Source organism: Mesobacterium pallidum (genome assembly GCF_019966535.1).
Lineage (GTDB): Bacteria > Pseudomonadota > Alphaproteobacteria > Rhodobacterales > Rhodobacteraceae > Mesobacterium > Mesobacterium pallidum.
Genome location: NZ_JAIMID010000005.1, coordinates 222540 through 278255 on the forward strand (window position 1 = coordinate 222540; position 55716 = coordinate 278255).

Consider the following 55716-nt stretch of genomic DNA (forward strand, 5'->3'; position numbering starts at 1 on the left):
AATGTGAACATTTGCACCTGCGGCATGAAAAACCGCGTCGGAGATCAGGAATGAAGCTACTTGTAGCCCTTGGCGGCAATGCATTGTTGCAGCGCGGCGAACCCTTGTCCACCGAGACGCAGCTGACCCATGCCCGCGAGGCGGCCCGCGTGCTGGAAAGTGCGGCGCGCGAGCATCAGCTGATCCTGACCCATGGCAACGGCCCGCAGGTCGGGCTGCTGGCGATGCAGGCCCAGGCCTTTGCCGGGGCGGTGCCCTATGCCTTCGACATGATGACCGCCGCGACCGAGGGCATGATCGGCTACATGCTGGAACAGGAGTTGGGCAACCGGCTGGGCTATGACGTGCCGGTGGCGACGATCCTCACGCGGGTCGAGGTCGACCCGGACGATCCCGAGTTCTTGGCGCCCAGCAAGTTCGTCGGCCCCGGGTTCGATGCGGCAGAGGCCGAGCGGCTGCGCGCCGCCCATGGCTGGACCTTCCGGCAGGACGGCAGCGCCTGGCGGCGTGTCGTGCCCTCGCCGCAGCCGCGCCGGGTGCTGTGGCACCGCCCGATCCGCTGGCTGCTCGAGCAGGGCTCGGTGGTGATCTGTTCGGGGGGCGGCGGCATTCCCGTGGCCGAAGATGGCACCGGCGGGATGCGCGGCGTCGATTCGGTGATCGACAAGGATCGCGCCTCGAGCCTGCTGGCCACGCGCATTCCGGTCGACCTGTTCGTCATCGCAACCGATGTGCCGGGCGTCTATGCCGATTACGGCACGCCCGAGCAGCGGTTGATTTCCGAATTGCCGGCCGAGGCTGATGACGACTACGCCCGCGGCTCCATGGGCCCCAAGGTCGAGGCGGCCCGCGCCTTTGCCCGCGCCACCGGCAAGCCCGCCGTCATCGGGGCGCTTGACCAGATCGACGCGATCATCGCCGGCCGGGCCGGGACGCGGATCGTGCCGGGCGGGCCATGCGCCGCCTGATCGCGCATCAGGCCGGGACACTGGCCCTGCAGGCGCTGGATGTCGGCACGTTGCGCGCGCGGGTGGTCGCGGTCTTTCCGCGACATGTCTACCTGGACACAAGCGCCGGGCTGCTGATCGTCACCCCGGGGGATGAGCCGCCGGGGCCGCTGAACCTGTCGTTTGACGATTGGCCAAGCCTCAACGTCGGTGACGATGTGGCGCTGGAGGCGGGCGCGGCGCGGCATTGGCCTTCGTCCCTGCCCCGCCGCGATCTGTCTGCCCTTTGGCTGGATGGGCTGGAGGCGCAGGCCCGGGCAATCCCGCACGCCTCCGCCCCCCTGAGTTCCATACTGGAGCGCAGGGATTTGCCGGGCGGTCAAAAGCTGGCCGAGGGCCTGCGGAAAGCGGACCCCGTCGCCGCAGGCCAAGGGGCGCGGGCACTGGCCGGGCTGGGGCCGGGGCTGACGCCGGCCGGGGATGACGTGCTTTGCGGGGTGCTGCTGGCGCTGTATGTGACTCAGCGGGCAACCGCGCTGTGCCCGGAAATCGTGGCGGCGAGCGAGGGCATGACCACCGCGCTGTCCTATGCCTTTATTCGCGCCGCCGGTCTGGGCCATGCTGGAGCGGCGTGGCACGACCTATTGGTGGGGGCCGAGGCCCCGCACGCCGAAGACACCGCCGCCGTCATGGCCCATGGCCACAGCTCGGGCGCGGATACGCTGGCCGGATTCCTTTGGGCCGCGCGGCTTACCGCGCCAGACGCCGCAGCGGATCGGCCAGCAGGCTGAGCCGCGCATCGGGTGCCGCGCCGCCATCTGGCAATGCGTCCAGCAGCGTCGCCTCGAGGCGGCCTGCGTCCAGCGTGGCGTGACGCCCGCCGCTCAGCACTTCGACGCCATCGACAAAGACATGGGCCAGCCCCTCGGCGCGGCCATAATGCAGCACCCGGTCGATGGCGCGCGCGGGGCTGTCCATGCCGGGCGCGGGCCGGTCCCTGCGGTCCAACAACAGCAGATCGCCCCGCATGCCCGGCGCCAGCGCACCGAGGTCGCGGCGGCCGATGGCGGCAGCGGCCTGCGTCGTCACCATCGCCAGCACCTCGCGGGCGGACAGCGTGCCATGCAGCCGATGCGCCAGCCGCATCTCGGCGAACATGTCGGTCGTGTCATCGAGCCCCATGCTGTCAAGCCCGAGCGCCACGACCACCCCGGCATCCAGCAGGGCACGCACCGGCGCGACACCGCTGCGCAGCCGCAGGTTCGAGCTGGGGTTCGTGACCACGGCGACACCAAGCCGAGCCAGCCGCGCGATGTCGTCGGGCGTCAGGTGCACGCCGTGGGCCAGGCTCTGCGCCGCGCCCTCCGCGAAATAGCCCATGCCTTCGAGCCACGACAGGATCGACCCGCCGGGCCGCCCGGCGCTGTCGCGCCCCTGAAGACGGCTTTCCAGCAGGTGCATCTGACCCGACAGCCCCAGCGCGCGGGCGGTGGCGGCGACATGGCGCAGCTCGGCCTCGCTGCTCCAATGGCCGGAAATCGGGCCCGCCATCATCCATGTCTCGCCAATTCTCTCGCCACTGGCCTCTGCCAGCAGCGCAGCCCATGCGGCATCGTCGAACGGCACCCGGCCCGCCTGCTTGGCTGCGATTTCTTCGGCCAGCGGGCCGGGCAGCTCCTGCGCCACCAGCCGCATCAGATCGGCCGAGGCGGGGCGGTCCATCGCGCTCAGCACCACCGCCGCGCGTTGCCCGGCATCGGCATGGCCCTGCCGCACCGCACGCAGCGCCGCGGCGTCGTTCCGGGGGTGGTAATAGCTGTTGACCGTCGTCGTGATGCCGGACCCAAGCTGGCGCAGCGCCGACAGCGCGGTGTCCGTCCGCGCGTCGATCATCGGCAGGCGCGACAGGTTCAGGATCCACGGCTCGAGCAAGTCATCGTCGATGCCAAGGCTCTGCGGCGACAGGCCCCGCCCGTGGTCATGGGCGTTGATGAAGCCCGGCAGGGCGATCATCTCGGGCCCGCCGGTGACCGGCAGGTCGGGCGCTTCAGCCCGCACTGCGTCCCATGGCCCGACACGGGCAATGATCCCGCCCCGCACCAACACGCCGCCATCCACGATGGGATCGCTTGCCGCGTCCGGGATCACCACCCCGGCGCGCACAAGGAGGGTGCCCTCCATGGCCTAGACCTTCAGCTTGGGGTCGAGGATGTCGCGGATCGCGTCGCCCAGCAGGTTCGACGCGAGCACCGTGAAGAGGATCGCGATGCCCGGGAAAATCGCCGCCCAGGGCGCATCCCACATCACGTTCCGCCCGTCCGACAGCATCGCGCCCCATTCCGCCGCCGGCGGTGCCGCGCCGAGGCCGAGGAAACTGAGCCCCGTGGCCGACAGCAGCGCCCAGCCGTAGGACATCGAGGCCAGCACGATGATCGGCGGGAAGGCATTGGGCAGGATGTGGCGGAAGATGATCCGCGCATCCGACGCCCCGGTCGACCGGGCAGCGTCCACGTAGACCTGCTGCTTGATCGCCAGCACCGACCCGCGGCTGACCCGCGCGAATTCGGTGATCCCGCCGACTCCGACGGCGATGATCACGTTGACCAGCCCGGTGCCCAGCACGGCCACGATGGACATGGCCAGCAGGATGCCGGGAAAGGCCATCATCACGTCGATCAAGCGCATCACGATATTGTCGAAGCGCCCGCCGTAGAACCCGGACAGCAGGCCGATGGTGCAGCCGATCGTGACCGAGATGGCGACGGCGAAGAGCCCGATCACCAGCGACACCCGCCCGCCGATCAGCACGCGGGCAAAGATGTCGCGGCCCGCAAGGTCGGTGCCCATCAGGTGGTCGCCCCCGGGCGGCAGCATCGACTCGAGGATCTTGGTCTCGTAGGGGTCCTGCGGCGCGATCACCGGGGCAAAGATCGCCAGCATGGCCATGATGAACAGCGTCAGCAGGGCAAAGCGGGCGGTACGGTGCCGGTAACAGGCCTTGGCAAACGTCAGCATTCCGATCCTGTCTCAGTCAAAAGTGATCTTGGGGTCGATCAGCGCGTAGAGCACGTCGACCACGATGTTCAGCACCACGTAGAACAGGGCGGTGAACAGAACGGCCCCCTGAACCACGGGAAAATCGCTCGAGTTGATGGCATCGACCATCACCGTGCCCAGCCCCCTGCGGCTGAAGGCGGCCTCGATGAAGAAGGCGCCGGAAAAGAGCCAGCCGAATTGCAGACCGATCATGGTCACGACCGGCACCAGCGCATTGGGCAGCGCATGGCGGAACAGGATCACCGTTTCCGACTTGCCCTGCGCGCGGGCCGTCAGGATGTAGTCCTGCTTGAGCGCCTCGAGGATGTTGGTCCGGGTCGACCGCGCCACGGTCGAGATCGCGCCCAGCGACAGCGCCGCCACCGGCAGGATCAGCGCCTCGGGAGAGCCCTGGCCCGCCGCCGGCAGCCATCCCAGTTGCACGGCGAAAAGCATGACCAGCATCAGCCCGATCCAGAACGCGGGCACCGAGACCGACACGGCGGTAAAGCCCATCACGACCCGGTCCAGCCAGGAATTTCGAAAGACCCCGGCCACCGCGCCCATGACGATCCCCACCGGGATCGCCACCAGCATCGCCAGCCCCGACAGGGTCAGCGTGGCGGGCAGGTTGTCCATGATCGTGTCGATCACCGGCGTGCTCGACACGATCGAGCGGCCGAAATCGCCGGTCAGTACCCGCCCGACATAGGACAGGTATTGCTGCCACAGCGGCAGGTTCAGCCCCAGCTGTTCGCGCAGCTGCGCCACCTGTTCGGCCGTCGCGCCCGAGCGCGCCAGCATCACCGTCACCGGGTCGCCCGGCAAGAGGTTGAGGATCACGAAAGACAATGTGACCACCCCGAAGATAACCGGGATGGCCGACATGATGCGTTGCGTCAGGAACCTGAGCACCTTGATCTTCCGTCAGAGTTTCACGTCGTAGACCGCGGGGGTCAGACCGGTGACGCCAAAGTCCAGCGCCTCGGCGACAGAGGCGCGCGCCCCGATGGCGATGGCGTAATCGTAGATCGGCAGGATCACCGCCTGGTCCATGATCATCGTCTGTGCGTCCTGGTATAGTTTCAGCCGCTCGTCGGGGTCGCTGGCCGCCTGGGCCGCCAGCAGCAGCTGGTCCAGCTCGGCGCTGCGCAGCTTGGCGAAGTTATATCCGGCATCGGCGTTTTCCGACAGGAAATACGGCATCAGCGAATCCGAGGCGGCAAAGCCCGACCCGCCGGTGAACAGCATGTTGTGCGTGCCGTTCTTGCCCGCCTCGAGGCTGACGGCCCAGGCCATCATCTCGAGCTCGACCGCGACGCCGATCTTCTGCAGCTCGGACTGCACGTAGACCGAGAACGGCTCGGACGAGCCCCAGCCGGCCATCTGCATCTTGATCGTCAGCGGCACACCGTCCTTGACGCGGATGCCGTCCGCGCCGGGGGTCCAGCCGGCCTCGTCCAGCAGCTTGGCGGCCGCTTCGGGGTCATAGGGATACATGCCACTGACACTGGGGGCGTATTCGGGCGTGACCGCGGCCAGCGGCCCCTGGGCACGCGGGGCGATGCCGCGCATGATCGCCTCGACGGCGGCGTTCATGTCGACGCCCATCATGATCGCGCGGCGCACGTTGATGTCGTCGGTGGGCGCCAGTTCGGTGTTGAGGAACCAGTAAGTCGGCTGGCCCGACAGGTGGGTGATCAGCACTTCGTATTCGTCCGACCGCTCGACCCGGCCAAGGCTGGTGGGCAGCAGGTCGAACACCACGTCAAAATCGCCCGCCATCAGCGCGACCGAACGGCTGGCCGGTTCCGGCAGGAAGCGCCATTCGATGGTCTCCATCATCGCCGGGCCGTCATGGCTGTAGATCGCGGGCGCCCAGTCGTAATCGGGGTTGCGCGTCAGGGTGTAGTGATCGTTGACCTCGTATTCGGTCATCATGAACGGGCCGGTGCCGGCCTGGTGCATGTGATATTCCTCACCGTATTCCTCGGACGCCTTGGGCGAAACCATGCCGGTGTAGGTGAGCGACAGGTTGAACAGCAGACCGCCATTGGGCTGCGCCATGATCATGCGCACCACGTTGGGCGACACCACCTCGACCGAGGCGACATCCGACACCAGCGACGCGGCCTTCTGCGACTGGGGCCCCAGCGCCTTGATCCGCTCGATGTTGTACTTGACCGCTTCGGCGTCGAAGGGCGTGCCGTCGTGGAAGGTGACGCCGTCGCGCAGCGTGAATTCATAGCTCATCGCGTCATCGGACACGGTCCAGCTTGTCGCGAGGCCCGGAACGATGTTGCCGTCATTGTCCTGGAAGACCAGCGTGTCGTACATGGCCGACAGGATCATCAGAACTTCCCAGGCGACGTCGACATGCGGATCAAGTCGCGACTTGGCCTTGGTGCCCGCCATCTTGAGCACGGTGGCCCCGGCGCCCTGCGCCGCGACCTTCTGGGCGAACGCGGTCAGAAGAACGCTGCTGAGGCCCGACGCAAGGACGGACCGACGAGTGAGATGTGCCATGGAATTCCCCGTTGAAGATTTGGTTCATTGACACCAAAGTTGCTAATGTGAACATTTGTTGTCAATGAGAACGTTACTCGGACCCTCCTCCAAACTCCAGGAATCTGTGCATGAGCCTAACTTTTGACCAATCGCAAACCGCCCTTTCGGCGGCGATGGAGCGTGCCAAAGCGCTTGATATCGCCGTCTGCATTGCCGTGATGGATGCCGGCGGGCGGCTGATGGCCTTTGCCCGCATGGACGGGTCGAACTGGGCCAGCATCCACGGCGCGCAGGGCAAGGCGCTAACCTCGGCCGCGACGCGCAGCCCCAGCGGGGCGATTCCGCCCGAGTCGGTGGTCATGTCCCGCATCGCCGAGCTGGAAGGCGGCAACATGATCTATGCGCGCGGCGCGGTACCGCTGATCAAGGACGGCGCGCTGCTGGGCGCGGTGGGAGTCGGCGGCGCTTCGGCCGATCTCGACGAAGATTGCGCGCGGGCGGCCGCGGCGGCTCTGGGATGTGATGGCTGACATGACACGGACCACGACCAACGAACCCGGCACCCGCTGGGACCATTGCCTGGACGAATGGGTGCCGACAGACCGCGGCGGCCGCCGCTGGCATGACCTCTTCGTCGCCGAAGTGCCGGGCTGGCGGCCTCTGGTGGCCAGCCTCGAGACCCCGCCCGGCGACGGCCCGCATCCGCTGGTGATCCGCATTCATGGCGGCGGCTGGATGACCGGCCACCCACGTGCGCCCAGCGACCTGCGCCGCGCGCTCCGGGTGCCGGAAACGCTGCTGGATGCGGGCTATGCCGTGGCCGACATCACCTACCGGCTGGCCGGCGAAGGCGCCTTTCCGATGCAGATCCACGATTGCGCGGCGGGCGTGCGCTACTTCCGCCACCATGCGGCGCGGCTGGGGCTCGACCCGGACCGCTTTGCCGCCAAGGGTGAAAGCGCGGGCGGCCACATGGCGCTGCTGCTGGGCGTCGACCGCCCCGATCCGCTGGAAGGCACGGTCGGGGTGACCGGCCCGTCCAGCAAGGTGCAATGCGTGGTCGACTGGTACGGCGTGGCCGACCTGATGATTCCCTTCCGGGGCCGGTCGCTGCTGGAGCGGGTGGCCGACCCGGACAATGCCGTGGGCAAGCTGCTGGGCGGGCCGGGCGCGACGGAAGAAATGGCGCGACAGGCCTCTCCGGTCACCCATGTGACGCCTGCGTCCGCCCCGTGCCTGATCCAGCACGGGACGGAGGATTCGATCGTCACCTTCAATCATGCCGAAGCCATGCACGATGCGCTGGCCCGGGCCGGTGTCCCGGTCGACCTGCACGCCATCGAGGGCGCGGAGCATGGCTTTCCCGGCGGTGACCTCGCGCCAATCATGCCCCGGGTGATGGCCTTCCTGAACCGCTGGCTCTGACCGGACCTGCCGGTCGGCCCGGATTTGCCAGGTTGCCTGGCCCTGAGTGCCTCGATCCGCCAACCCGGTTTTCAGGCGGTCAGCTCTGCGGCATTGGCGACCCCAAGGCTGAACGGGTCAGACCTGGCAGGCCGGTATGGCTTTGTCGCAAACGCTTGAGCTGAACAGATGATCCGGCTGACTTCGACCGCTTATACGGCCAACGTCGCGAATTGGGCAAATGGGCATGGTCCTGGCGTCAGCCGACCCGTCAGGATCATGTTGGCCACCTCGATACCCTCGAGTGTTGCCGAGGCTGATGCGAAGGACTTGAAGCCGAGCATGGGGCGGGCCCGACCCCCTTGAACTCCGCGCAGTGCCCGATTCGGCGCCGGGCCCCGTAGGTCGTGGCGCATCCCCGTCACCCGGGGATCGAGCTGACATGCGCCGCCACGATGCGCCAGCCGTCGGGGGTCCGGATCCAGCTCTGCATCTGGCGACCAAGCTCGCCCGGGCTGTCATCCCGCCGAAACAGGGTCGACGCGATCCCGAAACTGTCGCCGTAGGTGGTGATCCGCGTCTCGATCAGACTGCGCGAAAACGGCTTCTGCGTTGCACGGAATGCGCGCAGCGCGTCGCTGCCGTACTGGTGATCGGCGACGCCATAGCGGATCGTCTCCGAGCCTTCCAGGAACATGGCGGCAAGGACCTGCGTGTCGTTTTCCAGCAAAGCCGTTTCGTAGGTGTCGAAGCACGCGGTGAGGTCAGCCAGGACCGCTGGACGGTTGAGGGTCATGTCTTCGGGTTTCTGCATCATGCCTTCACCTTCCTCGAGTTGACTTGGATCAGCCACAGGGCAATCACGCTGCCGCCGTCGCGCCAAGGTAGGCCCGCCATCCACCGTGGGCGGAAATGTCTTCCGCTCCGTGAACTGCCGTCGCCTCGACCAGGAAGCCTTTGCAGGCGCTGCCGTCGGACAGGGACAGCGTCCCGATGGAAAGCGGCGACACGACTTTGGCAAGGAAGGCGCCGACCGCGCTTGTGTCAAGCGCCCAGAGCTCGATGTCGATGGCGGTTCCGCCCTCGGCCACGCGCAGAAGTCCGGGTTTGGCAATCTGCCCGCCCGGCAGGCGGAACAGCCGGTAGTCGGCGCTTGTCCGCGCCGGACCGATGCAGCGCGCGCCAAGCGAGGTGAGTTCGTCGTTGAGCGGCAGCCCGGACATGTGCGCACCGACCGCAGCGATCACCGTTTCACCCTGGGCAGGTCGCGGGTCTGTCACCAACGGTTCCGGAGGAACAAGTGCATTTCCCGGGACGACACGGGCGTCAGCCTCGATCCGCCCGGCGAGCGCCGCCAGCAGCCCGTCGCATCCGCGGTTGGCCAGCAGCGTGACGCTGCCCGGCCGCCCGTCGGCGCGCGGGGCGGTCGGGACGGCCAGCGCGCACATGTCCAGAAGGTTGACGAAATTCGTGTAGGTCCCCAGGCGCGAGTTGGGGCCGATCGGATCGGCCTCGAGGTCTGCGCAGGTATAGAAGGTCGGAATGGTCGGCACGCAGATCGCGTCGATCCCGTCCAGCAGCGGAGCGACGGCGCGCCGCAGGTCGGACAGCCGGTAGATGCCGCGGAAGGCATCCACCGCCGACAGGCTGTCCGCGGCCGACACGATGGACCGCGTCACCGGGTGAACGGCGTCCGGCATGTCCCGCATCATCGGTTCGATCGCGGCCATGCGTTCGGCGACCCAGGCGCCGGAATACAGCAACTCGGCCACATCGTAGAACGGCGTCATGTCGATTTCGGTCACGCTCATGCCAAGCGCCCTCAGCCGCGCGACCGCCGACCCGAAGGCCTCCGCCTGCGCGGCGTCACCGAAGAAGATCCGCGATGCGGCGTCAGGCACCGCCAAGCGCAGGGTCGGGCGCGGGTCAAGGCCGGGGGCGCCGAGGTCGCGGGACCAGGCGTCATCCGGGTCATAGCCGGCCGAGGCAACCAGCACCTGCCAGCCGTCTGCGACCCCCGTCGCGAAGACCGAGATCGTATCAAGCGACCGGCAGGCCGGCACCAGGCCCGTGGAACTGAGCAGGCCGAGCGTCGGTTTCAGGCCGACGATGTTGTTCAGCGCCGCCGGGACCCGGCCAGAACCGGCGGTGTCCGTACCGAGCGCAAAACTGACGATCCCCTGGGCGACGGCCACGGCAGATCCGGAGGATGATCCGCCCGGCACGATCTCGGCATCGAGGGCGTTGCGGGGCACGTCATAAGGGGTCCTGACCCCGACGAGGCCGGTGGCGAACTGGTCCAGGTTGGTCTTCCCGATCACCAGCGCCCCGGCTTCGCGCAGCCGCGCCACGACAAAGGCGTCCGCGTCGGGCTGGTAGGCGAAGGCCGGACAGGCGGCCGTCGTTGGCAGGCCGGCCACGTCGATATTGTCCTTGACGGCAAAGGGCACACCCCAGAGCGGATAGGTGACAGGGTCGAACGGCGGCAATGCGGCGGCCTCTTCCAGAACCTCGGCCTCGGACCTCAGGGCAATGAAGATGCCCGGGTCGGCGACGGCCCGGATGCGCGAGAAGACCTCTGCGATCACCGGTGCCGGATCCGCTGTTGTTGCGTAGCGCGCCATCAGTGCGGCAATGCGCAGGTCGGGCGTTGCTGTGGTCGGTGTCGTCATCGGTACTGGCCTTCGCTTCTCAGTCTCAAGGGGTGGCGTTCCGGGGCGCTGCAAGATCAGGCGGGGTCAGGCCTGCACGGCGGCGAAGGCGTCGACAATGTCGTCCACTGTCGCCGTCCATCCGACGATGGCCCCTTGCGCACGGATCATCTCGAGCGTGACCGCCTTGAACGCGGGGAAGTAACTTTCCGTCGCATCCTCTGCGAGCAGGCAGTCGTATCCGCGGTCGTTGGCCTCGCGCATGGTCGTCTGAACGCAGACTTCTGTCGTCACCCCGGCGAAGATCAGGGTCCGGGTTCCAAGCCCGGACAGGTGTTCGCCAAGATCGGTGGCGTAGAAGGCCCCTTTTCCCGGTTTGTCGATCACCTTCTCGCCTGCGGCGGGAAAGACCTCGTGAATGATTTCGGCGCCCGGCTCTCCGGCGATCAGCACCCGTCCCATGGGACCGTGATCGCCGATGCGCAGGGACGGCGCGCCACGCAGCCGCTTGGCCGGGGGGCAGTCGGAGAGGTCCGGCCGGTGGCATTCCCGCGTATGAATCACCGGCACCCCGGCCGCACGGCAGCCCGCGATCAGCCGCGCTGTCGCGGGCACGATGGCCTGAAGCAGCGACACGTCATTGCCAAGAGACGCGCCAAAGCCCCCGGCTTCGATAAAGTCCCGCTGCATGTCGATGACAATCAGCGCGGTCGTCGCCGGGTCGATGTCAAGCGGGAAAGGCTGCGCGTCGATCTTCATGCGTGGCCTCCCATGTGATGGCCAATGGTCGGGATATCGGCCTCGGCCGCCGTGCATTCATAGACGAGACTGCCGTCGGCCATGACCAGCACCCGGTCGGCCAGTTCCAGGATCTCATCCAGATCCTCGCTCAGCAGCAGGACCGCCGTGCCGGAATTCCGCGCGCGCATGATGCGCGACCTGATTTCGGCGACCGCCGTGAAATCAAGCCCGAAACAGGGATTGGAAATGACCAGCAGATCGACATCGCCATCCAGTTCCCGCGACAGGACGGCCCGCTGCACGTTGCCGCCCGACAACGAGGCGATAGGACTGTCGATCGAGGCGCATTTGACCTTGTAGTCGGCCACCAGCGCCTCGGCCCGTCGCCGCATCGCGCCGGGCGCCAGCCAGAAGCGCGGCTTTGCGCGGCCCGTTTCGAAACTGCGGAACCCGATGTTCTCGGCCACGGACATGCGTGGCGCACAGGCGTTCTGCAACGGCTCCTCGGGAAGGTATCGCACCTTGAGCCGCCGCTCCTCGGCCCGTGTCGCGGCATAAGGCACGCCATGCACGGTCACCCCGCCCGCGGCCAACGCGCGCTGGCCCGTCAGAATCTCCATCAGTTCCATCTGGCCGTTGCCGGAAATACCGGCGATGCCGACGATTTCTCCGGCCCGGACCTGCAAGGTCTCGATCGCGATCTGCTTCAGCCCGGACCGGTCCGCCGCCCGCGCGCCTGTCAAAGCCAGCACGGTCTCGCCCGTGGTCTCCGCGCGGGGCGCAGGATCGGCGGGCTTGGCATCGCCCATCATCATCGCGGCCATGTCCTGATGGCTCAGCTCGGCCACCTTGCCGCCGCCGACATGTTTCCCCCGCCTGAGAACCGTGACCTCGTCCGCGAAGGCCGTCACCTCGCGGAACTTGTGGCTGATCATCAGGACGGAAAGCTCCCCCGCCTTGCACAGCGCGGCGACATGGCCCAGAACCTCGTCTGCCTCGTCCGGCGTCAGGACCGAAGTCGGCTCGTCCAGGATCAGGAACCGCCGACCGAGGTAGAGCTGCTTGAGGATCTCGAGCTTCTGCTTTTCGCCCGCCGCCAGCCGGTGCACCGGCTCGCCAAGTGGCACGCGGAAGGGCATCGCGTCCATGAACGCCGTCAGCGCCTTCATCTCGGCGGCCCAATCGATCACCGCGGGCACGTCGGCGCGCGAGATCACGAGGTTCTCTGCGGCGGTCAGGGCGGGCACCAGCGTGAAGTGCTGGTACACCATGCCGAGGCCTTTGGCATGGGCGTCTTTCGGATCCTTCACGTCGCCGTCGAAGCCGTCGATCAGCAGATTGCCCGAGGTGGCGTGGTAGAAGCCCATGATGCATTTGACGAGTGTCGACTTGCCCGCCCCGTTCTCGCCCAGAAGCGCGTGGAAACTGCCCGGCTTCACCCTGATCGAGACGTCGTCGAGCGCGGTGAAGTTGCCGAAGCGCATGGTCATGCCGATGGTCTCGATCCCGACGGCTTTGCCCGCCTCCCCGGTCTTCGTGGGCGGAGGGGATACCTCGTCCAGCCCGCGCGACAGGCTCCCTCCCCCCTCGGAGGGGAAGGAAGGGGAGGGCGCACGCCCGTCCTTCACGGCAGCACCTTCAGCAGGTCGGCCGACGTGGCCGTCGCGCCAAAGACTCCGCCCTGCATGTGGATCATCTGGATCGCCGCCGCGTGGTTCTTTGGATCGGTCGCCGCGCAGCAATCGGTCAGCATCACGCATTCGAATCCGCGGTCGTTCGCCTCGCGCATGGTTGTATGCACGCAGACATCCGTGGTGATCCCGGTCAGCACGATGTTCTCGATCCCCCGCAGCCGCAGGATCATCTCGAGGTCGGTCGCGCAGAACGACCCCTTGCCCGGCTTGTCAATGATGACCTCGCCCGGCATCGGGGCGAGGTCGTCGATGATCTCCCACCCGGGTTCGCCCCGGGTGAGGATCTTTCCGCAAGGTCCGGGATCGCCAATCCCGGCACCAAGCTGACGCGAGCGCCAGCGTTTGTTGGCCGGAAGATCGGACAGGTCCGGCCTGTGTCCTTCGCGGGTGTGGATGACCATGTAGCCCTTCTCGCGAAAGGCCGCGAGCAGCGCCTTGATCGGCTCGATCGGGGCGCGGGTCAGGGAAATGTCGTAGCCCATGCTGTCGACATAGCCGCCGGGGCCGCAGAAGTCGGTCTGCATGTCGATAATGATCAGCGCGGTGTTTTCAGGACGCAGGTCCCCGTTCCACGGCCAGGCATAGGGCGCAGAGGCGATGGTGGTCCCCCTGGGCGTCTCGGACATGTCGTTCATGAAAAAGGCTCCGCCTATTTGGTGATGGACAGTTCGCGCGGCGCGCCGGTCAGCGCCCCGGTCTTCGAGGAAGAGAGGATCAGCACGATAAGCGTCAGCACGAAGGGGGCCGCATAGGACAGGTAGTAGCCCTGCGTCACCCCGACCGACTGCAACGCCGGTCCCAGTGCCCCCGCGGCGCCAAAGAGCATCGCTGCGAAGAAGCAGTTGACCGGTGACCAGCGTGCGAAGATGACCAGAGCCACCGCGATCAGACCCTGGCCCGACGAGATCCCCTCGTTCCACGATCCCGGATAGAACAGCGACAGATAGGCCCCGCCGATGCCCGCCAGCGCGCCGCCAAAGGCGGTGGCCTGGATGCGCACCCGCGCCGGGCTGATGCCGAGCGCACGCGCCGCGTCGGAGCTGTCGCCCACGACCCGCAGGGTCAGCCCGATCCTCGTTTTCCGCAGCATCCAGGCCAGCGCGACCGCAAGCGCGGCGCCGAGAAGGAACAGCACGTTGACCCTGAGCGCGGCCTGCACCTGCGGCAGATCGGACCACCAGCCAAGGTTGATCGCCGGCAGGTCGGGCGCGACGGGCTGGATGTAGGGTTTGCCGAAGAAGAAGGCGAGGCCCGTGCCCAGAAGCATCAGCGCGATACCGATGGCGATGTCGTTCACCTTGGGCAACGAGCACAGCAGCCCATGCACCAGCCCGAACGCCGATCCGGCCAAAGCCGCCGCCAGCACCCCGGCCCAGGCCGAATTGGTGTGGTAGGCCACGGCGTAGCCCGCCATCGCGCCAAAGACGAGTGTGCCCTCGAGCCCGAGGTTGATGCGCCCCGACCGTTCGGTAATGACCTCTCCGAGCGAGACGAAGAGGAACGGCGTCGACACCCGGATCGCGCCGCCCAGCATGGCGACCGGCACCGCCCAAAGACCGATGTCCCCGCTCATGTCCGCTCTCCTTTTGTCAGCCAGCCGATCAGGTCGATCCGGCCCGTGAAGGTCTCGCTGGCCAGGATCGCCACGAAGACGAAGCCCTGCAGCACCAGCATGGTCGCATCCGGCAGGTCCATCCGGCGCTGCACGAGACCCGAAGACGCCTCGAACCCGGCAAGCAGCAGCGCCACCGGGATGATCGCCAGCGGATTGTGCCGCGCAAGGAAGGCCACAAGGATCCCTGTGTAGCCATACCCCGCCGCCAGAGACGCATTGGCCGAGCCATGGACGGCCGAGACCTCGAAATATCCTGCTAGCCCGGCAAAGGCACCGCCAAGCGCGGTGAAGCCGATCACCAGCTTGCCCACGGGCAGCCCCTGCACCTGCGCCGCGCGCACGTTGCCCCCGGCGATGCGGGCCGCGAAGCCAAGCGTCGTCCACTCAATCAGCACCCAGGCGAGGATGCAGCACACCACGGCCACGGCGAGGCCCCAGTGCACCTGCCAGCCGGGCAGGTCGCCGACCCGGAAGTTGTCGATCAGCGATGCCGTCGAGGGCTTGTTGAGCGAGGCGGGATCGCGCAGCGGCCCTTCGACGAGGTGGTTCATCAATGCGATCGCGATGTAGGCCATCAGCAGCGAGGCGATCGTTTCGTTCACCCCGCGCCACTGCCGCATCGCGCCGACCGCACCGATCCAGAGGCCGCCCGCGACCGCCGCCATGATCGCCAGCACAGGCATGGCCAGCACGGCAGGCCACCCGGCCAGCGCAGCCGCCAGCCCGCCGGTCATCACGCCCCCCAGCACGATCGCGCCTTCCCCTCCGATCACGACGAGGCCCAGCCGAGCCGGGATCGCAACGCAGAGCGCGGCGAACAGCAGCGGTGCGGCGCGGGACAGGGTGTTGGTCCAGGAAAAGGCGCTGCCAAAGCCCGCCTTGTAGACCAGGGCATAGAAATCCACCGGGCTCTTGCCCAGCAACAGCAAGAACAGCGCGAAGGCGGCAAAGCCCGCCAGCAGCGCCGCGACCGGCAGGACCAGCCCCTCGACGCGCCCGGCCAGAGGTAAAAGCCAGGCGCGCCAGGACCGGACCGGAACCGTGATGTCGGCCCCGGCGGCCATCTTAGGACGTCGACCCGATGACGCCCTCGACGAGGTAGTTCATCGACTCGAGCGCCACGTCGGTTTCTTCATAGGCCACGCCGCTGGCGGCGATCTCATTGCCCGCGTTGTCTTTCAGCGGCCCGGTGATGACCGCAAAGCCGCCAGCCATGATCTTGGCCTTTGTGTCCTCGAACTGCTTGCGGCCGGCCTCGGGCACGGCAGGTCCCAGCGGCGACATCTTGATGAAGCCTTCTGCCAGACCGCCCCGGACGAAATTGTCGACCTTCTCGCCCGCAAGCGTCTTCTTGACCATGTCGGTATAGACCGTGGCCCAGTTCCACTCGGCCCCGGTCAGGTACTTGTCGGGCGCCAGCTCGGACTGGTTGGCGTGGTAGCCGCAGACATAACAGCCACGACCCGCCGCCGTTTCGATCACGACCTTCGGCCCGTCGACATGGCAGGTGATGACGTCGGCGCCCGCATCGGCCAGCGCATTTGTCGCCTCGGCTTCCTTGACTGCCATCGACCATTCGCCGGTGAAGATCACCTGACAGGTGATCGACGGATCGACCGACCGGGCCCCCAGAAGGAAAGAGTTGATGTTCAGCAGCACCTGCGGGATCGGCTTGGCCGCGACAAAGCCGATCTTCTTGGTCTTCGTCGCATGCCCTGCGGCGATCCCGTTCAGGTACTGCCCCATGCCGATGTAGCCAAAGTACGATCCGGTGTTGGTCGGCATCCCCTCGGTCCAGAGCCCGCCGCAGTGTTCAAAGCGCACTTCCGGATACTTGGGCGCCACCGACAGGATATGCGGGTTGAAATAGCCGAACGAGGTCGGGAACAGCAGCGCCGCCCCGTCGAAGTTTATCATCGATTCCATCGTCTGCTGGACATCCTGCGTCTCGGCGACGTTCTCCTCCTCGATGACCGTGACGCCATCCATCGCCTTGACCGCCGCCGCGCCTTCGGCATGGGCCTGGTTATAGCCATAGTCGTCGCGCGGCCCGACGTAGATGAAGCCGACCGTCAGGTCGCCCGCCGCCTGCGCCGGCACTGCCAGCCCGCCCAGTGCCGTCGCCCCGGCCAGCCCGGCGGTGGTCGAAAGAAACCGGCGTCGTGTCAGAAAATTTGTCATGTGAGTCCTCTCCGCTGTCTCCGGATTTTCAAAATGCCGGTTTGAGACTCATGCTAGGCTATACTGCGGTGCTGTCTGCTGCTAAGTATGACCCGTTCCGATGCAAAAATTGCAGCATACCATATGAAACATCTGGAAACGCTGGACTTTATCGAAGCGATCAATCGCGCGGGCTCGATCAGGGGCGCGGCCGAAACGCTGTCAATTACATCAACTGCCCTGAATCGCCGCCTTCTTGCGCTCGAGGAGGAGCTCGGCGCGCCGGTTTTCGAACGTCTCGCACGCGGCGTCCGCCTCTCCATCGCGGGTGAGCTGCTGATTCAACACATCCGCAGTCAGCGGGCCGATCTCGATCGCGTCCGCTCACAGATCGCCGATCTGAAGGGCGAACGGCGCGGCCATGTGAAGGTGGCATGCAGCCAGGCGCTGCTGCCGTATTTCATGCCGCGTGAGATCAACGTCTATCGGGCCGACCATCCCCAGGTCACCTTTTCGGTCAACCTTCGCGACCGCCACCGGGCCGAGCGGGCGCTGGTCGCGCTCGAGGCCGACATCGCCCTCGTCTTCGAGCCGGTGCGCCTGTCGGACGTGCAGGTCCTCGCCACCGCGCCGCAGCTCGTCCATGCGGTCATGAACCGCAACCATCCCCTTGCGGCCAAACAGAAGGTCCGGCTGTCGGATCTGGCACAGTACCCTGTCGGCATGCCAAGCGAGGAGTTCGGGGTCCGCTATCTCCTCGACATTGCGATGCAGCGCTCGTCTGTGAGGATCACGCCGGTGATCGAATCCGACAGTTTCGAATTCCTGCGCATGTATCCGGGGTCGGATCTGACCATCACCTTCCAGATCCCGATCGGTCTTCCCGATGACGCTGACGCAACCTTTGTCACCCGGCCGATTGATCCGCGCGATGTCCCGGCCGGTCTGCTTTACCTGGCGCAGCTACGATCGCGCACCCTGCCTGTTGGCGCAGCGAATTTCGCCCGGCAATTGGCCCGCGCCATGGATGCCGCTGCCGAGGTCTGACAACCTTGCGGTGGCGTCCAAACGGCGTCTCATCGCTAATCCCTATTGTTCGTGAAGATATGGCACGGTCGTGGCGTATTTCGGCGACCCGGACGATGAATGCCGAGATTCGCGCAGATTGTTCCGGCGACCATCCTTCGTCCGCCGAAACAGCGCAGGCCCTGAGCCGCGCCATGTCGACATTGACCGCAATGACCTGCGCGCCGCCATCCGCCGCACGTCCGAGGAGTGACAAATCGCCGGACAGGACTCCGGATGGCAAGCCTACTGTAACGGCCCGATTGAAGCCGCCAGCTTTGACGAAGTCAGGGCGCGCCAAGACTCGTGCCTGAAAACGCAGTTATGCACGAGTCTTGGCGAGAGAAGCCATGCCGGGCGAAGGTCTGGGCGTTGAACGACGCAGGTGGTGGCGTGACGACGAGACGCTCGAGATCTTGCTTGAGGTGGGTGTTGGCGGGGCCTTGGTCACGCAGGTTGCCCATAGACACGAGCTCACGCGGTCGCAGAGCTACGGCAGGCACCGTGACCGGAAGAAGAAGCGGCTGTGGTCACCGGATCGCGGGGTGGTTTTCCGACCCGATGATTTCGGCGCGATGTCCGAACCCGCACAATCTCCTGCGCCCTCTCGGCCGGTCCTCGTGGAACTGCGACTTGCCAATGGTCGCTGTCTCCGTTTCGACAGCAGCGTGGATGGCGAGGCCCTGACCCGGCTGATCCGGGCGGTGGAAGCCGCATGATCGGCCCAGGCACCGGGGGCCGCGTCTACCTTGCCTGTGGCGCGACCGACATGAGGAAGGGGATTGCGGGGCTATCCGCTCTAGCGCAGGACGTGCTGCGCCGGAAACCCGCGAGCGGCGCGGTCTTCGCGTTCCGGGGGCGCAAAGGCGATTGGCCAAAGCTGCTCTACCGGAATGGCCAGGGCTTCTGCCTTTACTACAAGGTCCGCGAGCGCGGGCGCGTCCCTTGGCCAAACACCTAATCCGGTGTCGTGCGACTGACCTCGGCGCAGCTGGCGACACTTGGGGAGGGATCGACCGGCGGCGCCCGGACTGGGGCGCGCCACCAGCTTGGGCGGGATAGATTATCCGTTTGAATTTCCTTGTTTTATTGGCCACAGGCCCTGTTGCACAAATCCTGCAAAGGATTCATCTCGTGAATCCAGTGCGGTAGCTGGGGATGCATGAGCAGACCCACACCCCCGAGGCACAGGACCAGGAACTGGCCAGCCTTTATCGAAGCACTCAAGCGCCGGGGCTCGCTGACGATCCGGTTCGACCCCGGGATGAGCCGGGAGGCCGAGCGGACAGGCAGGCGTGGCCGGCAGCAGAGCTATAGCGACGCCGCCATTCAGACCTGCCTTTCGATGAAGGTTGAAGGGCGTCCCGGACTTGATCCAGTGGATGGATTCAGCCCTGAATAGGCGGAGCCCCGGCTTGTTCGGCATGGCGCTCCGGCAGACGACCGGGGTCGTCGAAAGCCTGCTGCGGCTGATCGGTCGACTGGACGGTGCCCCAGTTCAGCACCTTGTCGCGCCGCCAGAAGAGCCTGGCCGTGAGCATCCCGTGTCGCGGCTCCAAAGGATCGCTGCACCTGCTGATCCCCTCGTGTAACATCACGTCGTGATGTACCGCCGGGCAGTGGACAGCACCGGGATCAAGGTCGCGGGCGAAGGCGAATGGCGCACCCGCAAGCATCGCGGCCCCAAACGGCGCGTCTGGCGCAAGATCCACTTCGGGGGTGATGAACGAACATTCGAGATCAGGGCCGTCGACGTCACCGGGGGCCACATCGGCCCCTCTCGGCCGCCATCCTGCGGATCCGCCTGCCGCGCAGTTGACGCGCCGGTGCTGCCCGACCTGCTCGGTCAAATCCTGGTGGACCAACAGATCGGCAGTGTCACCGCCGACGGGGCCTCCGACACCCGCAAATGCCACGATGCCATCGCTGATCGCGGCGCACACGCCGTTATCCCGCCCCGCAAGAACGCAATGCCATGGAAGACAGTCACCGCCGGCGCGGTCGCACGAAACGACGCACTGCGGGCATCGAAATACCTCGGTCGTGCCCTCTGGCGACGTTGGAGCGGATACCACCGCCGAAGCCGCGTCGAGACGAAAATGCAGTATGTGAAACTGCTGGGGCAGCGCCTCATGGCGCGGGACTCTCACCGTCAGGTCGCCGAGCTTCGGGTGCGTATCGCCGTTCTGAACGGCTGCACCGCGCTCGGCATCCCCGCCACAGAGACCGTGGGATAGGTCTGTCCGCAGAAACCGGACGCCCGGCCATCAGCTCGTCCGTGCAACAAAGTCCGTTCGGGCTGCAACCGTGTTGTGATTCAGTGAGGGGAGGGATGCTCCTCCCTAAGATAAGGAGTGTGCAAGTATGGTCCCTTGTGTGCACGCGAACCCCTAAATGCATCGTGTGCACCGGGGACAGTCGAAAACCACACGATCATTACCTTTTTAATTCTTATGGTTATGAGTCTTTTTCGAATCCTCTCCAGACCACAAACAAGCCGCCGTGGTTTCAATGCCCCGGCGGCTTTTTTGTTGGCCGGTCGAACCTCAGCCCGAAAGGGAGATGTCGTCCAGCAGCCCCGCCGATCCGGCCAGCCCCAGCAGCATGACGCTGGCCCCGGAACCGAAGTCCAGCAGCACGCCATCTTCGGTCACCCCGGCCAGCGCATCCAGCCGCGCCTGGGTCAGCGCGCCGCCCCAGATCGTGGCGTCGACAAGCAAGCTGTCCTCTCCGGCCGCGAAATCCGTGACGGTCACTGCGCCGATCCCGGCGTGGAAGACAAAGCTGTCCGCGCCCGCGCCGCCGGTCAGCAGGTCGTCGCCGCCCGAGGCATGCAGCGTGTCCCAGCCACCGCCGCCAAACACCGTGTCATCGCCGAAATCGCCCTGCGCATCGTCCCACCAGGTGTCGAAGCCGAGCCCCAGGACGGCATAGTCCATGCCCCGCCCTCCGGTGACCTGGTCATTGCCGTCATTGCCGTAGATCGTGTCGCCCTGGTCGCCGCCATGGACCGTGTCCGCCCCCTTGCCCGCGCGCAGGTAATCGGCCCCGGCGCCGCCATCGAACAGGTCGAACCCATTGCCGCCGTAGATTGAATCGTCTCCGTCCCCGGCGTGGACCGTGTCGTCGTTGAAGGGGGCGGGCTGGGTATTGTCCTCGAAGATGTCTGCGCCCGCGCCCAGGGACACCACGTCGGCGCCGTCACCGCCGATCACCCGGTCGTCGCCATCGCCGCCGTCCAGCGTGTCGTCCCCGGCCCCGCCGTAGAGCGTGTCATGCCCCGCGCCGCCCGCGAGGCTGTCGTTCCCGCCGTTGCCGACGATCTCGTTGGCCGCGCTGTCGCCGGTGACCGTGTCGGCGCCGTCCCCGGTCCAGATGCCCTCGATCCCGACCAGGCGGTCGGGCGCGGCGCCGCCCTGGGTCGACAGGACCGGCGCGGCGGCCGACAGGTCGACCAGCACGGCTAGGGCCAGCCCGTTCGCGGCGCTCAGAAAGGCATAATCGGCGATGTCCAGCGCCCCCGCGCCCCCGTCAAGCAGCTGCCCGCTACCCGTCCCGGCGCTGAGCGTGTCATTGCCCGCCCCGCCGCGCAGGGTGTCGGCGCCATTGCCGCCCAGCAGCAGGTCGTCGCCCTCCTCTCCCTCAAGCTGGTCGGCCCCGTCGGCGCCCAGCAGCGTGTCGGCCCCGGCCCCGCCCCAGAGCGTGTCGGCCCCCAGCCCGCCGGTCAGGTGGTCGCGCCCGCCGTCGCCATGCAGCGCGTCGTCGCCTTCGCCCCCGCCCAGCGTGTCGCCATCGCCGCCGCCGCGCAGGTCGTCGTTGCCGGCCTCGCCGTACACCACGTCCAGGCCCTGGCCCCCCAGCAGCGTGTCGTCTCCACCACCGCCAAGCAGCAGGTCATCGCCGAAATCGCCAAAGAGCAGGTCCGCGCCGGCAACGATCGCGGCGGGGTCGCGGTAGGCAAAGGCGTAGCGGCCAATCGCGCCCAGGCCGAGCCCGGGGTCGATGGTGAAGCCGGTCGCCGACAGGGTGAAGACATCGCCGCGCAGATCCCCCGCAGCGCCGGCCGAGGACCAGGCGTAGAGCGCGCCCGCGAACCATGGATCGAACAGAGCCGCATCCAGCGCGCCGTCACCGACCAGCGTGTCGTCGCCCACCCCGCCGTCCAACGTGTCCGCCCCGTCGCCGCCCAGCAGGCGGTCCTGGCCGAAATCGCCGCGCAGCAGGTCGGCGCCCAGACCGCCGTCCAGCATGTCGTCGCCCCACCCACCCCACAGCTCGTCTCGGTTGTCCGCCAGCGGGTCCGCGTCCGGGTCGTCGCCGATCAGCAGGTCGCCGCCGCGGTTGCCCTCGGCGAAATCGGCGCCGGCGCCGCCGACCATCAGGTCGGCCTGGTCGTCGCCGTGCAGCTCGTCATCGCCGTCGCGGCCGATGATCACGTCCTGACCGTCGTTCCCGGCCAGTTGCACGGCCGTCCCCAGGCCGGAATCGTCATCGAGGTAAAGGTCATGTCCGAAGCCGAGCGTCTGGTCGTCGATCCCGACCATGTTGCTTTGGGCGCCGGTGTTGACGATGACATTGTTGAGGTCGAGGGTGGCCTCGGGGTCAAAGACCGGCTCGCCGTTGTCCCAGAGGTACAGCTCGAACAGGTCGCTGCGCAGGGCATCGCCCTGGTCGGGCAAGGGCAAGTGCAGGGTCGCGCCGATCGCCGCCGTGGCCTCGAGCGCGATCACGGCCGCATCCCCGGCCGAGACGTCGAAGATGTGCTGCCAATGCGCCTCGACCTCGGCGCGGGTGACGCCCTGCAGCACGATCTCGCGGGTAACGCCGTCCGGCCCGCCGGTCGGGTTCCAGCCGGAAAGGGTCAGCACGGCGTCGCCCTCGACCTCGGCCAGGTGCGCGGCCACCAGTTCCTCGGCGGAATAGAGCAGGTGCGACAGGTCGATCCGGTCACGGCGCGGATCGAACCCGATGACAAGATCGGTGAAGGCAGTGAGGGACGGGTCGATCATCCCGGGCGCGAAGGTCGAGGTGTATTCGCGCCCGATCACCACCACGTCACTGTCCTGTCGGGCGAAATCCGTGTCGGCGATGGCGGCGATCAGCGACACCGACGCCGCGGTGTCGTCGCCGAAATGCTCGAGGATCAGGCGCGTGTCCCCGGTCAGGATCTCGCGCTCGGCCCAGTCCGTGACGAAGGTGTGAAAGACCGGCGCGTGATCGACGTAATAGACATTGTCGCGCGGCCCGCCGACGAGGATGTCGTTGCCCGCCCCGCCGAACACATGCGCGGCCCGGCCGAACAGGTCATGGACCCCGTCGCCCATCGCCGCGTTCGAGTTCATGAACAGGCCGCTGACGTAATCGTCGCCCGACCCGCCGTCGATGAAGCCGACCAGCGCCAGCGCCTCGACAATGTCGTTGCCGGCCCCGCCCGTCGCCCCGGCATAACCCATCGCGGCACCGCCGGTGACCTGGACCAGGTCGAAGTCGACGACCGAGCCGGTGAAGACGATGTAATCCGTGCCGTCTCCGCCATGGGCGAAGCGGTCGACGCCGTTGTTCACCTCGATGTAGTCGTTGCCCGCGCCGCCGGCGGCCGCGTCGCCGTCATCGTCGCCAAAGACGAAATCGTCGCCGTCGCCGCCATGGACGAGGTCGCGGCCGAAATTGCCCGAGACGTGGTCGTTGCCGGCATCGCCCCAGACAGTGTCGTCGTCGTTGTTACCCTGCACCACGTCGTCGCCATCGCCGCCGTGGACCAGGTCGTTGCCGGTGTTGCCGCGCACGAGGTCGGCCCCCGCGTCGCCCCACATGGTGTCCGCGCCCGAGCCGCCGCTCAGGCTGTCGTCCCCCGCGCCGCCCGCCAGGTGGTCGGCGTCCAACCCGCCTTCGGCCAGGTCAGCGCCGTCGCCGCCCAGCAGGCTGTCCATCCCCGCCCCGCCATAAAGCGCATCGTCGCCGCCGCGCCCGTCCAGCGTGTCGGCACCGGAATTGCCGACCAGTTGGTTAGCCGCCGCATCGCCGCGCATCAGGTCGGCGCCGTCGCCGCCCCAGGCACCCTCCATCAGCACCAGCGTATCCGTGGTCGACACCAGCGCCCCAGAGGCGATGACCGCGATGACCTCGGCTTCGGCAAAATCGATCCGCACCGCGTAGCCGGCCGTGGTGACAAAGGAATAATCGGCGATGTCGAACCCGTCGCCTCCGGTCAGCAGGTTGTTGCCCGCCCCGCCACGCAGGATGTCGGCGCCGATCCCGCCCGAGACGGTGTCGTCCCCGTCGCCGCCCAGCAGCGTATCCGCGCCCTCGGCACCCAGCAACACGTCCGCCCCCGCGCCGCCCGACAGCAGGTCGTCGCCAGTGCCGCCGTCCAACGTGTCGTTGCCGCCGCCGCCGTCGATTGAATCGTCGCCCGCCCCGGCAAGGAACACATCGTCGGCGCCGTCGTGGCGCACCGTGTCGTTGTCGCCAAGGGAGGATTGAAAGATGATCGCCATGCCCCGTGCCTCCTGTTCCCCGGACGGCCCGGTGCACGGGTTCAGCTTACAAGGGCAGGCTCACGGGTCAATTCCCGCGCCCGTCAGCCCCGCGCGGCCCAGAGCGCGCCGCGGCGGATGATCTCGGTCACCTGCGGCTGGCGCAGGTCGGCCAACTCGTGCCCGATCGAGCAGTAGAACACCCGCCCCTTGTCCCAGCGCCGCTTCCAGGCCACGGGCATCACCGTGCCCTCGATCCACCACAGGTCGTCGCCGGAAAAGGTCGTGGTCGCCAGCACCTCGTTCGAGGGATCGACCAGCTTGCAATATTGCTCGGACCGCAGACGGAAGCTGCTGATGCCCTGCACGATGGGGTCGTCGGGTCGGCAGATGGTCACGTCGTAGTCGATGACCCGCGCACCGGCGGGCGCATCGGCCACCAGCCGCGCGATATGGTCCGGGCTCATCGTGCCCATTTCGAGGAAATGCCGCGCGCCAGGGGCGGCAAAGAGGCCGTCGGGGCCGAAATGCACCGCCTCGGACGCGGCATCGTCGGCCAGCATGGTGACCACCACCTCGGCCCCTTCGGCCAGGGCGCGGGGCGACGCGGCAACCGCGCAGCCCAGGTCCCTGGCCAGCCCCCGTGCCTTGGCCGTGTCGCGCGTCCAGAGCGTCACCGCGTGCCCGGCCCGCACGAGGTTGCGCGCCATCGGCGCCCCCATCCGGCCCAGGCCGGCAACCCCGACCCGCATCACGCCACCTTGTCCCCGGCCTCGGCCCCGATGCCGGAAATCGCCTGGATCAGGTTGTCCTCGGTCACCTCTTCGGCCGTGAAGGTCCGCATGATCCGGCCCGAGAACATGGCCACGATCCGGTCGCTGACGCGCAGCACCTCGGGCATCTCGGACGAGATGACGATCACCGCGTAGCCCTGCGCCGCAAGTTCGCGGATCAGGTTGTGGATCTCGGTCTTGCTGCCCACGTCGATGCCGCGCGTCGGTTCGTCCACGATCAGCACGTCCGGGTGCATCGACAGCCACTTGCCGATGACGATCTTCTGCTGGTTGCCGCCCGACAGGTTGCCCGCCAGCTGCTTCCAGCCCGGCGTGCGGATGTCCAGCCGGTCGCGGTACTGGTCGAAGATCGCGATCTCGGCCCCCTCGGCGACGAAGGGTCCGGCGCGCAGGTCCTGGACCTGCGGCAGGGTCATGTTGTCCCGGCAGTTCATGCCCAGCACCAGCCCCTGCCCCTTGCGGTCCTCGGGCACCAGCGAGATGCCGCGCGCGATGGCGTCGGCGGGCGACTGGATGCGCACCGTCGCGCCGTTCAGCAGGATCGTCCCGGCGCTGGGGTCGCGCAGGCCGAACAGCGTCTCGGCGATCTCGGTCCGGCCGGCGCCGACCAGGCCGTAAAAGCCCACGACCTCGCCGCGCCGCACCTCGAAGCTGATGTCCTCGAAGAGATCGCCGCAGGACAGCCCCCGCACCTCGAGCGCGACATCGCCCAGCGCATGGGTCGCCGGCGTCCGGCTGAGGTCGAGCTTGCGGCCGATCATCAGCTGCGTCACGGCCTCCTCGTCGGTCTCGGCGGTCTTGAGCGTGCCGCGATAGCTGCCGTCACGCAGCACGCTGATGCGGTCGGTGATGCGAAAGATCTCCTCCATCCGGTGCGAGATGTAGATGATGCCGACCCCCTGCGCCTTGAGGTCCGCGATCACGTCGAACAGCACGATCTTTTCGGCATCGGTCAGCGACGCGGTGGGTTCGTCGAAGATCACCGCCTTTGCGTCCACGGTCAGGGCGCGGGCGATCTCGACCATCTGCTGGTTGGCGATGGACAGGTCCCCGACCAGCGTCCGCGCATCGAATCCGACGCGCAGCTTGCCGAGGATCGCGTCGGTCTGCGCATGAAGCCTGTCCCAGTCGACCAGCCCGAAGCGCTTACGCGGCAGCTCGCCCAGGTAGATGTTCTCGGCCACCGTCAGCTCTTCGGCGAGGCTGAGTTCCTGGTGGATGAAGACGATTCCCTTGGCCTTGGCCTCGAGCGGCGAGGCCATGACGGCCGGGGCCTCTTCGACCAGGATGCGCCCTTCGTCGGGCTGGTAGATGCCGCCAAGCACCTTCATCAGGGTCGACTTGCCGGCGCCGTTCTCGCCCATCAGGGCATGGACCTCTCCGGGCAGCACGGCAAAGGACACGTCGTCCAGCGCGCGCACGCCGGGGAAGGTCTTGACGATATGTTCAAGACGCAGGACGGGGGCGGGACCGGTCATATGCGCAACTCCTCTTTGCCCTTGATGTTCAGTTGCCGGTCGAGGAACAGCACCGCGATCAGGATCAGCCCGATCACCAGGTTCACCGTCTCGGTATCGGCGCCGATATGGGCCAGCCCCTTGCGCAGAAGCTGGATCGCCAGCACCCCGCCGAAGGTCGACAGGATCGACCCCGCGCCGCCGGTCAGCTTGGTGCCGCCCAGCACGACGGCGGTGATGACCCACAGCTCGTAAAGCTCGCCGTCATTGGGGTTCACCGACCCGCTTTCGGAATAGAAGACCACGGCCGAGAGCGCGGCCAGAAAGCCGATGATCATGAAGTTGATCATCATGTGCGGCCCGACCCGGATGCCGGCATTGACCGCCGCGGTGCGGTTGTCGCCGATGGCATAGGCGTTGCGGCCATGCACCGTGCGGGTCATCACGAACCAGATGACGCCCGTCACCACCAGCAGGAACCAGGTCGCCGTATGCAGCCCCAGCACCTGCGCCTCGGCAAAGTCCACGAGAGTCCAGTTGAGGTGGCTGGTGGGTTGTTCACCGTTATACATGAAGACCAGGCCGCGGTAGCCCAGCATCGACCCGAGCGTGACGATGAAGGCATCGACCCCGGTTTTCCAGACGATCAGCCCGTTCAGCGCGCCCAGCAGCGTGCCGGTCAGCAGCGCCAGCGCCCAGGCCACCGGGATCACCCAGTCGCCGAGGCCCGCAAAGATCGGCCAGGTCATGCTGTCGAGCAGCACGATGGCGCAGATCGCGTAGGTCGCCCCGACGCTGAGGTCGATGTTGCCGTTGATCATGACGATGGTCATGCCCATGGCGATGATCCCGATCGGCGCCGATTGCTTGAACAGCAGCAGCATGTTGCCGGCATCCATGAAGGCCTTTTCGGACAGGCTCAGGAATTCGCCCGCGACGGTGAAGAAGATCAGCTCGAGCAGGATGAAGCCCCAGATGGCCCCGCGCTTGAGCAATGTGGACAGCTGTCCGGGTTGCATGGAACGTCCTCCCTTACGCGATCGGCGACCAGAGCTTGCCGCGCTTGGCCGCGATATCCAGCCAGACGGCCAGGATGATGATGACCCAGGTCACCACGTACTGGACGTAGAACTGCAGCCCGACCAGCAGCAGGCCGTTCTGGATGAAGCCGAGGATCAGCACGCCGATCACGGTCTTGAAGATCGTGCCCGACCCGCCCAGCAGCGAGGCGCCGCCCAGGATCACCGCCGCCAGCACCTCGAGCTCGAGCCCCTGGCCGACGGTGTTCTGCGACCCCAGCGAACGGCTGGCCTGGATCAGCCCGGCGGTGGCGACGCAGAAGGCCGACAACAGGTAACAGGCAAAGACGACGCGCGGCCGGCGGATGCCCGAGAACGTCGCCGCCGTGCCGTTGCCGCCCACGGCATAGACCTTGCGGCCAAAGGGCGTGCGGGCCAGCGCAAGGCCAAGCACGGCGGCCAGCAGGGCAAAGATCAGGATCGGCACCGGAAGGCCCAGCACCTCGCCCTGGCCGAAGACCTTGAACCAGGTGCCCTCCTTGTCGGCGATATCCATGTTCTTGCCGCCCGACCAGGTCAGCGTCAGCCCGTGGATCGCCGACAGCATGCCCAGCGTCACGATCAGAGAGTTGAGCCGCAGGTAGCCGACCAGGAACCCGATCACCGCGCCCAGGCACAGCGTCAGCGCGAACATCGCCGGGATCGCCAGCGCCGGGCCGATCTTGTCGTGCAGGTCGAGCACGACGATGGTCGAAAACGACATCATCGACCCGACCGAAAGGTCGAGGTTCCCGCTGATCACCACAAAGGTGACGCCCAGCGCCATGACGCCAAGGATGGCCGAGGACCGGATCACCCCCATGATGTTGTCGGGATCGACGAACCGCGTGTTGGCGATGGTGAAGCCGATCATGAACAGGGCAAAGGCGATCAGGATGCCCTGCCGGGCCAGTAACGCGCCGATGTCCTTGCTTGCCAGAGCCTGCATGGGCCCCCTCCTCCCCTTGTCTTCGGACGCGGCGCTCATACCAGCGTCATCCCGCCGTCAATCATGACGATCTGGCCGGTCATGTAATCGCTGTCGCGCGACGCGAGAAACGTGGTGGTGCCGGTGACATCCTCGGGGCGCGCGACGCGGCCCTTGAGGATCTCGGCCGAGAATTCCTCCATCGCCTGCCCGGGCCGCTCGGCGGCGCCGATCTCCATCAGGTCGCGGTCGACCTGCTCCCACATCTCGGTGGCGACGACACCGGGGGCAAAGCCCGTGACGGTGATGTCATGCCGCGCGAGATCCCGCGCGCCCGATTGCGTCAGCGACACCACGCCCCACTTGGAGGCGCAGTAGGGCGCGACGTTGTCGAACCCCTGCCGGCTGGCGACCGAGGCGGTGTTGATGATCTTGCCGAAGGTGCCCTGGCGGATGAACTGCCGCGCTGCCTCCTGCATGCCGATCAGGCAACCCAGGCCGTTCACGTCCATGATGAAGCGCCAGTTCTCCTCGGTCACGTCGAGAAAGTTCATCGGCTTGTTGACCCCGGCATTGTTGAACTTGACGTCCAGCTTGCCGAAGACCGCGACCGCATGGTCGATCATCGCGCGCACTTGCGCCCGGTCGGTCACGTCGACCCGGGCATGGGTCACGCGGCCCGCGCCGCGGCCCTGGTTCAGGGCGGCCACGTCGGCCACCTTGTCGGCGTTGATGTCGGCGAAACAGACATCGGCGCCTTCGTCCAGCAGCGCCTCTCCGATGGCGCGGCCGATGCCCTGCGCTGCACCGGTGACGATGCAGGATCGGCCGGAAACACGGGCCATGACCTCCTCCCCAGGTTATGAAATCATGTGAAACGGTGGCCCGGGCGCGCTGCGGTCCGCGCCCGGGCCTGTCCCTCAGAACACCGGCTTGGTGAAGTCGCCCATGTTGTCCTGCGTGATCTTCGGCGTGTCGAAGTAGTTCAGGAACGGCACCTCGTCGCCGTTCAGCACGTCGATGGCGGTCTTCAGCGCCGCCTCGGCGTCATCGACCGGCGACTGGTAGATCGACCCCCAGTACTCGCCGCGCTCCATCGCCTCGTAGCCGACCGAGAAATTGGTCGCGCCGACAAAGATGATGCCCTCGCGCCCGGCTGCCTTGGCCGCGTTCAGCGCGCCGACACCCATGTTGTCGTCGCCGGCATAGACGCCGTCGATGTCGTCGTACTTGACCAGGAAGGCCTCCATGACCTTCTGGCTTTTCTCGCGGTTCCAGTCGCCCGGCTGGGTCTCGACCAGCGTGACGTTGGGGCAGACCTCGGGCAGGCGCTCCTCGAAGCCCTGGGCCCGTTCGATCGCGGTGGTATAGCCCGGCTGGCCGGAAATCTGCACCACGCGGGCCTCGTTCTCGATGCCCATGGCCTTGAACTTGTCGCACATGATTTCTGCCGAGCGGGAGCCCTGCGTGATGTTGTCCGGCCCCGAGAAGGAGGCGACGAAGTCAAAGCCCGGCTCGGCGATGTTGGAATTGGTCACGATGACCGGGATGCCGGCGTTCTGCGCCTTGCGCACGGCGGGGATCACCGCCTCGCCATTGGTCGGCCAGATGATGATCGCGTCGACCTCCTGCTGGATCAGGTCCTCCATCTGGGCGATCTGGCGGGCCACGTCGCCGCCGGCGTCCAGCACCACGGCCTCGACGGCATCGTTTTCCTCGGCCGCGGCGATAAAGGCCTTCTCATAGGTCGTCTGGTAGCTGTCCACGCCGACGTTGTTCTGCGTGATGCCGATGGTCCAGGTCTCGGCCGCGGCGGCACCGCCAAGGGCCAGGGCAGCCGCGGCAGTGGTCAGGCCGAGTGCATTGCGAATGTTCATCTTGGGTTTCCTCCCGGTTTTCCCTCTTTGGTTCGTGCCCCCGATTTCCTCCCTCGGGGGCTCATCATCCGGTGTGAAGGACGACTGGCCCCAAGGGTGCATCTTCCCGCCGCGCCCGGACCCCGCAGAAATATCCGTAATGAACATTCTTATTTCCGAAATGGACATTTTCGCGGTACGGTCTTCGCATCACTTTGAACATCTTGCGAGGGAGGCGCGCAATGACCGACAGGACCCCGCCCGATCGGATGCCGCAACGACGCAGCGGCACATCCCGCACACACACAAACCGGATGCAGAACGTGAACGCGATGCAAGGACATAGTCAAGGACATGCGGTTTCGCCCCGGGCGAAGACCGAGATGCTCCAGATCCTGTCCTTTCTGGATGATTTCAGCGACGAGATCGAGGATTCCAGCGACCTGTTCGCCCCGAACCCGGTGCTGCGCATGGTGCTGCACCTGGTGCGCGGGCATCTCGAGGCCAAGATCGTCACGCCCACCTCGCTGATCGGCGCCAGCCGGGTGCCCTATGCCACCGCCAACCGGCGGCTGCGCGACATGGTCGAGGCCGGGCTGATCGAGCAGCGGCCGCGCACCAAGACCGGCAAGAGCTTTTCCATGCACCCCAGCGAGGCGCTGCTCGAGCAGTGGATGCAGCTGTCGGGGCGGCTCAAGCGACTGGCGGAAAGCGAGTTCGGCGGGCGCCGCCCGGCGTCGGACACGCGCGACTATTTCTACGGCGGCTCGTATCTTGCCGCGCAATCGGTGCCGCCGCTCAGCGTGCTGCCCGAACCGCTCAAGCTGGCGGGCGGGCTGCGAGTGCTGGTGCATGGCGATCCGACTTTCATGGTGATGGACAACCTCAAGCGGCAGTTCGAACAGGCGGTGGGCGTGCCGATCCACCAGCGCGCCTTTTCCATCGACCGGCTGCGCGAAGAGGCGCTGCGCAACGCCGAGCGCAAGGTCAGCCGCTACGACATCGTCGCGCTCGACCTGCCCTGGGTGGGCGAGTTCGCGGAAAAGGGCCTGTTGATGCCGCTGGACACGGCGATGGACATCGCCCGGCTCGACCCGTCGGATTTCCACACCGCCGGCTGGAAGGCGGCGCATTGGGGCAAGCGCCCTTACGGCGTGCCGGCCCAGACCACGCCCGAGCTGCTGTTCTACCGCAAGGACCTGTTCGCCCAGGCCGGCCTGGCCCCGCCCGGCACCACCGAAGAGCTGCTGGAAGCCGCCGCCGCCCTGCACGATCCGCGTCGCGGCCGCCACGGCATCGCCTGGAACGCGGCGCGGGGGACGGCGCTGGGGCACACGGTGCTGATGACCATGTCCGACTTCGGCCAGCCCGTGCTCGACCTGCCCCGGATCGCCGGCGGGTTCGAGACGGACCACCTGGCGGACGGCGGCTACCGCCCCACCATCGACACCCCTGGCGGGCTGCGCGCGGCCGAGTACCTGATGGAGCTCTTGCGCTATTCGCCGCCCGACATCCTGTCGATGTCCTGGTACGAACGGGTGCGCCCCTATGCCGGCGGCTCGGTCGCGATGGCCTATGGCTACACCCTGCTGGCCCCGTATTTCGAGCTCGACGACACCTCGCCCGCCTATGGCCAGACCGGATACCTGCCGCATCCGGCGGGTCCGGGCGGCACGCCGGTTGCGCCGGTGGGTGGTTACGTCATGGGCATCCCCGCGAACCTGCCCGAAGAGCGCCTGGCCGGCGCCATCGAGGCGCTGATCGTCTTCACCTCGCCCGAGGCGCAGAAGCTTTACGTGCAGAACGGCAGCCGCACCAACGCGCGCTATTCCGTCGGCGCCGACCCCGAGGTGCGCCGCGCCTCGCCGATCTTCGAGGCGGTGGACGCCATGTCGTGGCGCGACGAACTGCAGTTCTGGCCGCGCCCGCCGGTGCCCGAGATCGGCGAGATCATTGAGATCTGCGGCGAGGAATTCCACGACATGCTGCGCGGGATCGTCACCCCGCGCGAGGCCCTGCGCAACGCTCAAGGGAGGGCGGATGCGCTGATGGAGCAAGACAAGACAGGTTGACTGAGGAGGAGTGACCGATGGACCCCGACCGCCTGAAAGGCAAGAACATCCTGATCACCGGTGCCGCCCGCGGCATGGGCGCGGCCAATGCGGAAAGCTTTGCCGCCCAGGGCGCGAATGTCTGCCTTGGTGACCTTGACGGCGCCGAGGCGGAAAAAACCGCGGCGCGGATCAACGCCGCCGGAAACGGCCGGGCCGTCGCGGTGCAGATGGATGTCACCCGCCGCGCGGACAATGCCGCCGCCGTCGCCGCCACGGTCGAGGCCTTCGGGTCGATCAACGTCGCGCTGTTCAACGCCGGTCTCAACAAGCCCCGGTTCTTCATGGATATCGACGAAGACAACTGGGACATGATCATGAACGTCAACACCAAGGCGATGTGGCTGGGCATGCAGGAGGCCGCCCGCCAGATGATCGCGCAGGGCCCGATGGCGGATCATCCCTACAAGATCATCAACGTCGGCTCGATCGCCTCGCGCAAGCCGCTGATCGACGTGACGGTCTACTGTACGTCCAAGTACGGATGCCTGGCGCTGACCCATTGCGGGGCGGTGTCCCTGTCCGAACACAACATCACCGTCAACGGCTACGCGCCCGGCGTGGTGGTGACGCCGCTGTGGGAACAGCTGGACAAGGACCTCGTGGACATCGGCTTCAAGCAGCGCGAGGGCCAGGCCTATGACGACATCGTCCGCGAGGCGCTGCAGATCAAGCGCGTGTCCTACCCCGAGGACATCACCGGCACCGCGTCCTTCCTGGCCTCGCATGACAGCGACTACATGACCGGCCAGATGATCCACATCGACGGGGGCTGGTGCATCCAGTAACCCCCGCCAATTCCCTGAAATGAAAGACAAACGGGCCGCACATGCCGCGCCCGGAGGAGAAAGACATGTCTCGCGCCCTGATGCCCAACATGCTCACCCCGCAGGACCTGGAACCGAACTGGGAATGGCGAGACCGCCTGCCCGCCTGGGGCCATACCTCGGTCGATTTCGAACGGCGGATCGATCACGACCGCCTGCGCCGCTACCGCCTGGCCCGCACCCGGCAGGCGTTGCAGCAATCGCAGGCCGGCACGCTGCTGCTGTTCGACGTGAACAACATCCGCTACGTGTCGGCCACCAAGATCGGCGAATGGGAGCGGGACAAGATGTGCCGCTTCTGCCTGCTGACCGGCGATGACAGCCCCTATGTCTGGGACTTCGGCTCGGCCGCGATGCATCACAAACGCTATTCCGACTGGCTCGAGCCCGACCATTGCCTGGCCGGCGTGGTCGGCATGCGCGGCACGATCCCGCCCGAGTTCGGGCTGATGAAGAAATATGCCAAGCAGATTGCGGGCCTGATCCGCGACGCCGGCATGGCCGACATGCCCGTGGGCGTCGATTACGCCGAGACGGCCATGTTCCATGCGCTGCAGGAGGAAGGGCTGCACGTGGTCGACGGCCAGCAGATCATGCTGGCCGCGCGCGAGATCAAGAACTGGGACGAGATCCAGCTGCTGACCCAGGCGGCCTCCATGGTCGATGGCGTCTACCACATGATCTACGAAGAGCTGAAACCCGGCGTGCGCGAGAACGACATCGTCGCCCTGTCGAACAAGATGCTCTACGAGATGGGCAGCGACGATGTCGAGGCGATCAACGCCATCTCGGGCGAGCGCTGCAACCCGCATCCGCACAATTTCACCGACCGTCTGTTCCGCCCCGGCGACCAGGCGTTCTTTGACATCCTGCAAAGCTACCAGGGTTATCGCACCTGCTATTACCGGACCTTCAACATCGGCCGGGCGACGCCGGTGCAGACCGATGCCTATGTCAAGGCGCGCGAATGGATCGACGCCTCGATCCAGATGATCAAGCCAGGCGTCACCACCGACAAGGTCGCCGCCGTCTGGCCCAAGGCGGAGGAGTTCGGCTTTCCGAACGAGGACGCGGCATTCGGCCTGCAGTTCGGTCACGGGCTGGGCCTTGCGCTGCACGAGCGGCCGATCATCAGCCGCGCCGTGTCGCTGGATCACCCGATGGAGATCCAGACCGGCATGGTCTTCGCGCTGGAGACCTATTGCCCGGCCAAGGACGGCTATTCCGCCGCGCGGATCGAGGAAGAAGTCGTGGTGACCGAGACCGGCTGCGAGGTCATCAGCCTCTTCCCGGCCGAGGACCTGCCGATCGCCAACCGGTACTGAGCACCGCCGCCGGTGGCGCGCGGGGCAAGCCGCGGATGCCTCCGGCGGGAGTATTTTCGGAATAATGAAAGCAGGGGCGAAGGCCCCGGAGGGGGGAGCCGATGGCCGAGGCAAGGACGAACACCGAGGATTACCTGCGCATGTACCGGCAGATGGTGCGGATCCGCACCTTCGAGGACAATGCCAACCAGCTGTACCTGTCGGCCAAGATGCCGGGGCTGACGCATATGTATTCCGGCGAGGAGGCGGTCGCCGTCGGCATCTGCGAGGCGCTGAAGGTGGCAGACAAGATCACCTCGACCCATCGCGGGCACGGGCATTGCGTGGCCAAGGGGGCCGCCTTCCGCGAGATGTTCTGCGAGCTGCTGGGCAAGGAAGAGGGCTATTGCCGCGGCAAGGGCGGTTCGATGCATATCGCCGACCAGTCGAACGGCAATCTTGGCGCCAATGCCATCGTCGGCGGGTCCATGGGGATCGCCACCGGCTCGGCCTTTACCGCGCGGATGCTGGGGCGGGATGACGTGACCGTGTGCTTTTTCGGCGACGGGGCGACGGCGCAGGGGCTGATGTACGAGGTCATGAACATGGCCGCGCTGTGGAAGCTGCCCGTGATCTATGCCTGCGAGAACAACGGCTATTCCGAGTACACCCGCACCGACGAGATCGCCGCCGGGTCGATCACCGCCCGGGCCGAGGCCTTCGGGATCGAGGCGCACCAGGTCGATGGCCAGGACGTGCTGGCGGTCAACGCGCTGACGCAGGACCTGGTGGCGCGGGCGCGCCGGGGCGAGGGGCCGTTTTTCATCGAGCTGATGACCTATCGCTACCACGGCCACCATGTCGGCGACATCAACCGCGAATACTACCGCGCCAAGGCCGAGGAGCAGGAGTGGAAGGAGACCCGCGACCCGATCACCCGCTTTCGCGGCTGGCTGGTCGAAGAGGGGATCGCCTCGGAAGACGAGATCGAGGCGATGAACGAGGAGATCCGCGCCGATGCGAAGGCCGCGGTCGATTATGCGCTGGCGGCAAAATACCCCGACACGTCCGAGGTGGACATGCATGTCTACAAGGGCGTGACCCACGCGCTGGCCTGAGAGGAGGAGACGAGATGCGAGAGATCACCCTGTCCCAGGCCGTGAACGAGGCCCTGGCCGAGGAAATGCGCCGCGACGAGACCGTGTTCATCATCGGCGAGGACGTGGCCGAGGCGGGCACGCCCTTCAAGGTGCTGTCGGGCCTGGTCGAGGAATTCGGCACCGCCCGCGTGGTCGACACGCCGATCGCCGAGCCGGGCTTCATGGGCCTGGCCGTGGGCGCCGCCATGACCGGCACGCGCCCCGTGGTCGACCTGATGTTCGGCGACTTCCTGTTCCTGGTCATGGACCAGCTGTGCAACCAGGCGGCCAAGACCCATTACATGTCGGGCGGCAAGCTGACCGTGCCCCTGGTGCTGCGCACCAACCTTGGCGCCACGCGCCGCTCGGCCGCGCAGCACAGCCAGTCGCTGCATGCGCTGGTGGCGCATATCCCGGGGCTGAAGGTGGCGCTGCCGTCCTCGGCGCTCGAGGCGAAGGGCCTGCTGAAGACCGCGATCCGCGACGACAACCCGGTCGTGATCTTCGAGGACAAGCTGATGTACAACGACAAGGCCCCGGTGCCCGAAGGCGAGGTGCTGATCCCGTTCGGGCAGGCCAACGTCAAGCGCGAGGGGCGCGACATCACCCTGATCGGCACCTCGTCGATGGTGCAGGTCTGCGAGGCGGCAGCCGGGATCCTGTCCGCCGAAGGGATCGAGGCCGAGGTGATCGACCCGCGCACCATCGTGCCGCTGGACGAGGCGACGCTGCTGGCCTCGGCCCGCAAGACGTCGCGCGTGATCGTGGTGGACGAGGGGCACCAGAGCTACGGCATCACCGGAGAGATCGCCGCCCGGATCAACGAAAGGGCCTTCTACCATCTCGATGCGCCGGTGCTGCGGATGGGGGCGATGGATGTGCCCGTGCCGTTCTCGCCCGCGCTCGAGGACATCACCGTGCCGACGCCCGAGGGGGTCGCCGAAAACGCCCGCCGGCTGGTGCGGGGGGAGATGATCCATGCCGCATGAGGTGATCATGCCCGCGCTTGGCATGGCGCAGGACAGCGGCCTCATCGTCGCCTGGCACAAGGCCGCGGGCGATGCGGTGGCGGCGGGCGATGTGCTGTTCGAGGTCGAAACCGACAAGGCCACGATGGAGGTCGAGGCGCAGGTCGCAGGATTCCTTGCCCGGGTTCGCGCGGCGGCGGGCGACAGCGTGCCGGTGGGCGAGGTGATCGCGGTGATCGGTGACAGCGCCGAAGAAGAGAGCCCGCCGGAAGCCGCCCCGGAGCCGGATGCGCTGCCCGAGGGGCACGGCGTCATCATGCCCGCCCTCGGCATGGCGCAGGACAGCGGCCTCATCGTCGCTTGGCACAAGGCGCCGGGCGACGCGGTCGCCGCCGCCGACGTGCTTTTCGAGGTCGAGACCGACAAGTCGACGGTCGAGGTCGAGGCCGGGGCCGACGGCTATGTCGCCGCCCTGCTGGCCGAGGCCGGGCAGGAGGCGCCGGTGGGCGAGGTGATCGCCGTGATCACGGCGGACAAGCCCGAAGCGCCGCAGCAGCGCAGCCGCTCGGCAGGTGCGACGCCCGACGCTGCCTCTGCCTCTGCCTCTGCCTCTGCCGCGAAGGTGCCGGGGAACACGCCCGTCAAGGCGCCCGAAGCCAGGGCCCCTGCCCCGACCGATGGCCGCATCCTCGCCTCTCCCAAGGCGCGGCGGCTGGCGCTGGAACAGGGGCTCGACCTGCAACGGCTGGTCGAAGAAGGCCATCCGCAGCCCTACCACGCGGCCGATATCGAGGTGCTGAAATCACTCGGGCCCAGCAAGGTAGCCGCCCCGGTGGCCGCGGCGCAGACCCGGCGGCTGACGGCCGACCTGCCCGAGGACGGCTTTGCGGCGTTCGCCACCTGGGCCCGCGACGGGGTGGGGTTGGACGATGCCCAGGCCCTGCTTGCCGGTCTCGCCGCCGCGGGGCTGGGCCGTGACAGGGCCACCGTGGCCGTGGAGGCGCAGGGCGACCGGCAGGTCTACGCCGTCCCGCATGGGCCGCTTTCGGCGATCGACAGGGCAGACGCCGCGCCGGACCTCATCCTGCGCGACCTGCGGCTCAGCCGCATCGCCAGCGTTGCGTTGGGCGCCGAAGACGCGCCCGTCCTGACGCTGACCCCCGCCGGCGACGGGCTGACCATCACGCTGGAATGCAGCGCGGACCAGCTGGACGCCACCGCCGCCCTCACCCTTCTTTCCGAGTTCGCAGGCCGGATGGAGCAGCCGCTCCGCCACCTGCTCTGACAGCCGGAGACCGACATGGACTTCACCGATCTCTACATCAACGGCCAATGGACCCCGGGCACCTCGGGCGAGCGGTTCGACGTGATCAACCCCGCGACCGAAGAGGTGCTGGCCAGCGTCGCCTCGGCCGATATCGCCGATGCCGATGCCGCGCTGGATGCGGCCGAGGCCGCGATGGCCGACTGGGCCGCGCGCACCCCGCGCGCCCGGTCCGAGGTGCTGCGCCGCGCCTGGGAGCTGATGAGCGCCCGGCTCGAGCACTTCGCCCGCCTCATCACGCTGGAAAACGGCAAGGCCCGCGCGGACGCGATGGGCGAGGCGGGCTATGCCGCCGAGTTCTTCCGCTGGTTCGCCGAGGAAGCGGTGCGCGCCGACGGCATGATCACCCATGCGCCGGCTTCTGGCGCGCGGATCATCGTGCAGCACAAGCCCGCCGGTCTGGCCGTGCTTGTCACGCCCTGGAACTACCCGGCCGCCATGGGCACGCGCAAGATCGCCCCCGCGCTGGCCGCCGGCTGCGCGGTCATCATCAAGCCCGCGTCCGAGACGCCGCTGACCATGCTTGCGCTGATGCCGCTGCTGGAAGAGGCCGGCGTGCCCCCCGGCCTTGTCAACGTGCTGCCGTCGCGCCGGACCGGGGCGCTGGTCGATCACATGCTGCATGATCCGCGGGTGCGGGTGGTCAGCTTTACCGGCTCGACCGGGGTGGGGCGCAAGCTGCTGCATTCGGCCGCCGACCAGGTGCTGAAACCGGCGATGGAGCTGGGCGGCAACGCGCCGCTGATCGTCTTCGACGACGCCGACCTGGACGAGGCGGTCGCCGGCACGATGCTGGCCAAGATGCGCAACCTCGGCGAGGCCTGCACCGCCGCGAACCGGATCTACGTGCATGAAGCGGTGGCCAAGGCCTTCACCGAAAAACTGACCGCCGCCATGTCCGCGCTCAAGCTCGGTGACGGGTCGGACCCTGCCGTCGATGTGGGCCCGCTGGTCAACGCGGACACCCGCGACAAGGTCGCCGCCTTCGTCGCCGACGCGGTGGCCAAGGGCGCCCGCGTGGAATGCGGCGGCATGGCGCCGGGCGGCACGGGCTTTTTCTACCCGCCCACGGTGCTGTCGAACGTCCCCGAGACCGCCGATTGCGTCCATGACGAGATCTTCGGCCCGGTCGCCGCGATCCAGACCTTTGCGGACCAGGCCGACGTGATCCGCCGCGCCAATGCCACGGAATATGGCCTCGTCGCCTATGTCTTTTCCGGCGACATGAAGCGGGCGCTGCAGGTCTGCGAACGACTTGATTACGGCATGGTCGGCCTCAACCGCGGGCTGGTCAGCGACCCGGCCGCGCCCTTCGGCGGGACCAAGCAATCGGGGCTGGGCCGCGAGGGCGGACACGAAGGCATGCTCGAGTTCATGGAAACGCAATACATCTCGGCCAGCTGGTAAGGAGGCTGCAATGAGCGACATCATCGCCCCGCCCTCGGTCCGGGCGCAGGCCCTGCAAAAGGGCATCGACCTCGACAAGCTGGCCCGTGACCTCGGCCGCACCAGCATCGCGATGGAGGACCTGCAAGGCAAACGGCCGCCGGCCCCGGGCGACACCGCCTTGTGGGAGGTGGACCACGCCGCCCACGGCCCGGTGACCGAGGAGCCGATGAGCCGGTTTGCCCAACTCGCCGCCGCCAACCTCGCCGCCGCGAACGCGGTGATCCCGCAGGTGACCCACCACGACCGGGCCGAGGTCACGGCGATCGAGGCCCTGCGCGCCAGCCTGAAACCCGAGGCGCAGGCGCGCGGGGTGCGGCTGACCGCGCTGGCGTTCCACGTCAAGGCGCTGGCCCGGGCGCTGCGGGACTTTCCGCGCTTCAACGCGTCGCTCAGCGCCGATGGCAAGACGCTGGTGCTCAAGGATTACGTACATATCGGCATCGCCGTCGACACGGCGCATGGGCTGATGGTGCCTGTCATCCGCGACGCCGACCGCAAGGGCCTGTGGCAGATCGCGGCCGAGATCGCGGATCTCGCGTCCCGCGCGCAGGACCGCAAGATCAAGCCGGGCGAGATGGGCGGCGCCTCGATGTCGATCTCGAACCTTGGGGGGATCGGCGGCATCGGCTTCACCCCCATCGTGAACCCGCCCGAGTTGGCGATCCTTGGCATCACGCGGACCGAGACAGTCACGGTCTGGGATGGCGACAGCCCCCGCCCGGTGCGAATGGCGCCGCTCGACCTCAGCTACGATCACAGGGTGATCAACGGGGCGGATGCGGCGCGGTTCATGGGCCATCTCTGCGGGCTTATCGCCGATCCGCGCCGGATGATGGTCTGACCCGCGTCTTGCCGCGCCGCCCGCGCGGTTGTTAGCATCGCCCCGGAGGAGACAGCCATGACCCACCCGACCATCGACCTGAGCGGCCAGACCGCCCTTGTCACCGGCGCGAGCCGGGGCATCGGGCTTGCCATCGCCCGCGTGCTGGCCACCTGCGGCGCCGACGTGATCGGGCTGGGCACGGCGATCTGCGCGCAGGACATGGGCGGCGCCTTCGACGGGCTGCCGGGCCGGTTCGTGCCGCGCGATTGCGACCTGTCGGATCGCGATGCCATCGACGCGCTGATCGCGGGGCTGGACGCCGAGGGCGCGCAGGTCGACATCCTCGTCAACAATGCCGGGATCATCCGCCGGGCCGAGGCGGCCGAGCATGCGACCGCCGACTGGGACGCAGTCATGGCCGTGAACCTCGACGCGGTCTTCCTGCTGAGCCGCGAGCTGGGCCGCCGCATGGTCGAACGGGGCCGGGGCAAGATCGTCAACCTCGCTTCGGTGCTGACCTTCCAGGGCGGCATCCTGGTGCCGGGCTACGCGGCGTCCAAGGGCGCGGTGGGGCAGCTGACCAGGGCTTTCGCCAACGAATGGGCCGCCAAGGGCGTCAACGTGAACGCCATCGCGCCGGGCTACATCGCCACCGACAACACCGCCGCGCTGCAGGCCGATGCCGAGCGCACGGCCGCCCTGATGGCGCGCGTTCCCGCCGGACGCTGGGGCGAGGCCGAGGAAATCGGCTGGCCCGTCGCGTTCCTGTGCAGCGAGATGGCGGCGTTCATGCATGGCGCGGTCGTGCCGGTCGACGGCGGCTGGCTGGCGCGCTGACCTACGGCCCGCGTTCCGTCCGGAAGGCATTGTCCCAGAGCGCGAAAAGCTGCGCCCGCCGGTTCCGGTCGAGTGCCACCAGCAGCGCCGGAGACAGCGCGATCACCCGCCGCCCGCTGGCGCCCAGCGCCGTCTCGACCAGGTCGCGGGTCATGACAAGGCCGGCCTCGGCCAGGATCTCCTGCGCCTGCGCGGACAGCAGGAAGTCCAGCAGCCGCGCGGCGGCCTGCGGATGCGCCGCCCCGCGCGGGATCATGTAGCTGCGCGACAGGATCAGCGTGTAATCCTCGGGCAGGATCACGCCCACGTCGCGGTCCATGTCGCCCGCCACGTAGGACCCCAGCACGTTGTAGGCGATGTGGTAGCGCCCGCTGGCCACGCCCTCGATGATCTCGGCCGAGCAGCAGGTGGCCACGGCATCAACCCGCGCGAAGCCTTCCAGCATCGCGCCGAAGGTCGTCGCCTCGAGGCTGTCGGCATGAGCGAAAAGGTAGCCAAGCCCCGAGGCCCCGATGTCATAGGTCGCGATGCGCCCGACCAGCGCGTCGGGCGGGGCGCGCATCAGGTCGAGCAGGGCAAACCGGCTGCGCGGCACATCGGCATCGGCGATGATGCGACGGTTGTAGATGATGACGGCGGGTTCCTCGGTCAGGCCCCAAAGCTCGTTCCGCCAGCGCCGGGTGTCCGGCAGGCTGTCGGTCGCGGGCGATTGGTAGGGCTGGGCGCAGGCGGCGTTGACCAGCCAGACCATGTGCTGCACGGCCGAGGACAGCACCGCGTCGGCGGGGGCGTGTTCCCCGTCGCAGGCCGCACGGCTGTCGGCGAAGAGGTCGTTCGAGCCCCATTGTTCATAGGCGACCGACAGGTCCGGGTTGGTGGCGACGAAGCGCTCGATCGCGGGCCGAACGATGGCGATGTCGGTGGTGGACCGCAGCGTGAGCACCGTGGCGCCGGTGCCGAACCGGGCCGTGTCCTCCTGCGCCCAGGCAGGCAGGGCGAGCAGCAGCAGGGCCATCATGAGGCGGATCATTTGGTCGTCTCCGGTGCCAGCGGCAGGACCAGCGCGATGCGGAAGCCGCCATCGCGCGGGCCCATCTCGACCCGGCCGCCCAGCGCTGTGGCGACGGCGGCGACGATGGACAGGCCAAGCCCGGCGCTGTCCTCCTGCGAGGCTGTGCTGCGTTCGAACCGCTGGCCCAGCCGCGCGGACACGGCCGGGTCGGGGCCGGGGCCGGCGTCCTGCACCCAGATCGCGGCCTCGCTGCCGCGCACCTCGGTTCCGATCGCGACGGGGGGCGCCCCGTGTTTCAACGCGTTGAACAGCAGGTTCTTGGTCGCCTGCCCGACCGAGAAGTCGTCGGCCATGACCCTCACCGGCTCCTCTCCGATCTCGAGCGTGACCTCGACCCCCGGCGCCAGCAGCTCGTGGTCGCGCCGGTCGATCATGTCCAGCGCCACCTCGCGCAGATCGAGCGCAACCCGAGGCGCGCTGTCGGTGCGGTGGATCACCAGTGCCCGCGACAAGAGCTGGTCAAGCAGCCGACCCAGCGAGCGGGTCCGCGCCAAGAGCCGCTCCATCGCCTTGGCGCTGGCGGTGGTGTCGTCGCTCTCCTGGATCGATTCGGCCTGCACCCGGATCGCGGCCACGGGTGTGCGCAGCTGGTGCGCCGTGTCCGAGATGAGGTTGCGCATCGCCTCCACCTGCCGGTCCAGCCGGCCCATGAAGCGGTTCATGGCGTCGATCATGACCTGCAGCTCGCGCGGCAGCCCCTCGGTCTGCATCGGCGTCAGGTCATAGGGATCGCGCCGCGCCAGCCCGTCCGACAGCGCCAGCAGCGGCGCCACGGCCGAGCGCAGGACAAAGTAGGACATCACCATCAGCGCCACCCCAGCGGCGATCATCGGCACGAGGGCGTCGAGCATCAGGTCCAGCGCCATGGCCTGCCGCGCATGGGTGGTCTGGCCGACGGTCACGGTGACGGCACCGGAAAAGCTGCGCTCGGCAAAGCGGCGCGTGACCTGCACGAACCGCGCGGCTTCACCTTGCAGCGCGCCGTCGAAATAGACCGGATCGACCCCGGGCGGGCGGTCGTCCCCGTCGACTGGGGCGTCGTAGAGGCCGGTGACCAACCCGCCACGGGGGCCGCGCACGGCATAGTAGATGCGGTCGTCCGGCGCCTGGGCCAGCAGCTCGAAGGCCGAAACCGGCAGGTCGACGAAGGGCGCGCCGTCCAGCACACGGATCGATTCCGCGATGTCCTGCGCGGCGCCCAGGAGCACCCGGTCATAGGCCTGGCGCGCCGCCTGCCGCCCGTTGAGCCAGGTCGAGGCCGAGACCAGCACGCCGCCCACCAGCAGGATCGTCAGCACCGCCCCGACGACGCGGGCGGCCAGGCTGGGCGGCGCGCCGCGCCTAGTCATCCAGCCCGATCCGGTAGCCGACCCCGCGCTGGGTCGAGATGCCCACCGGGCTGCCCGCCAGCTTCTTGCGCAGCCGCGCGATGTAAAGCTCGATGGCGTTCAGGCCGACATCCGCGTCGTTGAAGGCAAAGAGGGAATCGTAGAGCCGCTGCTTGGTCACCACCTGGCCCCGGTGGCGGATCAGCACGTCCAGCAGCGCCGCCTCGCGCCGCGTCAGGTCCAGCCGGGCGCCGTTCAGCGTGGCCCCCTGGCCTGCGGGGGAATAGCTGAGCGGGCCCAGCGCGATCTCGTCGCTCTTGTGGTCCGCCTCGCGGCGCACCAGCGCGCGCACCCGCGCCTCGAGCTCGCGCTGATCGAAGGGTTTGACGAGGTAGTCGTCAGCCCCGAGGTCCAGCGCGCTGACCCGGTCATCGACGGATATGAGCGCGGTCAGCATCAGGATCGGCGTCCGGTCGCCGCCCGCTCGCAGATCGCGCAGGAAGTCGCGCCCCGACCCGTCCGGCAGATTGATGTCGAGCACGATGACATCGTATGTCTGCACCGCGTGGAAATCGCGCGCCGCGGCCAGGCTGTCGGCGTGATCGCAGGCCATGCCCGACTTGGCAAAGCGCGCCACGACGCCTTCGGCCAGGTCGACCGCGTCTTCGACGATCAGAACGCGCATGTCCGCCCTCCCATGATGCCCAGCGAAAACCTGTCGGCCTGACAGGTTGGTGACAGGTTCCTCGGTTAATCCCTTTCTAACCCGCGCGGGGACCGGCTGCAAAGCGCCGGCATCCCTTCCCGGGCGAAGGTTCCGCGCCCGGCCACGGCCTGGCGCACGAGGAGGAGAACAGACATGATCACGAAAACCCGCACCCTGATTGCGGCCCTGGCGCTTGGCGCCTCGGCCTTTGCCGCATCGGCCCAGGAAAACCCCGAATGCATCGCGCCCGCCAACCCGGGCGGCGGCTGGGACTTTACCTGCCGCCAGGTTGGCAAGTCGATGCAGGACCTGGGCCTGATCGACAAGACCATGCAGGTCGTCAACCTGGCCGGCGGCGGCGGCGGCGTGGCCTTTGCCGAAGTCGTCAACAAGCGCGGCGATGACAACGACCTGATCGTCGCGGCCTCGACCGCGACGGCGACGCGGCTGGCGCAGGGCGCCTACCCGGGCAACACCATGGACCAGGTGCGCTGGCTCGCCTCGATCGGTGCCGATTACGGCGTGATCGCCGTGGCCGCTGACAGCGACGTGAACACGCTGCCCGAGTTGCTGGACCAGATCAAGAATGACCCGACCAGCGTGTCGGTTGCCGGCGGCTCGGCCGTGGGCGGCTGGGACCACCTCAAAGTGCTGATCGCGGCCAATGCCCATGGCATCGACGACGTCCGCTCGGTCAAGTACATCGCCTTCGACGGCGGCGGCGAGGCGGTGACGCAGCTGCTGGCCGGTTCGGTCCAGGCCTTCACCGGCGACATTTCCGAAGCCAAGGGCTTTGTCGACAGCGGCGACATCAAGGTGATCGCGGTGCTGGCGCCCGAGCGGCTGGACGGCGAATTCGCCGCCTTCCCGACCGCCCGCGAGCAGGGGATCGAGGCCATCGGCGCCAACTGGCGCGGCTTCTACGCGCCCGGCGACATGACGGACGAAGCCTATGACGCCTGGGTGTCCAAGATCGCCGACCTCTATGCCTCGGACGCGTGGAAAGAGGTGATGGCGGCCAACGGCATGGCCCCGCTCGACCTGCAGGGCGCCGCGTTCGAAGAGTTCGTGGCTGCCTCGGTCCAGCAGATCCAGGACATCTCGCGCGAGATCGGGATCATCAAGTAACCACCACGGAGCATCGCCGGGCCCGGCGCCCGGCGCGCCCCTCCCCGGCCACCCCTTCCCAAAGGGGTGGCCATTTCCCAAACGCTTTACGTCGAAGGAGCGCGCCATGAGCGACCGTATCTTCGGCCTGTTCGGCGTCCTGCTGTCCATCGGATTCGTGCTTGCCGCCTTGGCAATCGAGGAAAGCTTCCTCTCCGATGCCGTGGGGCCCAAGGCCTTTCCCATCATCATCGCCGCTATCCTGGGCCTCTCGAGCGCCGTGATCGCGCTGCGCCCCGACCCCGAGCCGCACTGGCCTGCCATCGGCCGCCTGGCCGAGATTGCCGCCGCCGTGGTCGTCATGATCCTGTACGCCGAAATGCTTCCGGTCGCCGGTTTCGTCGCCGCCACCGCCTTTGCCGCCGCCTACCTGGCCTGGCGGCTGGGGTCGAGCGCGCTGGAATCGGTGCTGGTCGGCGTCGGCACCTCGGTCGGCATCTACGTCATCTTCCACCTCGCGCTTGGCCTGTCGCTGGCGCGCGGCCCCTGGGGGTTCTGAGCCATGGAGACGCTTTCCAACCTCGGTGACGGCTTCCTGATCGCCCTCACCTGGCAGAACCTGGCGCTGGCGCTGCTGGGCTGTTTCCTGGGCACGATCATGGGCGCGCTGCCCGGCCTGGGCCCGTCGAACGGCGTGGCGATCCTGATCCCGCTGGCCTTTACCCTTGGCCTTGGCGCGACGCCTTCGCTGATCCTTCTGACCTCGGTCTACTACGGGGCCATGTACGGCGGGCGCATCAGTTCGATCCTGCTGAACATCCCCGGCGACGAGCCGGCGATGATGACCTGTCTCGACGGGCATCCGATGGCCAAGAAGGGCCTTGCCGGCGAGGCGCTGTCGCTCTCGGGCATCGCGTCATTCGTCGGTGCCTTCTTTGCCACCTGGGGCCTGATCCTGCTGGCCCCGCAGCTGGTCAAGATCGCGCTGCTGTTCGGCCCGGCAGAGTACTTTGCCCTGTTCGCGCTGGCGTTCATGACGCTGGGCGGAGTCAGTTCGACCAACCAGGCCAAATCGGCCTTTGCCGCCGCCCTGGGCCTTGGCCTTGCGATGATCGGCGTGGACACCCAGACCGGCGTGCCGCGTTTCACCTTCGGCGAGGTGCACCTTTATGACGGACTCGACTTCCTCGTCGCCATCGTGGGCCTGTTCGCCCTGTCGGAAGTCTTCATCTTTCTCGAGAACCGCCACGGCGGCAACGCGGACGCGACCAAGCTGAAGATCGGCAAGCTCTACCCGCCGATGTCGATGATCAAGCAATGCATCCCGACCATGCTGCGGACCTCGTTCCTCGGCTTCCTCGCTGGCGTTCTGCCGGGCGCGGGGGCCTCGCTGGGGTCCTTCATCAGCTACTCGATGGAAAAGCGGCTGGTCGACAAGGACGGCACCTTCGGCACCGGCGATCCGCGCGGCGTCGCGGCGCCCGAGGCGGGCAACAACGCCGCCGCCGGGGGCGCGCTGGTGCCGATGCTGGCGCTGGGCGTGCCGGGCTCGGGCACGACCGCCGTGCTACTGGCGGTGCTGCTGGCGCTGAACATCACGCCGGGCCCGCTGCTCTTCACCCAGAACCCGGACGTTGTCTGGGGCCTGATCGCCGCGCTTTTCATTGCGAACTTCATGCTGCTGGCGATGAACATCCCGATGGTGGGCCTTTTCACCCGCGTTCTGATGGTGCCCTCGCGCATCCTCATGCCGATCGTGGCGATGGTCAGCTTTGTCGGGATCTACGGCATCTCGGGCTCGACCTTTGACCTCTTGGTCATGATCGGGTTCGGCGTCATGGGCTGGGGCCTGCGCAAACTGGACGTGCCGTTGGTGCCGATCATCCTGGGCACGCTGCTGGGCAACTCGATGGAGAACAACCTGCGCCGCGCCATCACCATCGACAACGGCAACTGGTGGACGCTGGTGGACAGCCCGCTGGCGCTGTCGCTCTGGGCCATCGCGATCATCGGCTTCATCCTGCCGGTCGTCATCGGCCGCACGGTCAAATCGCGGATGCATGCCCGCAAGGACGAGGAAGGCGCGATCAGCGACTGACCGCACTGCCCTTTTGACAGGCGGCCCCGTGCACCCGCGCGGGGCCGTTTGCATGTCCGGCCCCCGAATGCGCGTTCTGCGCCACGGGTCCGGGAAAAGAACGCTTGGGGGCGTAGTCCTGCCGGATTTTCCTGTCATGGTAGAGGGATCGAGCCAGGAACATCGGGTCAACGATTGCTGCGCCTATTCTTCGCCGCCGCGTCCCGGCGGTACATGGACATTTCCTTTCGCGCCGCGCCGGGTGCCCAGGCCCGCGTGATCGAGCGGCCGGGCCTCTGGATGGACGACGCGCAGCTTTCCGGGCTGGCCGCCGACCTGCGCACCGTGGCGGGCAAGACCCTGCCCGCCGGGCAGTTGACCTATGGCGTCTTTTCCGGCGACCGAGGGCGGCTGGAGCGCTCGGTCATCACGCTGATCACGCGCAAGTCCGACGGCGTGCCCATCGCCTTCAACGCGCTGGCGCTGATGGACCTCGATCTCGGCGGGCGGTCCGAGACGGTGCTGCACCTTGGCCTTGTTATGATCGACCCGGACACGCAGGGCGGCGGCCTCTCTTGGGTGCTTTACGGCCTGACCTGCACGCTGATGCTGTTCCGTAACGGGCTGCGGCCGCTCTGGGTGTCGAATGTCACGCAGGTGCCGGCAGTCGTGGGGCTGGTCGCCTCTGGCTTTGCCAATGTGTTCCCCGCGCCGACGGCGGGCGGGCGACCCGAGGGGCGGCGTCACCTGATGCACCTGCTGCTGGCGCGCCGCATCATGGCGCACCAGCGCCATGTCTTCGGCGTCGGCCCCGAGGCCGGGTTCGACGAGGACCGTTTCGTCATCACCAACGCCTATACCGGCGGCTCTGACGACCTGAAAAAGACCTTTGACGATGCGCCCAAGCACCGCGACGCCGCCTACAACGATTTCTGCCGGGCCGAGCTGGATTACGACCGCGGCGACGACGTGCTGCAACTGGGGCAGATCGACCTGCCGACCGCGGTGAGCTATCTCGCCCGCGAGGTCCCCCCGCGCAGCTTTGCCGCCGCCGGGCTGGCGCTGGGGATGGCCGTGATGCAGCGGCTGGCCCTGCCACTGTGGCACTGGTCCGACAGCCGCCGCACCTTTGGCATCCTGCGCGCGAGAGGGGCGAAATGACCGATTTCACTTATGCCGAAATGACCACCCGCAACCTCGGTTTCGTGACCGAGGCCGAGCAGGCGCGGCTGCGCGAGAGCTGCGTCTTTGTCTGCGGCACCGGCGGCATGGGCGGGGCGGCGGTGATGTCGCTGATCCGCGCAGGCGTCGGGCGACTGATCCTTGTCGACATCGACCGCTTCGAGGTGTCGAACCTCAACCGCCAGCTCTTTGCCACGCTCAAGACCATCGACGCCCCCAAGGCCGAGGCGACCCGCGACGCCTGCCTGTCGATCAACCCCGAGGCGCGGATCGAGGTGCTGGGGCCGGACTGGACCGGGCAGGTCCGGCGGCTGGTCTCCGAGGCGGGCGTGGTCATCAACGGCTGCGACGACCCGGGCGCGACGCTGCTGCTTTACCGCACCGCCCGCGCCGCCGGAAAGCGGGTGATCGACGCCTATGCCGCGCCGCTGCCCTCGGTCTACGTGACGGATGCGACCGACCCGATGCCCGAGGAACGGCTGGGCTATCCCACCATCGGCACCGAGTGGGACAAGCTGACCGAGGACCAGGTTGCGGCCGCGGCATTGGCCGAGGCGGAACATGTCCTCACCCATTCCTCGTCCCGCAAGCATGTCGACCTGGCGCTGGCGGGCGAGGTCGTGGCCGGCACCCGGTCGCGCATGTCCTTTGCGCCCATGGTCATCATGGCCGGCACGCTGATGGCGGGCGAGGCGCTGAACGCGGTGCTCGGCCGTCCGCGCGGGGCAGAGTGCCGGGGCTGGTTCCTGAACCCCCATCGCGGCAAGATCGAACACCCGCTACCCGCGCCGCTGGCCGCGCTGCTGCGTCCGCTGGTGCGGCGCGAGATCCGGAAACTGCTGGGATGAGCGATCTGGCCGCATATCTCGCCGATTCCGCCGTGGGCGTGGCGGCGGGCACAGGCGCGCTGCTGGTGTTGTCGCGGGTGGACCGCTTTGCCGCCTCGCCGGCGTTGGCCTGGCGCTTTCGCCTCTGCCTCTGGGTGCTGGCGGCGCTGATGTTCGTGCGGGTGATCTACTGGGGCGCGGGTGGCTGGCTCTCTGCCACGCTGACGCTGGCGCTGGCCGGGTTGCTGCCCCTCTGCGCCATGCTGCTGGCCGAGGGACTCCTCCGCCGCCACGCCCCGCCCGCGCTGAAACTCTTCGTCACCGGAGGGGCCGTGGCCATGGTCCTGCTGGCCCCCCTGCCCGCCGGGTTCCTGACCCCGCTGCGCATCGGTGCGCTGCTGGCGCTGCAGGTGGTCGGGCTTCTCTGGGTCGCGTGGATGGTCGTGGCCCGCGACCGGGCCAGCCTGTCGCAGGCCGAGAACCAGTCGATCGACCGCATGGCCTTGTCGCTGCTGCTGATCCTGCCCTTGCTGGCGACGGATTTCCTGCGCGACGACCTGGGCGACATCCCTGTGCGCATGGGCGGGATCGGCGTGCTGGGGCTGGCCTGGCTGTCGGTCAACATGAACCGCGCGGGGCTGACCGCGCGGGCGATCCTCAAGGGGGTGGCCGCCGCGCTGGCCGTCACCGGCGCGGCCGTGCTGATCGTCACCGCCATCGCCGGGCTGGACCTGCGCGGGGCGGTGCAGGTGGGGGCCGTGATGCTCTCGGCGGTGCTGCTGCTGGCGATCTGGCAGGCGGCCATGGCCTTTGTCATCGAGGACCGGCAGGCGCGCATCCTGTCCGCCATCGCCCATGCCCGTGACCCGGCGCGGCTGGTGCAGGCGGGCAGCGGCGCGCCCGACGCGCTGGTGCTGGGAGAAGCCGAGCTGGCAGACGTGGACAGCGTCGCGCTCGCCCGCCATTTCGCCGCCGCGCCGGTCTACTGGTCGGGCGATCCGGTGACCGGGCCCCTGAGCGAACAGCTGGGCTGGCTGTGCACCCGGTTCGAGGCGACGCATCTTGTCTGCCTCTCTCGCGATCCGCTGCGCATCGTGGCCCTGTCGAACCCCGGCCTGACACGGACCGAGGCCGCCCATGACACGCTGCTGGCCTTGCAACGCATGGCCGCGCTGATGCAGGAGCGCCCGGCATGATCACCCTCGTCGAACGCGACTTCGCGGCCTTCTTCGCTGCGCCGTTTAACGCCTACGGGGCGGGCGCGCCTTACGTTTCGCCGATGAAGGCCGACCTCGCACGGTTCCTGTCTCTCAAGAACCCGCTGTTCGGATCAGAGGCGGATTTCACCTATTTCGCCGCGCTGCGGGATGGCCGCCCGGTCGGGCGGATCACGGCGCATCTCCACCGCGCCTCGAACGCGCTGCACGGCGAGGCGCAGGGCTGCTTCGGCTTTTTCGACTGCGCGGATGATCCCGAGGCCGCCTCGGCCCTGCTGGCTGCGGCCGAGGCCTGGGCGCGGGCGGCGGGTATGACGCGGCTGACGGGCAATTTCAACCTGACCGCCATGCAACAGGCCGGGATCATGACCGAAGGCTTCGACCGTGTGCCCTACACCGATCAGATCTGGTCCCCGCCGCACCTGCCGCGCCTGCTCGAGGCGAACGGGTTCACCCGTCATTTCCCCATGACGACCTTCGAGCTGACACTGGATGCCCAGCCCCAGGTCCTGCCCGACGACATCCGCGCCGGCCTGCTGGCCGAGGGGTTCACCTTTGCCCCCGTCACCCGCCGCACGATCGACGCCCGGCTCGAGGATGCGCGGGCGATCCTCAACACCAGTTTCAAGGACAACCCGATGTTCGTGCCTGTGACGGCCGAGGAATTCATGTTCCAGGCCAGGGACATGAAATGGGTGATGGACCCGCGCATTTCCAAGGTCGTGCACTATCATGGCCGGCCCGCTGGGGCGGTCATCGCCATCCCCGACCTCAACCCGCTGCTGAAGCGGCTGGGCTCTCGGATGCGGGCCAGCCTGCCCTGGCATTACCTGCGGCACCGGGCGCGGAACGACCGCGCGGTGGTGATTTTCCAGGGCGTCATGCCCGAGTTCCAGAACCGCGGCGTCAACCCGCTGATGTTGTCCGAGATGGCGCGGGACATGGCCGCGGCGGGGTACAGGCGCGTCGGCGGGACCTGGATCGCGGACGTCAACGCGCCCTCGCTGCGGCAGGCAGAAAAGAGCGGCGCGGTGCCGCTGCACCGGCTGCACCTGTTTTCGAAGGAGCTGGCATGATCGACCGCGACACGTTCCTCGAGGTGGTCGCGATGGCGCGGCTGGCGCCCTCGACCCACAACACCCAGCCCGCGCGCCGGTCGCTCGGGCCCGAGGGGATCACCCTTTGGGCCGACCTGTCGCGGCGCCTGCCGGTGGGGGATGCGGATGAGCGGGACCTGAAGGTTTCTTGTGGCGCGGCGCTCGAGGGGACGGTGCTGGCGCTGGCGGCGCAGGGGATCGGCGCGCGGGTTGCCCCGCCTTATGGCGGGTCGCCCGACAGCCGGTATCGCGCAATGGCGCAGGTGGTGCCCGAGGGCGATCCCGACCCCGCAGACCTTGCGCTGGCCCAGGTGATCGCCGCGCGGCAGTGCAACCGTGCAGGATTCGGCCCGGTCGGGGAAGGGCTGATGCGTCGCCTGACCGATTGGGCCGCGCAGCAGCCGCACATGACGCTTGTGACCGACCGCGCCGCCATTGCCACGCTGGCCCGGCAGGTCGATACCGCCTCGGCCCGGATCATGCGGAACCGCGTCTTTCGCGCCGAGCTGCTGTCCTGGATGCGCCTCAGCCCGCGTGATCCGCGCTTTCACAAGGACGGGCTGAACCCGGTGGCGCTGAACATGCCGGGGGCCATCGCCGCCGTGGCGCGGCCAGTGCTGGGATCGCGGATCTACGACCTGTTGGCGCGGCTTGGCCTCGGGCCTGCCCTCTCGGGCGAAGAAAAGGCCACCGCCGCCGCCTGTGGCATCGCGCTGATGCATTGGCCCGAAGGTGGCGCGATGCTTGACGCCGGGCGGTCCTTCTACCGCAACTGGCTCACGCTGACCGCCATGGGACTGACGGCCTGGCCCGCCGCCGCATTGGCGGACGATCCGCAGACGCGCGCCGAGATCACCCGCACCCATACGCTGCCACAGGGTGAGGTGATGTACAACGCGCTGCGGCTGGGCGCAGCCACGGGGGCCCCGCCCAGCCGGGTCAGGCTGGACCCGGCCGAGGTGATCCTCGACCGGGCGTAGGGTCACGCGGCGTCGTTGCGCGCGACCTCCATCAGCAGCTTCTCGGTCCGCGCCTCGTCGATGCGGTTGTGCAGGCGCAGGCTTTCCTCGCGGTCGCGCAGGGTCTTGGTGATCGACACGGTGGTGTGCACCAGCATCAGCGCGGACATCGCGTAGAAGCCCTTGGCGGCGAAACTCGCCTCGAGGAAGAAGATGCCGCCGGCCATCATCGCCGCCGCGACGGCAAAGCTGACGATGGTGAAGAGGTTCCAGGCGTTGGACTGGGGAAGCGGTGCGTAATCGTCGTGCATGGGTCTGGTCCTTTCAGGGATGGGGGGTGAGTGCTCGATCAGTCTTGCTTTTGGTCGGCCTTGCGGGCCTTCAGCCGCTCCAGCACGGAGTCGGCGTCGGATTTCAGCGGGGTGCCGCAGCCCTCGGCGGCCAGACGGTCGCGGATGGTGTCGGCATTGCCGGTGCTTTCCAGCTCGGTCATGGCGCGGGCGGTTGCGTCCAGCTCGGCCTGGCGGGTCTGGAGCCGGTCCAGCGTCGCCTCGGCCTCGCGCAGGGTCGTGAGGCCGGCGTCGGGCATGATCGCCTGCATCTTCTGCGTCTTGTCGGTGGCCTGGGCCAGCCGCTGCCCGCGCTGCAACTGCCGCAGCCGGGCCTCGCTGTCGCGCAGCACGCTGCGCAGGCGGGCGATCTCTTCGCGGAACCGCTCCTGCGCCGCACTTGAGGTGTCGCGTTCGGCCTCGAGATGGGCGATCGCATCGGCGGCGTCATGGGCGAGGTCCTCGCGCCCCTTTTCCAGCGCATCCAGCGTCCGCGTCTCGAGATCCTCGATCTGCCGGACCAGCCGGTCGAACTGCTTCCGCTCCTGTTCGTTTTGCGCCATGGCCACGGCCACCGCCTTGCGCGACATCTCGACCGCATGGGCGCAATCGCGGATCTGCTGGCGCAGCAGCGGCAGGGCGTTGCGGTCGACCACCGCCTCCATCGCCTCGTACCTCCGGCCCCGGACAGTCGTGAAAAGCTGTTTGAGCATTTCCTGCCTCCTTGATATGAACATTGTTCAATAATGGTATGGCGGGAAATTGAACATTGTTCAACTCCTGTTTTGAACAATGTTCATAAATGACGTGAGGTCACATGGCAAACACCGGGGCAGGCAGCAAGCGCGCCGCGCTGAAACAGAGGATTCTCGAGGCGGCAGAGGCCCGAATCCGCGATCACGGGCTGAAAATGCTGCGCGCGCGGGATGTCACGAACGATGCCGGCTGTGCGCTTGGCAGTCTCTACAATGCGTTCGAAGACCTGGACCTGCTGGTCCTAGGGGTAAATTCGCGCACCCTCGGCCGGCTCGAATCGGCGCTGCGCACGGCGTCAGAGGGCGCGGACAACCCCGAGGCGCAGCTGCGCGCGCTGGCCCATGCCTACAGGGGCTTTGCCAACGAGAACCCGCATCTCTGGGCCGCGCTGTTCGATCACCGCATGCCCGAAGGCGTGCCGGTGCCGGACTGGCACATCGACGAGCACCGCCCGCTGATCGAGATGGTGATGGCGCCGCTGGGTCAGCTGGCCCCGGACCTCGGCAGCGACATGCTGGCGATCCGCGCGCGCACGCTGTTCTCGGCGGTGCACGGGATCGTCAAGCTGGCGCTCGAGGACCGTTTCGTCGCCCTGCCGCCGGACCTGTTGGCGGCAGAGCTCGATGCGTTCCTCGCAGCCCAGCTGCGCAGCGCTGCGGGCTGACAGCCCAAAGGGCAAGCGCTTCGTCAGGCGAGGTGTTCGGCCAGGAACGCCTTGGTCCGCGCATGGGCGGTCCCGGCGGCCTCGGCGACGTAGGCGGGCCGGGCGTCGTTGGCAAAGGCATGGCCCGCCTCGTACCAATGCACCTCGATCTCGGGCAGAGCCTCGACAGTCTGCGCGACCAGCTCGGCCGGGGTGTGGTCGTCACTCTTGCCGAAATGGGCCAGCACCGGCGCCTTCAAGGGCGCGTCGAGGTACTGCGCCAGCCGCGTGCCGTAGAAGGACACGGCCGCATCCACCGGCAGCTTCTGCGCCGCGCGGATGGCAAGCCCCCCGCCCCAGCAGAACCCGATCACGCCGACCTTGCCGCCCGCCTGTTTCAGACGCTCGACCGCCGCACTGATATCCATGACGCTTTCCTCGAGGTTCGACGACATCATCAGGTCGCGCCCCGGGATCGGATCATCGAACGGCACCACCGTGCCCGGCGCCTGCCGGTCGAAGAGCGCGGGGATCGCGACCTCGTAGCCCTCGGCGGCGTACATGTCCGACACGCCCTTCAGCTGGTCGGTCACGCCGAAGATCTCCTGGATGATGACCACGCCGCCCTTGCGGTCCCCCACGGCGGGCGTGACCCAGCAATCCAGCTCGTGCCCGTCCGCGGCCTTGATCTTTTCCATGCCCATGGTCATTCCCCTCGCCTGTCTGCGGTTTTCGCCGACACGGTGTCGCCTTGGCGCGATGGGGTCAAGGCCGCCTCGCCCGGCAAGGCGCTACGAAAAAGGCCCCGGCAGATCGCTCTGCCGGGGCCGGTTCATCGGGACGCGAAGGGCTCAGCCCCCGCGCATCCGCTGCATCAGGAAGACCTCGTCCCCGGTCTCGATGGCCCGGTGACGATTGCCGGTGTAGATCTCGCCATTCAGCGCGACCGAGACACCGTCCTCGAGGATCGGCGCCACGCCCGGGTGTTTGGCGATCACCGCGTCCAGCATTTCGCCGATGGTCGAAGCCTCGACCGTGACGACCTCCTCCCCATCGGTGAGGCGCCGCAGCCCGGCCCAGAGATGAACGTCTACCCGGGCCATGGCTTACGCCTCCTTGATCGCCTTCAGCACCTTCTGGGGCGACATGGGCAGGTGACGCAGCCGGGCGCCGGTGGCGGCGTGGATGGCGTTGGCGATGGCCGGCAGCGGCGGGGTGATGCCGGTTTCGCCGACGCCGCGGAC

Annotated in this window: 51 protein-coding genes and 2 pseudogenes; 26 read left to right on the plus strand and 27 right to left on the minus strand. The window is 67.8% G+C overall.

Annotated features, from left to right (window positions below; translation table 11 throughout):
- Positions 1–50: 50 nt before the first annotated feature.
- Positions 51–968: a carbamate kinase gene (locus tag MF270_RS09955; RefSeq protein WP_238365727.1), complete on the plus strand. Its 918-nt coding sequence runs from the start codon at positions 51–53 to the stop codon at positions 966–968.
- On the plus strand, positions 956–1738 hold the full coding sequence (locus MF270_RS09960; RefSeq protein ID WP_238365728.1) for an oxamate carbamoyltransferase subunit AllH family protein: 783 nt from the start codon (positions 956–958) through the stop codon (positions 1736–1738). The genes MF270_RS09955 and MF270_RS09960 overlap by 13 nt, the downstream gene beginning before the upstream one ends.
- Here MF270_RS09960 and MF270_RS09965 read toward each other — a convergent pair.
- From MF270_RS09965 to MF270_RS09980, 4 genes are read right to left on the minus strand one after another with little or no spacing between them, the layout of a single operon-like run.
- On the minus strand, positions 1698–3128 hold the full coding sequence (locus MF270_RS09965; protein WP_238365729.1) for an amidohydrolase family protein: 1431 nt from the start codon (positions 3126–3128) through the stop codon (positions 1698–1700). The two genes, MF270_RS09960 and MF270_RS09965, sit on opposite strands and share 41 nt — an antisense overlap.
- 3 nt (positions 3129–3131) lie before the next feature.
- Positions 3132–3962 (minus strand): ABC transporter permease, encoded by an 831-nt coding sequence (locus MF270_RS09970; protein ID WP_238365730.1) that lies wholly within the window; start codon positions 3960–3962, stop codon positions 3132–3134.
- 12 nt (positions 3963–3974) lie between these two features.
- Entirely contained in the window at positions 3975–4898 is a 924-nt protein-coding gene (locus MF270_RS09975) for an ABC transporter permease (protein WP_238365731.1), read from the minus strand.
- Between the two features lie 12 nt (positions 4899–4910).
- Positions 4911–6509, minus strand: coding sequence for an ABC transporter substrate-binding protein (locus tag MF270_RS09980; protein WP_238365732.1), 1599 nt, complete (start codon positions 6507–6509; stop codon positions 4911–4913).
- 110 nt (positions 6510–6619) lie between these two features.
- Here MF270_RS09980 and MF270_RS09985 point away from each other — a divergent pair, with 110 nt between their 5' ends.
- Both MF270_RS09985 and MF270_RS09990 read left to right on the plus strand, forming a co-directional pair.
- Positions 6620–7021: a GlcG/HbpS family heme-binding protein gene (locus MF270_RS09985; RefSeq protein ID WP_238365733.1), complete on the plus strand. Its 402-nt coding sequence runs from the start codon at positions 6620–6622 to the stop codon at positions 7019–7021.
- Complete coding sequence (locus MF270_RS09990) at positions 7014–7916, plus strand: alpha/beta hydrolase (protein ID WP_238365734.1); 903 nt, start codon at positions 7014–7016, stop codon at positions 7914–7916. The genes MF270_RS09985 and MF270_RS09990 overlap by 8 nt, the downstream gene beginning before the upstream one ends.
- Before the next feature lie 191 nt (positions 7917–8107).
- On the opposite strand, the pseudogene MF270_RS09995 reads toward MF270_RS09990, so the two are convergent.
- The 9 genes and pseudogenes from MF270_RS09995 to MF270_RS10035 form a co-directional block, all read right to left on the minus strand.
- A pseudogene (locus MF270_RS09995) lies at positions 8108–8251 on the minus strand (IS6 family transposase); the annotation flags it as partial.
- A gap of 65 nt (positions 8252–8316) precedes the next feature.
- Entirely contained in the window at positions 8317–8712 is a 396-nt protein-coding gene (gene hpxZ, locus MF270_RS10000; RefSeq protein ID WP_238365735.1) for an oxalurate catabolism protein HpxZ, read from the minus strand.
- A gap of 43 nt (positions 8713–8755) precedes the next feature.
- Positions 8756–10567, minus strand: coding sequence for an allophanate hydrolase (gene atzF / locus MF270_RS10005; protein WP_238365736.1), 1812 nt, complete (start codon positions 10565–10567; stop codon positions 8756–8758).
- 66 nt (positions 10568–10633) lie between these two features.
- A complete protein-coding gene (locus MF270_RS10010) occupies positions 10634–11305 on the minus strand; it encodes a cysteine hydrolase family protein (RefSeq protein ID WP_238365737.1) in 672 nt (223 codons plus the stop codon).
- Positions 11302–12915: an ABC transporter ATP-binding protein gene (locus MF270_RS10015; RefSeq protein ID WP_238365738.1), complete on the minus strand. Its 1614-nt coding sequence runs from the start codon at positions 12913–12915 to the stop codon at positions 11302–11304. The genes MF270_RS10010 and MF270_RS10015 overlap by 4 nt, the downstream gene beginning before the upstream one ends.
- On the minus strand, positions 12912–13616 hold the full coding sequence (biuH, locus tag MF270_RS10020) for a biuret amidohydrolase (protein WP_238365739.1): 705 nt from the start codon (positions 13614–13616) through the stop codon (positions 12912–12914). The genes MF270_RS10015 and biuH overlap by 4 nt, the downstream gene beginning before the upstream one ends.
- A 14-nt stretch (positions 13617–13630) precedes the next feature.
- The gene (locus MF270_RS10025; protein ID WP_238365740.1) at positions 13631–14554 is read right to left on the minus strand and encodes an ABC transporter permease; all 924 of its coding nucleotides are present in this window, start codon (positions 14552–14554) and stop codon (positions 13631–13633) included.
- Positions 14551–15660: an ABC transporter permease gene (locus tag MF270_RS10030; RefSeq protein WP_238365741.1), complete on the minus strand. Its 1110-nt coding sequence runs from the start codon at positions 15658–15660 to the stop codon at positions 14551–14553. The genes MF270_RS10025 and MF270_RS10030 overlap by 4 nt, the downstream gene beginning before the upstream one ends.
- A 1-nt stretch (position 15661) precedes the next feature.
- Positions 15662–16777: a BMP family ABC transporter substrate-binding protein gene (locus MF270_RS10035; protein ID WP_238365742.1), complete on the minus strand. Its 1116-nt coding sequence runs from the start codon at positions 16775–16777 to the stop codon at positions 15662–15664.
- A gap of 123 nt (positions 16778–16900) precedes the next feature.
- Here MF270_RS10035 and MF270_RS10040 point away from each other — a divergent pair, with 123 nt between their 5' ends.
- The 4 genes and pseudogenes from MF270_RS10040 (at position 16901) to MF270_RS10055 (ending at position 20058) form a co-directional block, all read left to right on the plus strand.
- The gene (locus tag MF270_RS10040; protein ID WP_238365743.1) at positions 16901–17803 is read left to right on the plus strand and encodes a LysR family transcriptional regulator; all 903 of its coding nucleotides are present in this window, start codon (positions 16901–16903) and stop codon (positions 17801–17803) included.
- A gap of 368 nt (positions 17804–18171) precedes the next feature.
- Positions 18172–18540: a hypothetical protein gene (locus tag MF270_RS10045; protein WP_238365744.1), complete on the plus strand. Its 369-nt coding sequence runs from the start codon at positions 18172–18174 to the stop codon at positions 18538–18540.
- Positions 18537–18782 carry an IS66 family insertion sequence element accessory protein TnpB gene (gene tnpB, locus MF270_RS10050; protein ID WP_472850393.1) on the plus strand — a complete coding sequence of 82 codons (246 nt, stop codon included), beginning with the start codon at positions 18537–18539 and terminating at the stop codon, positions 18780–18782. Before MF270_RS10045 ends, tnpB begins: the two co-directional genes overlap by 4 nt.
- A gap of 201 nt (positions 18783–18983) precedes the next feature.
- A pseudogene (locus MF270_RS10055) lies at positions 18984–20058 on the plus strand (IS5 family transposase).
- Positions 20059–20367: 309 nt separating this feature from the next.
- Here the strand turns inward: MF270_RS10055 and MF270_RS28160 are convergent.
- From MF270_RS28160 to MF270_RS10100, 7 genes are all read right to left on the minus strand, one after another.
- Positions 20368–24318 (minus strand): calcium-binding protein, encoded by a 3951-nt coding sequence (locus MF270_RS28160; RefSeq protein WP_272490720.1) that lies wholly within the window; start codon positions 24316–24318, stop codon positions 20368–20370.
- An 83-nt stretch (positions 24319–24401) separates the two neighbouring features.
- Positions 24402–25049, minus strand: a complete 648-nt coding sequence (locus tag MF270_RS10075) for a ThuA domain-containing protein (protein WP_238365745.1) — start codon at positions 25047–25049, stop codon at positions 24402–24404.
- Positions 25049–26569 (minus strand): sugar ABC transporter ATP-binding protein, encoded by a 1521-nt coding sequence (locus MF270_RS10080; RefSeq protein ID WP_238365746.1) that lies wholly within the window; start codon positions 26567–26569, stop codon positions 25049–25051. Before MF270_RS10080 ends, MF270_RS10075 begins: the two co-directional genes overlap by 1 nt.
- The gene (locus tag MF270_RS10085) at positions 26566–27567 is read right to left on the minus strand and encodes an ABC transporter permease (RefSeq protein WP_238365747.1); all 1002 of its coding nucleotides are present in this window, start codon (positions 27565–27567) and stop codon (positions 26566–26568) included. Before MF270_RS10085 ends, MF270_RS10080 begins: the two co-directional genes overlap by 4 nt.
- 13 nt (positions 27568–27580) lie before the next feature.
- A complete protein-coding gene (locus tag MF270_RS10090) occupies positions 27581–28555 on the minus strand; it encodes an ABC transporter permease (protein WP_238365748.1) in 975 nt (324 codons plus the stop codon).
- A 35-nt stretch (positions 28556–28590) separates the two neighbouring features.
- The gene (locus MF270_RS10095) at positions 28591–29379 is read right to left on the minus strand and encodes an SDR family oxidoreductase (protein WP_238365749.1); all 789 of its coding nucleotides are present in this window, start codon (positions 29377–29379) and stop codon (positions 28591–28593) included.
- 75 nt (positions 29380–29454) lie between these two features.
- Positions 29455–30411, minus strand: coding sequence for a sugar ABC transporter substrate-binding protein (locus MF270_RS10100; RefSeq protein WP_238365750.1), 957 nt, complete (start codon positions 30409–30411; stop codon positions 29455–29457).
- A gap of 362 nt (positions 30412–30773) precedes the next feature.
- Here MF270_RS10100 and MF270_RS10105 point away from each other — a divergent pair, with 362 nt between their 5' ends.
- The 9 genes from MF270_RS10105 to MF270_RS10145 all read left to right on the plus strand — a co-directional run bounded on the left by MF270_RS10105 (position 30774) and on the right by MF270_RS10145 (position 41172).
- Entirely contained in the window at positions 30774–32462 is a 1689-nt protein-coding gene (locus MF270_RS10105) for an extracellular solute-binding protein (protein WP_238365751.1), read from the plus strand.
- A gap of 17 nt (positions 32463–32479) precedes the next feature.
- Positions 32480–33289, plus strand: a complete 810-nt coding sequence (locus tag MF270_RS10110; protein ID WP_238365752.1) for an SDR family NAD(P)-dependent oxidoreductase — start codon at positions 32480–32482, stop codon at positions 33287–33289.
- Between the two features lie 65 nt (positions 33290–33354).
- Positions 33355–34653: a M24 family metallopeptidase gene (locus MF270_RS10115; protein ID WP_238365753.1), complete on the plus strand. Its 1299-nt coding sequence runs from the start codon at positions 33355–33357 to the stop codon at positions 34651–34653.
- A gap of 101 nt (positions 34654–34754) precedes the next feature.
- Complete coding sequence (locus MF270_RS10120; protein WP_238365754.1) at positions 34755–35750, plus strand: thiamine pyrophosphate-dependent dehydrogenase E1 component subunit alpha; 996 nt, start codon at positions 34755–34757, stop codon at positions 35748–35750.
- A gap of 14 nt (positions 35751–35764) precedes the next feature.
- On the plus strand, positions 35765–36760 hold the full coding sequence (locus MF270_RS10125; protein WP_238365755.1) for an alpha-ketoacid dehydrogenase subunit beta: 996 nt from the start codon (positions 35765–35767) through the stop codon (positions 36758–36760).
- On the plus strand, positions 36750–38024 hold the full coding sequence (locus tag MF270_RS10130) for a biotin/lipoyl-containing protein (protein WP_238365756.1): 1275 nt from the start codon (positions 36750–36752) through the stop codon (positions 38022–38024). Before MF270_RS10125 ends, MF270_RS10130 begins: the two co-directional genes overlap by 11 nt.
- A 15-nt stretch (positions 38025–38039) precedes the next feature.
- Positions 38040–39470 (plus strand): NAD-dependent succinate-semialdehyde dehydrogenase, encoded by a 1431-nt coding sequence (locus MF270_RS10135; protein WP_238365757.1) that lies wholly within the window; start codon positions 38040–38042, stop codon positions 39468–39470.
- A 10-nt stretch (positions 39471–39480) separates the two neighbouring features.
- Positions 39481–40353: a 2-oxo acid dehydrogenase subunit E2 gene (locus tag MF270_RS10140; protein WP_238365758.1), complete on the plus strand. Its 873-nt coding sequence runs from the start codon at positions 39481–39483 to the stop codon at positions 40351–40353.
- A gap of 57 nt (positions 40354–40410) precedes the next feature.
- Positions 40411–41172: an SDR family oxidoreductase gene (locus MF270_RS10145; protein ID WP_238365759.1), complete on the plus strand. Its 762-nt coding sequence runs from the start codon at positions 40411–40413 to the stop codon at positions 41170–41172.
- A 1-nt stretch (position 41173) separates the two neighbouring features.
- Here the strand turns inward: MF270_RS10145 and MF270_RS10150 are convergent, their stop codons facing one another.
- From MF270_RS10150 to MF270_RS10160, 3 genes are read right to left on the minus strand one after another with little or no spacing between them, the layout of a single operon-like run.
- Complete coding sequence (locus MF270_RS10150; RefSeq protein WP_238365760.1) at positions 41174–42202, minus strand: ABC transporter substrate-binding protein; 1029 nt, start codon at positions 42200–42202, stop codon at positions 41174–41176.
- Positions 42199–43593, minus strand: a complete 1395-nt coding sequence (locus MF270_RS10155; RefSeq protein ID WP_238365761.1) for a sensor histidine kinase — start codon at positions 43591–43593, stop codon at positions 42199–42201. The genes MF270_RS10150 and MF270_RS10155 overlap by 4 nt, the downstream gene beginning before the upstream one ends.
- A complete protein-coding gene (locus tag MF270_RS10160) occupies positions 43586–44257 on the minus strand; it encodes a response regulator transcription factor (RefSeq protein ID WP_238365762.1) in 672 nt (223 codons plus the stop codon). Before MF270_RS10160 ends, MF270_RS10155 begins: the two co-directional genes overlap by 8 nt.
- 174 nt (positions 44258–44431) lie before the next feature.
- On the opposite strand from MF270_RS10160, the gene MF270_RS10165 reads away from it, so the two are divergent.
- The 8 genes from MF270_RS10165 (at position 44432) to MF270_RS10200 (ending at position 52765) form a co-directional block, all read left to right on the plus strand.
- Positions 44432–45406, plus strand: a complete 975-nt coding sequence (locus tag MF270_RS10165; RefSeq protein ID WP_238365763.1) for a Bug family tripartite tricarboxylate transporter substrate binding protein — start codon at positions 44432–44434, stop codon at positions 45404–45406.
- Between the two features lie 106 nt (positions 45407–45512).
- Entirely contained in the window at positions 45513–45944 is a 432-nt protein-coding gene (locus MF270_RS10170) for a tripartite tricarboxylate transporter TctB family protein (protein ID WP_238365764.1), read from the plus strand.
- Positions 45945–45947: 3 nt separating this feature from the next.
- The gene (locus MF270_RS10175; protein WP_238365765.1) at positions 45948–47483 is read left to right on the plus strand and encodes a tripartite tricarboxylate transporter permease; all 1536 of its coding nucleotides are present in this window, start codon (positions 45948–45950) and stop codon (positions 47481–47483) included.
- A 213-nt stretch (positions 47484–47696) separates the two neighbouring features.
- A complete protein-coding gene (locus MF270_RS10180; protein ID WP_238365766.1) occupies positions 47697–48623 on the plus strand; it encodes a hypothetical protein in 927 nt (308 codons plus the stop codon).
- Positions 48620–49492: a HesA/MoeB/ThiF family protein gene (locus MF270_RS10185; RefSeq protein WP_238365767.1), complete on the plus strand. Its 873-nt coding sequence runs from the start codon at positions 48620–48622 to the stop codon at positions 49490–49492. Before MF270_RS10180 ends, MF270_RS10185 begins: the two co-directional genes overlap by 4 nt.
- The gene (locus MF270_RS10190; RefSeq protein WP_238365768.1) at positions 49489–50667 is read left to right on the plus strand and encodes a hypothetical protein; all 1179 of its coding nucleotides are present in this window, start codon (positions 49489–49491) and stop codon (positions 50665–50667) included. Before MF270_RS10185 ends, MF270_RS10190 begins: the two co-directional genes overlap by 4 nt.
- On the plus strand, positions 50664–51764 hold the full coding sequence (locus MF270_RS10195) for a GNAT family N-acetyltransferase (protein ID WP_238365769.1): 1101 nt from the start codon (positions 50664–50666) through the stop codon (positions 51762–51764). Before MF270_RS10190 ends, MF270_RS10195 begins: the two co-directional genes overlap by 4 nt.
- Entirely contained in the window at positions 51761–52765 is a 1005-nt protein-coding gene (locus MF270_RS10200) for a nitroreductase family protein (protein WP_238365770.1), read from the plus strand. Before MF270_RS10195 ends, MF270_RS10200 begins: the two co-directional genes overlap by 4 nt.
- Before the next feature lie 2 nt (positions 52766–52767).
- Here MF270_RS10200 and MF270_RS10205 read toward each other — a convergent pair whose 3' ends face one another.
- A complete protein-coding gene (locus MF270_RS10205) occupies positions 52768–53055 on the minus strand; it encodes a YiaA/YiaB family inner membrane protein (RefSeq protein ID WP_238365771.1) in 288 nt (95 codons plus the stop codon).
- Between the two features lie 38 nt (positions 53056–53093).
- On the minus strand, positions 53094–53786 hold the full coding sequence (locus MF270_RS10210; protein ID WP_238365772.1) for a PspA/IM30 family protein: 693 nt from the start codon (positions 53784–53786) through the stop codon (positions 53094–53096).
- A 104-nt stretch (positions 53787–53890) separates the two neighbouring features.
- Between MF270_RS10210 and MF270_RS10215 the strand changes: the two genes are divergently transcribed.
- Positions 53891–54493, plus strand: coding sequence for a TetR/AcrR family transcriptional regulator (locus MF270_RS10215; protein ID WP_238365773.1), 603 nt, complete (start codon positions 53891–53893; stop codon positions 54491–54493).
- Between the two features lie 23 nt (positions 54494–54516).
- Here MF270_RS10215 and MF270_RS10220 read toward each other — a convergent pair whose 3' ends face one another.
- The gene (locus tag MF270_RS10220) at positions 54517–55182 is read right to left on the minus strand and encodes a dienelactone hydrolase family protein (protein WP_238365774.1); all 666 of its coding nucleotides are present in this window, start codon (positions 55180–55182) and stop codon (positions 54517–54519) included.
- Between the two features lie 141 nt (positions 55183–55323).
- Positions 55324–55575: a MoaD/ThiS family protein gene (locus MF270_RS10225; RefSeq protein ID WP_238365775.1), complete on the minus strand. Its 252-nt coding sequence runs from the start codon at positions 55573–55575 to the stop codon at positions 55324–55326.
- Between the last annotated feature and the right edge of the window lie 141 nt (positions 55576–55716).

What these genes read in the sequence shown, in the direction of transcription:
- MF270_RS09955 (WP_238365727.1), top strand. Translation starts at nt 51, where the DNA reads ATGAAGCTACTTGTAGCCCTTGGCGGCAATGCATTGTTGCAGCGCGGC.
- MF270_RS09960 (WP_238365728.1), top strand. Translation starts at nt 956, where the DNA reads ATGCGCCGCCTGATCGCGCATCAGGCCGGGACACTGGCCCTGCAGGCG.
- MF270_RS09965 (WP_238365729.1), bottom strand. Translation starts at nt 3,128, where the DNA reads ATGGAGGGCACCCTCCTTGTGCGCGCCGGGGTGGTGATCCCGGACGCG.
- MF270_RS09970 (WP_238365730.1), bottom strand. Translation starts at nt 3,962, where the DNA reads ATGCTGACGTTTGCCAAGGCCTGTTACCGGCACCGTACCGCCCGCTTT.
- MF270_RS09980 (WP_238365732.1), bottom strand. Translation starts at nt 6,509, where the DNA reads ATGGCACATCTCACTCGTCGGTCCGTCCTTGCGTCGGGCCTCAGCAGC.
- MF270_RS09985 (WP_238365733.1), top strand. Translation starts at nt 6,620, where the DNA reads ATGAGCCTAACTTTTGACCAATCGCAAACCGCCCTTTCGGCGGCGATG.
- MF270_RS09990 (WP_238365734.1), top strand. Translation starts at nt 7,014, where the DNA reads ATGGCTGACATGACACGGACCACGACCAACGAACCCGGCACCCGCTGG.
- hpxZ (WP_238365735.1), bottom strand. Translation starts at nt 8,712, where the DNA reads ATGATGCAGAAACCCGAAGACATGACCCTCAACCGTCCAGCGGTCCTG.
- atzF (WP_238365736.1), bottom strand. Translation starts at nt 10,567, where the DNA reads ATGACGACACCGACCACAGCAACGCCCGACCTGCGCATTGCCGCACTG.
- MF270_RS10010 (WP_238365737.1), bottom strand. Translation starts at nt 11,305, where the DNA reads ATGAAGATCGACGCGCAGCCTTTCCCGCTTGACATCGACCCGGCGACG.
- biuH (WP_238365739.1), bottom strand. Translation starts at nt 13,616, where the DNA reads ATGAACGACATGTCCGAGACGCCCAGGGGGACCACCATCGCCTCTGCG.
- MF270_RS10025 (WP_238365740.1), bottom strand. Translation starts at nt 14,554, where the DNA reads ATGAGCGGGGACATCGGTCTTTGGGCGGTGCCGGTCGCCATGCTGGGC.
- MF270_RS10030 (WP_238365741.1), bottom strand. Translation starts at nt 15,660, where the DNA reads ATGGCCGCCGGGGCCGACATCACGGTTCCGGTCCGGTCCTGGCGCGCC.
- MF270_RS10035 (WP_238365742.1), bottom strand. Translation starts at nt 16,777, where the DNA reads ATGACAAATTTTCTGACACGACGCCGGTTTCTTTCGACCACCGCCGGG.
- MF270_RS10040 (WP_238365743.1), top strand. Translation starts at nt 16,901, where the DNA reads ATGAAACATCTGGAAACGCTGGACTTTATCGAAGCGATCAATCGCGCG.
- MF270_RS10045 (WP_238365744.1), top strand. Translation starts at nt 18,172, where the DNA reads ATGCCGGGCGAAGGTCTGGGCGTTGAACGACGCAGGTGGTGGCGTGAC.
- tnpB (WP_472850393.1), top strand. Translation starts at nt 18,537, where the DNA reads ATGATCGGCCCAGGCACCGGGGGCCGCGTCTACCTTGCCTGTGGCGCG.
- MF270_RS28160 (WP_272490720.1), bottom strand. Translation starts at nt 24,318, where the DNA reads ATGGCGATCATCTTTCAATCCTCCCTTGGCGACAACGACACGGTGCGC.
- MF270_RS10075 (WP_238365745.1), bottom strand. Translation starts at nt 25,049, where the DNA reads ATGCGGGTCGGGGTTGCCGGCCTGGGCCGGATGGGGGCGCCGATGGCG.
- MF270_RS10080 (WP_238365746.1), bottom strand. Translation starts at nt 26,569, where the DNA reads ATGACCGGTCCCGCCCCCGTCCTGCGTCTTGAACATATCGTCAAGACC.
- MF270_RS10085 (WP_238365747.1), bottom strand. Translation starts at nt 27,567, where the DNA reads ATGCAACCCGGACAGCTGTCCACATTGCTCAAGCGCGGGGCCATCTGG.
- MF270_RS10090 (WP_238365748.1), bottom strand. Translation starts at nt 28,555, where the DNA reads ATGCAGGCTCTGGCAAGCAAGGACATCGGCGCGTTACTGGCCCGGCAG.
- MF270_RS10095 (WP_238365749.1), bottom strand. Translation starts at nt 29,379, where the DNA reads ATGGCCCGTGTTTCCGGCCGATCCTGCATCGTCACCGGTGCAGCGCAG.
- MF270_RS10100 (WP_238365750.1), bottom strand. Translation starts at nt 30,411, where the DNA reads ATGAACATTCGCAATGCACTCGGCCTGACCACTGCCGCGGCTGCCCTG.
- MF270_RS10105 (WP_238365751.1), top strand. Translation starts at nt 30,774, where the DNA reads ATGCTCCAGATCCTGTCCTTTCTGGATGATTTCAGCGACGAGATCGAG.
- MF270_RS10110 (WP_238365752.1), top strand. Translation starts at nt 32,480, where the DNA reads ATGGACCCCGACCGCCTGAAAGGCAAGAACATCCTGATCACCGGTGCC.
- MF270_RS10115 (WP_238365753.1), top strand. Translation starts at nt 33,355, where the DNA reads ATGTCTCGCGCCCTGATGCCCAACATGCTCACCCCGCAGGACCTGGAA.
- MF270_RS10120 (WP_238365754.1), top strand. Translation starts at nt 34,755, where the DNA reads ATGGCCGAGGCAAGGACGAACACCGAGGATTACCTGCGCATGTACCGG.
- MF270_RS10125 (WP_238365755.1), top strand. Translation starts at nt 35,765, where the DNA reads ATGCGAGAGATCACCCTGTCCCAGGCCGTGAACGAGGCCCTGGCCGAG.
- MF270_RS10130 (WP_238365756.1), top strand. Translation starts at nt 36,750, where the DNA reads ATGCCGCATGAGGTGATCATGCCCGCGCTTGGCATGGCGCAGGACAGC.
- MF270_RS10135 (WP_238365757.1), top strand. Translation starts at nt 38,040, where the DNA reads ATGGACTTCACCGATCTCTACATCAACGGCCAATGGACCCCGGGCACC.
- MF270_RS10140 (WP_238365758.1), top strand. Translation starts at nt 39,481, where the DNA reads ATGAGCGACATCATCGCCCCGCCCTCGGTCCGGGCGCAGGCCCTGCAA.
- MF270_RS10145 (WP_238365759.1), top strand. Translation starts at nt 40,411, where the DNA reads ATGACCCACCCGACCATCGACCTGAGCGGCCAGACCGCCCTTGTCACC.
- MF270_RS10150 (WP_238365760.1), bottom strand. Translation starts at nt 42,202, where the DNA reads ATGATCCGCCTCATGATGGCCCTGCTGCTGCTCGCCCTGCCTGCCTGG.
- MF270_RS10155 (WP_238365761.1), bottom strand. Translation starts at nt 43,593, where the DNA reads ATGACTAGGCGCGGCGCGCCGCCCAGCCTGGCCGCCCGCGTCGTCGGG.
- MF270_RS10160 (WP_238365762.1), bottom strand. Translation starts at nt 44,257, where the DNA reads ATGCGCGTTCTGATCGTCGAAGACGCGGTCGACCTGGCCGAAGGCGTC.
- MF270_RS10165 (WP_238365763.1), top strand. Translation starts at nt 44,432, where the DNA reads ATGATCACGAAAACCCGCACCCTGATTGCGGCCCTGGCGCTTGGCGCC.
- MF270_RS10170 (WP_238365764.1), top strand. Translation starts at nt 45,513, where the DNA reads ATGAGCGACCGTATCTTCGGCCTGTTCGGCGTCCTGCTGTCCATCGGA.
- MF270_RS10175 (WP_238365765.1), top strand. Translation starts at nt 45,948, where the DNA reads ATGGAGACGCTTTCCAACCTCGGTGACGGCTTCCTGATCGCCCTCACC.
- MF270_RS10180 (WP_238365766.1), top strand. Translation starts at nt 47,697, where the DNA reads ATGGACATTTCCTTTCGCGCCGCGCCGGGTGCCCAGGCCCGCGTGATC.
- MF270_RS10185 (WP_238365767.1), top strand. Translation starts at nt 48,620, where the DNA reads ATGACCGATTTCACTTATGCCGAAATGACCACCCGCAACCTCGGTTTC.
- MF270_RS10190 (WP_238365768.1), top strand. Translation starts at nt 49,489, where the DNA reads ATGAGCGATCTGGCCGCATATCTCGCCGATTCCGCCGTGGGCGTGGCG.
- MF270_RS10195 (WP_238365769.1), top strand. Translation starts at nt 50,664, where the DNA reads ATGATCACCCTCGTCGAACGCGACTTCGCGGCCTTCTTCGCTGCGCCG.
- MF270_RS10200 (WP_238365770.1), top strand. Translation starts at nt 51,761, where the DNA reads ATGATCGACCGCGACACGTTCCTCGAGGTGGTCGCGATGGCGCGGCTG.
- MF270_RS10205 (WP_238365771.1), bottom strand. Translation starts at nt 53,055, where the DNA reads ATGCACGACGATTACGCACCGCTTCCCCAGTCCAACGCCTGGAACCTC.
- MF270_RS10210 (WP_238365772.1), bottom strand. Translation starts at nt 53,786, where the DNA reads ATGCTCAAACAGCTTTTCACGACTGTCCGGGGCCGGAGGTACGAGGCG.
- MF270_RS10215 (WP_238365773.1), top strand. Translation starts at nt 53,891, where the DNA reads ATGGCAAACACCGGGGCAGGCAGCAAGCGCGCCGCGCTGAAACAGAGG.
- MF270_RS10220 (WP_238365774.1), bottom strand. Translation starts at nt 55,182, where the DNA reads ATGACCATGGGCATGGAAAAGATCAAGGCCGCGGACGGGCACGAGCTG.
- MF270_RS10225 (WP_238365775.1), bottom strand. Translation starts at nt 55,575, where the DNA reads ATGGCCCGGGTAGACGTTCATCTCTGGGCCGGGCTGCGGCGCCTCACC.